Here is a 57,300-nt window from a genome sequence, read left to right on the forward strand (position 1 = left end):
CGCAGGTCGCCGACCAGTTCGCCGCCAGCATCGTCTGGTTCGACGAAAATGCGCTGCTGCCTGGCCGGTCCTATATCCTGCGCACCGAGACCGATCAGACCAGCGCCACCGTCACCGATCTGAAATACCGCATCAACGTCAACGACTTTGCCCATGAGGCGGCCAAGTCGCTTGAAATGAACGAAGTCGGCATCTGCAACATCTCGACGCGGACGCCGATCGCCTTCGATCCGTTTGGCGAGAACCGCACCACCGGCGCCTTCATCCTGGTCGACCGCATCTCAAACGCCACGGTCGGCGCCGGCATGATCCTGCATTCGCTGCGCCGCGCCGAAAACATCCATTGGCAATCGCTCGATGTCGGCAAGGGCGTGCGCGCCGACATGAAGAACCAGCGGCCCGCCGTGTTCTGGTTCACGGGGCTTTCGGGCTCCGGCAAGTCGACCATCGCCAACCTGTTCGAGAAGAAGCTGTTCGCCACTGGCCGCCATACCTATATCCTGGACGGCGACAATGTCCGTCACGGTCTCAACCGCGACCTTGGATTCACCGACGCCGATCGCGTCGAGAACATTCGCCGCGTCGCCGAAGTGGCCAAGCTGATGGCGGACGCCGGGCTGATCGTCATCGTCTCGTTCATTTCGCCGTTCAGAGCCGAGCGGCGCATGGCGCGCGAATTGATGGCCAGTGGCGAGTTCATCGAAGTCTTTGTCGACACGCCTTTCGAGGAATGCGCCAGGCGTGACCCGAAAGGCCTCTATGCGCGCGCGCTGAATGGCGAGATCAAGAATTTCACCGGTGTCGATTCTCCATACGAAGCACCGGAGAACCCGGAGATCCATCTCAAGACGCTCGGCAAGTCGCCTGAAGAGATGGTAGATGCCCTGGAACACTGGCTGAACGAGCGTGACATTGCGGAAGATCAATATGACAATGGCGGCGGCATCTGAGGACACGTCGATGCTTGAGATCTTCGAGCGGCTGGCGCTAGCGGCCGGGCGTGAGGTCATGCGTGTGTTCCACGCCGGCTGCGCGGTCGACCGCAAATCGGATTCCTCGCCGGTGACCGAGGCGGACCGCGAGAGCGAGAAGATCATCCTCGCCGGCCTGCGTGCCGAATTCCCCGACATCCCCTGCGTGGCCGAGGAGGAGGCGGCGGCCGGTGTCATGCCAGGCGAACTTGGCGAGACCTTCTTCCTCATTGATCCGCTTGACGGCACCAAGGAATTCGTCAACCGGCGCACCGACTTCACCGTCAACATCGCGCTTGTCCGCCATGGCGTGCCCGAAGTCGGCGTTGTCTTCGCGCCATGCAGCGGCCGCTTCTTTTCCGGTCTGCCGGGCAGGGCGGAAGCCCTCGAAATCGATGGCGACTACCAGATCGTTTCTCGCCGGCCGATTTCGGTGAGAACGGCCGCGACGCCGCTGGCGGTGGTTGCCAGCCGCTCGCACAACACGCCGGAAACCGAAGCCTATATTCGCGACCTTGGTGCCGCCGAGATCGTCTCGGTCGGTTCGTCGCTGAAATTCTGCCTTCTCGCCAATGGCGAGGCGGATGTCTATCCGCGCTTCGGCCGCACCATGGAATGGGACACGGCGGCGGGTGACGCGGTGCTGCGCGCCGCCGGTGGCACGACACGCACGCTGGACGGCAAGCCCTTGGCCTATGGCAAGCGCAACCAGGCCGATGACGAGGACTTCGCCAATCCGCATTTCATCGCCAGCGGCAGGGTTGCAACCGCAGGACGTATCGAACGTTGAGGTGCCTTCGCCGATAACCTATCCTGTATAGGCGTTCCCTGAGTCGGTAGTTGAATGTCCTTTTTTCAGAAATGCCATGCCGTCATTCTGGGCGGGTTTCCGGTATGGACCAGCAATCGCGACGAAATAGTCCTCAGGATGTTGCTGGGCCTCTACGCCCTCTCTCCCGCCCTTTTCGCCTTCATCGAAATGTCTCCGACGGCCCTGGCATTTGTCGCGGCACTCATGGGCGCTCTTACCCTTTTGACGAAGGGTGCGCGCTTTGGCAGAGCAACGATAGGCCTCGCCGTAACTCTGGCCCTCTTGTCCGGCTTTGTCCTGTCGAGCGCCCTGTGGTCGGTTAATGCGAGCCGCTCTCTCATGGCGGCGAGGGACCTATTTGGCTACTCGGTCGCCGCCATCCTGCTGTTTGAGTGCATTCTGGCGCTTCCGGGCGCTCAACGCGACCGGCTCGCGCGGGTCTCATTGGTCGGCATGTTGATCGGCCTGGTGTCGGTGATGGGTTGGGAACTGTATTTTGCGTTTTTGACCGAAAATCCGCGATTTGTGGAAAATGTTTTCACCCTCCACAAAATCACGGTCTATGGAGCTTTTTTTGCCGTCATATTTCTTGCCCAGCCGTGGTTCGTCTGGTGGGGGCTTGCGGCTCTCTTTGCCGTGCTGACATTGCTCTACGGTCAATCGACCGGCGTCAATCTGGCGATTGTCTTCGTGGCGCTGATGTTTGTCATGCCCGCCAAATACCGCCAGCACGCCTTGGTCGCATTCTTCGCCGTCTATTTGTCTTTTGCCCTGATCGCCCCCTTCGTCGTCTCGCCGCTGTTCGCCTACCTCAAAACCACGGGATGGCTGGCTTTCTATCCAGGAACCTTCGCCGCGCGACTTGATCTTTGGCAGATGATCTCGCCCCACATTGCGGACCAGCCCGTTCTCGGCCATGGCGCCAATACGATGAGAAACGCGGTCGGGGTTGTGGTGAGTCCCACATATTATGCGCAGGTGGATCTCCCAAGCGCACACAATATCGTATTCGATTTGTGGTACGAGCTCGGAGCGCTGGGCATCATTGTGTATGGGGTGCTCCTGGGCGCGATCATAAGAATGATCGGCGGTTTGAGGGGCCCCTGCCATTTCATAGCCAGCAACTACCTGATCATAGCTGTTGTCGAACTGTCGGTCGACCATCGGATCTGGTTGTCATGGGTGCTGGGCACTTTGGTCTTCACCGCAGGGATCTGCATATTGCAGTGCCGTTCCGTGACCCGGCCGGGAATGGATGACCGGACCACAAGACGCGTGCCGACCGTCTCAAAATAACGGCGCGACGCGCCGACCCGCGCCCCGACCGCTCTAAGCGAACGAGGTGTGTCCGCCTCTGCTATCAGGCGCCTATTCGGCCGCGGCCTGCGCTGAGTTCGAGCCGATATAGTTGCGGATCGTTTCGATGATCCGGTCCTGGTCGGCCTCGCTAAGATAGGGATGCATCGGCAGACACAGGATGCGTTTCGGCAGATCCTCCGAAACCGCAAGACCGGTCGGCGAGCGCGGGTAGTCGCGATAGGCGATCTGCTCATGCAGCGGCTTGACGTAATAAATTACAGACGGGATGCCTTTTTCGCTCAGATGAGCTTTAAGGCCGTCGCGTTTGGGCGTTTCGATCGCGTATTGCGCCCAGGCCGAACGGCTGCCATCCAGGTTACGGGCCGCGGTGACGATATCGCCCAGGCCTTCTGCATAGCGCTTGGCTACCACCTGCCGCGCTGTCATTTCTTCCTCGAGGATGGCCAGCTTCTCGATCAGGATTGCCGCCTGCAGCGTATCCAACCGTGAATTGATGCCAACGCGGATGTTGTCGTATTGCGTCTCGCCCTTGCCGTGGAAGGCGAAGGAACGCAGCGTGTCGGCCAAAGCGTCATCATTGGTGAACATCGCGCCACCGTCGCCATAGCAGCCAAGCGGCTTGGCCGGATAGAAGCTGGTCGAGCCGACGTGGCCGAACGAGCCGCACATCCTGCTTTCGAGCGAACCACCCATGGACTGCGCGGCATCCTCGATCACCAACAAGCCTTCGCGATTGGCGATAGCCATGATCGCCTCATAGTCGGCGACAAGACCGAACAGGTCGACGGGGATGATCGCCTTCGGCTTCAGTCGGCCTTCCTTCTTGATGGCCGCGATCGCCGCCTCGAGGCTGGCGATGTCGATGTTGTAGGTCTTCGGATCGACATCGACGAAAACCGGCTCGGCCTTGGCCAGCGCCACCACTTCCGCCGTGGCGGCGAAGGTGAAGCTCGGCACGAACACCGCGTCGCCCGGGCCGATGCCGGCGGCAAACAGCGGCAAAAGCAGTGCGTCCGTGCCGTTGGCGCAGGCAACCACATGCTTGACGCCGACATAGGCGGCGAGCTTCTTTTCGAATTCGGCGACCTGGGGGCCAAAGATGTAGCGGCCATCCTCGACAACGTGGTCGATCGCGGCTTTCAGCCGGTCGCGGATTCGTTCGCGCTGCGCGCCAAGATCGATGAACTGCATGTCGGCCTCAATACCTGCCAATAACCGGCCCGCTGGTACCAGACTTGGCGCGGCTGAAAAAGCCGGCTGCGAACCGGGGGTATGGTGCAAGTGTCGCAGCCCGTTACCCGTGTTTTGCCGGTGCATTGCCCAAAAAGCCGGGAATCCGGGCTTGGCGGTGCAATTCAGGCCATTTTTGTCGCGGTTTTTTGGCGCATGGAAACATAAAGTGATCGCTTTCGGGAGCCGATCAGCCGATCTCGTGCCGCCAGGGGGGATTGGCGCCGGCTCGTGATACCGTCACTGCCGCCGCCTTGGCGCCGAGCGCCAATGCTTTGCGGATTGCGTCTTCGGACAGGCTGGAAATCGCCGCCTTCGCCAGCAGGCCTTGCTCATGCAGGGAGGCAAGGATGCCGGCGTTGAACGTGTCCCCGGCGCCGACGGTGTCCACCACCTTGACTGTCTCCGGTATGACGGTGACACGGTGCTGCTTGCTGTAGCCAACGGCACCTTCGCTGCCATGGGTGACGACGATCAGCTTGGGGCCGCGTTCGAGCCAATTGCGCACCACATCCTCGTGCGAACCGGCTTCGCCGAACCAGTGGAGGTCTTCGTCCGACAGTTTGACGATGTCGGCCATCGCCATCATCTCCCGGATGCGCCTGAGGTGCTTGGCCTTGTCGGGGATGAAGTTCGGCCGGATGTTGGGATCGAGCATCATCACGCGGGCCTCATGCTCGCGCCGCATGAACTCCTCATAGGCCGAGCCAGCCGGCTCCGAGATCAGGCTGATGGCGCCGAACAGCATCGCCTCGATCTCGCCGCCGAGTTGCGGCAGGTCTTCGATGGTCAGCATGCGCCCGGCCGTGTTCTCGTCATAGAAGGTGTAGGTTGCCTGGCCGTTGTTCAGCCGCACGAAGGCCAGCGTCGTCGGCCGGGGCGAAGTGTGCGCGTAGGTTGAACTCACTTTGCTTGCCCCGAGCGCGTTCCGGAACTGGCCGCCGAACAGGTCCGACGACAGGCCCGAGAAGAAGCCGGCCGGCGCGCCGAGCCGGCCGAGCGCGATCGCCGTGTTGAAAACGGCGCCGCCGACATAGGGAGCGAAGGCCGGCTCACCCTCGGTGGTGGTGCGCGGCAGCATGTCGATCAGGGCTTCGCCGCAGCAGAGGATCATGGCTTCCTGGTCTCCGGCGGATAGATCACGCCCTTGCGGATGATGATGTTGGCGTAAAGCCGCGGCTCGCTTGTCGCGACGATGGCATGCGCCGATCTGACCCGTGCATAGAAGTCGGCGCCGGCCAGCGCAACCACCTTGCGGCCCGGAGCGCGTTTGGCGCAGATCGCCTCCATTTCATGATGGACGGGGTCGGCAAGCGACGGATCGCCTTTCACCGAGGCGCGAAACAGCGCCTCCGGCACGACATCGTCGACCGGAAGCAGCGTCAGTATCGCGTCGAGTACGGGAATGAGGGCATGGCCGTCGGTCCGGATGAGGCGTCTTGCCTGCTCTTGCGCCGGATAGTTCCCGTCGACCAGGGCGATCTCGTCACCATGGCCCATGGCGCGCAACGTCGCCAGAAGCTCCGGACCAAGCAGCGCCGGAATCCCGATCAGCATTCAGGCGCTCCTGGAGATCGTCGTCGAACCGATCAGGAACCGTTCGGAAAGCGGCAGGCTGGCGCCGCCGAGCGCCCGGGCATGAATGCCCACGGTTCCCTCGCGGACGGTCGGAAGTTTCAGCCCTTCGCCGTCGATCGCACCGATTGCCGTCACGACCGCCTCGACCAGCCTCTGGCGCACGGCCTTCGGCATCCAGCCGTCGATCACCGCGGCCTCGAAATCGATGACCGAGGACGCTGCCACGATGGCGTAAGCGAGCGCCTGCGAGGCGCTGGCGATCCACTCGTCGAGCTCAGCGCCGATCTCCCCCCAATCCTCGGGTGAGGTCCACAGATACGAGGCCTCGACGCCACGCGCATTGAGTGTTTTTTCGAGCATGGCGATCGAGGCCACGTCGATCAGCTGGGTCGGTTTTCCATCCGGCCCGGGCACGGGCATTGAGCCGAGCGCGCCGGCATTGCCGGTCGGTCCGCCGAAGAGCCGGCCGTTGAGCACGATGCCGCCGCCGGCAAAGGCGCCGATGTAGAAATAGACGAAGTCCCGCGCCGCGCCCGTCTGGCCGAAGACCAGTTCGGCGCCGCAGGCGGAGGTGGCATCGTTTTGCAGGTAGACCGGAAAATCGCACTGTGCCTGGATGTCGGCCCTGATATCGCGATGGCGCCATTCGTCCATGACGTCGCGCGGCGCGCCGGCGGTGTCGGCCCAGTTCCAAAGTTCGAACGGCATGGCGATGCCGAGTCCGGCAATGCGCTTGTCCTGCGCCGGTGTCAGCTCGCCGCGCATCGCCTTCATGCCCGACGTGACAAACTCGACCGTCTCGCGTGGGGCAGGGTAGCGGTAGGAATGCTGCAGCATGGCACGCACCTGCCCGAGGAAATCGATCAGCACGAGTTCGGCGCTACGGCGGCCGATCTTGAGGCCGATGAAGAAGGCGCCTTCGGGATTGAGCGCCATGGGGATCGAGGGCTGACCGATCTTGCCACGCAATGGCGCCTGGCGCACGAGCAGGCTTTCTTCCTCCAGTTCGCGCATGATGACCGAGACCGTCTGCGCCGAAAGTCCGGTCATACGGGCAATGTCGGACTTCGCAAGACTGCCGTGCTGGCGCACCAGCGAAAGCACCAGGCGCTCGTTGTGGTCGCGCATGCCGCTCTGGTTGGTGCCGCGGTGAATAAGGCTCTCGTTCGCTTCGGGCGAACCATGCCTCGCAGTGGCGGTCTCCACCCTGTTCCTCCCGTCGTTTCCCCGGCAATGCTTTTGGGCCAGAATGAGTGAACGACGCAAGGCTGTCAATAATAAATAAGAGTGATTTAATTATTGACAGATGCCCTGCTGTGGTGTTCTTTGAGGGGGCATCCGCGCTGGGAGAAGTCGCTTGGATGCCGTGCGGGTGCCGGTTGGCCGGCACTCGAAAATGGTTCACTGGGAGGAAAATCGTGACCAATACAAAACTGTTGAAGTCCACCGTTTTTGCGGCGGCCGCGCTGGGTCTGATGGCGTTCGCTTCGTCCGCATCAGCCGCCGGCGTCGGCGCCTGCCTGATCACCAAGACCGACACCAATCCGTTCTTCGTCAAGATGAAAGAGGGCGCGACCGCCAAGGCCAAGGAACTTGGCGTCGATCTCAAGACCTATGCGGGCAAGATCGACGGTGACAGCGAGAGTCAGGTGGCGGCGATCGAAAGCTGCATCGCCGATGGCGCCAAGGGCATTCTGATCACCGCGTCCGACACCAAGGGCATCGTGCCGACGGTGAAGAAGGCGCGCGATGCGGGCCTGCTGGTGATAGCGCTCGACACGCCGCTCGACCCGATCGACGCCGCCGACGCGACCTTCGCCACCGACAATCTGGAGGCCGGCAAGCTGATCGGCGCCTGGGCCGCCGCCACTCTGGGCGACAAGGCCAAGGATGCCAAGATCGGCTTCCTCGACCTGACCCCCTCGCAGCCGACCGTGGACGTTCTGCGCGACCAGGGCTTCATGATGGGCTACGGCATCGACGTGAAGGATTCCAACAAGATCGGCGATGAGACCGATCCGCGCATCGTCGGCCATGATGTGACGAACGGCAACGAGGAAGGCGGCCGCAAGGCGATGGAAAACCTTCTCCAGAAGGACAACACCATCACCGTCATCCACACCATCAACGAGCCGGCAGCGGTCGGCGCCTACCAGGCGCTCAAGGCCGTCGGCCTCGAAAGCCAGGTGCTGATCGTCTCGGTCGACGGCGGTTGCCCCGGCGTGAAGTCGGTCGCCGAAGGCGTCATCGGCGCCACCTCGCAGCAATATCCGCTGCAGATGGCCGCACTCGGCATCGAGGCGATCGCCGCTTTCGCCAAGGACGGCACCAAGCCGAAGCCGACCGAGGGCAAGAACTTCTTCGACACCGGCGTCAATCTCGTCACCGACAAGCCCGCCAACGGCGTCAAGTCCATCGACACCAAGGAAGGCCTCGCCAAGTGCTGGGGCTGATGCCGGCCTGACCGGAACAAAACCGATCGGCCGGGGGGCTTGATCCCCGGCCGCATCGGGTGGACGATGCATCACTGTAAACGCGAATAATCCCGGCGACAGACCGGAAGGCGTGGACGGCGTCAGCGCGTGGCTGAAGCCCTACGGGGAGAAAACATGGCTCAAGTTCAGGAATTCGAGAAGGTTCTCTCGGCCAGCGACACAAGCGTGGCCGCTTTCGACGAGCACAAATCAGCCGTCAAGCGCGTCCAGCATTTTCTGCATTCGACGCCGGCCGCGGTGCCGCTGATCGTGCTGCTTCTGTCGATCATTATCTTCGGCATCACGATCGGAGGGCGATTCTTTTCGTCCTACACGCTGACGCTGATCCTGCAGCAGATCGCCATCGTCGGCATTCTCGGGGCCGCGCAGACGCTGGTCATCCTGACCGCCGGCATAGACCTGTCGATCGGGGTGATCATGGTGATTTCGGCCGTGATCATGGGCAATTGCGCGGTCAGCTACGGCATGCCGAGCGTGCTCGCCGTGGCGATCGGGCTTGCCGCCGGAGCAGCTTGCGGGCTGCTGAACGGGCTGCTGGTCGCCTATATGAAGCTGCCGCCCTTCATCGTGACGCTTGGCACCTGGAACATCGTCATGGCCACCAATTTCATCTATTCGGCCAATGAGACGATCCGCGACACCGACGTCGACAATCAGGCGCCGCTGCTGCACCTGTTTGCCCTGAGCTTCAAGGTCGGCACGGCGGTGCTGACGCTCGGCGTCATCGCCACGGTCGTGCTCGTGCTGGTTCTTTGGTACGTGCTCAACCACACCGCATGGGGCCGTCATGTCTACGCCGTCGGCGACGACCAGGAGGCGGCGAAGCTGTCGGGTATCCAAACCAAGAAGGTGCTGATGACGGTCTACACCCTTGCCGGGCTGATCGCCGCTTTCGCGGCCTGGGTCTCGATCGGCCGCAACGGCTCGATCTCGCCGTCCGCCGCCGTCACCGACTACAATCTGCAGGCGATCACCGCGACGGTGATCGGCGGTATTTCTCTCTTCGGCGGCCGCGGCTCCATCCTCGGCACCTTGTTCGGCGCCATGATCGTCGGCGTCGTCTCGATGGGCCTCAACATGCTGGGCGCCGATCCGCAATGGAAAGTGCTGCTCACCGGCGTGCTGATCATCGGCGCCGTCGCCATCGACCAATGGATCAGAAAGGTTTCGGCATGACCCAGGAGCCCATCCTCACCGCGCGCGGTCTGGTCAAGCGCTATGGCCGCGTCACCGCTCTCGACAATGCCGATTTCGACCTTTACCCCGGCGAAATCCTTGCCGTCATCGGCGACAACGGCGCCGGCAAGTCGTCGCTCATCAAGGCGATTTCCGGCGCGGCCGTGCCGGACGAAGGCGAAATCCGGCTCGAAGGCAAACCCGTCTCCTTCAAGTCGCCGATGGAAGCTCGCGAAGCCGGCATCGAAACCGTCTACCAGAACCTGGCGCTGTCGCCGGCGCTGTCGATCGCCGACAACATGTTCCTCGGCCGCGAGATCCGCAAACCCGGCTTTGTCGGCCAGTGGCTTCGCATGCTCGACCGTCCGGCAATGGAAAAGCGCGCCCGCGACAAGCTGACCGAACTCGGCTTGATGACCATCCAGAACATCAGCCAGGCGGTGGAGACGCTGTCGGGCGGCCAGCGCCAGGGCGTGGCGGTGGCCCGCGCCGCCGCCTTCGGCTCGAAGATGGTGATCATGGACGAGCCGACGGCGGCACTCGGCGTCAAGGAGAGCCGCCGCGTGCTCGAACTGATCCTCGACGTGAAGAAGCGCGGTCTGCCGATCGTGCTGATCTCGCACAACATGCCGCACGTCTTCGAGGTGGCCGACCGTATCCACATCCACCGTCTGGGCCGTCGCCTGTGCGTCATCGACCCCAAGCAATATACGATGTCCGATGCCGTTGCCTTTATGACCGGGGCAAAAACACCCCCGGAGGTGGCATTGGCGGCCTGAACTGCCAAGTTGCCGCAGGGTAAGCAGGCGGGAGTATTCTCTAATCGATTGAAAACATGCTGCAATGCACTAGGATAGGCTGGGAGAAACGGTGAAAGCCGGTATGATCAGGCCAAACCGAACGAGAGGCGATATGACATCCGCCATGACGATCGAAGCCCCCGCTCTCGACAATCCCGATCCCAAGACGCTCGCCGAAGAAGTCTTGATGTCGCTCAAATACCGGGTCGGCAAGGACACCACCGTCGCGACCCAGTACGACTGGCTGACCGCCTCGATCAAGGTCGTGCGCGATCGGATCGTCGACCATTGGATGCAGGCCACCAAGGAAGCCTACGACCAGCAGGAAAAGCGCGTCTATTACCTCTCGCTCGAATTCCTGATCGGGCGTCTGATGCGCGACGCCTTTTCCAATCTCGGCCTGATGGAGAATATGCGTGAGGCGCTGTCGTCGCTCGGCGTCGACCTCGACCTGATCGCGGCGCTCGAGCCGGACGCTGCCCTCGGCAATGGCGGCCTCGGACGGCTCGCCGCCTGCTTCATGGAAAGCATGGCGACCGTCGACATTCCCGCGCATGGCTACGGCATCCGCTATGCCAACGGCATGTTCCGCCAGGAAATCCATGACGGCTGGCAGGTCGAACTGCCCGAGACCTGGCTTGACCATGGCAACCCTTGGGAGTTCGAGCGCCGCGAGCGCTCCTTCGAAGTCGGCTTCGGCGGTTCGGTCGAATCGATCACCTCCAGGGAAGGGCGCTTCGAACGCCATGTCTGGAAGCCGAGGGAACATGTTCTGGCGGTCGCCTACGATACGCCCGTGGCCGGCTGGCGCGCCAAGCGCGTCAACACGCTGCGGCTGTGGTCGGGCATGCCGATCGATCCGATCCTGCTCGACAAGTTCAATGCCGGCGACCACATGGGGGCGCTGGCTGAAAGCAACAAGGCCGATGCGCTGTCGCGCGTGCTCTATCCAGCCGATTCCCACATGGCCGGGCAGGAGCTCAGGCTGCGCCAGGAATACTTCTTCTCGACCGCTTCGCTGCAGGACATCGTCCAGCGCCATCTCAGCCAATATGGCGACCTGAAGTCGCTGCCCGACAAGGCCGCGATCCACCTCAACGACACCCATCCGGCGATCGCCGTGCCTGAACTGATGCGGCTCTTGATGGATGTCCATGGCATGGATTTCGATCTCGCCTGGGACATCACCAAGCGCACCTTCGGCTACACCAACCATACGCTGCTGCCCGAGGCGCTGGAAAGCTGGTCGGTGCCGCTGTTCGAGCGGCTCCTGCCGCGCCACATGCAGATCGTCTACGCCATCAACGCGCAGGTGCTACTCGAAGCCCGCGCCACCGACCAATTCTCGGACGAGCAGATCAGCCGCATCTCGCTGATCCAGGAGAATGGCGACCGCCGGGTGCGCATGGGTAATTTGGCCTTTGTCGGTTCGCATTCGATCAACGGCGTGTCGGCGCTGCACACCGAATTGATGAAGGAGACGGTCTTCGCCGACCTTCACAAACTTTATCCCGATCGCATCAACAACAAGACCAACGGCATCACGCCGCGGCGCTGGCTCATCCAGTGCAATCCGGGCCTCACCGCGCTTGCCCGCGAGGCGATCGGCGACCGCTTCATGGATGACATCGAGGCGATCAAGGGGCTCGATCCTCTCGCCGGCGACACTGCCTTCCGCGAAAAATTCGCCGCCGTGAAGCGCCAGAACAAGGTGAGGCTTGCCAATCTGGTAGCCGATCGCCTCGGCATCAAGCTCGACCCTTCGGCGCTCTTCGATATCCAGGTCAAGCGCATCCACGAATACAAGCGCCAACTCCTCAACATCCTCGAAGCGATCGCGCTCTATGACCAGATCCGTTCGCATCCCGAGCGCGACTGGATGCCGCGCGTAAAATTCTTCGGCGGCAAGGCCGCGCCCAGCTACCACAACGCCAAGCTGATCATCAAACTGGCCAACGATGTCGCCAGGGTGATCAACAGCGACCCTTCGGTGCGCGGCCTGCTGAAGGTGGTGTTCGTACCGAACTACAACGTCAGCCTGGCCGAGGTGCTGATGCCGGCCGCCGATCTTTCCGAGCAGATCTCGACCGCAGGCATGGAAGCGTCGGGGACCGGCAACATGAAGTTCGCGCTGAACGGCGCGCTGACCATCGGCACGCTTGATGGCGCCAATGTCGAGATCAAGGAGCATGTCGGCGACGACAACATCTTCATCTTCGGCCTCACTACCGAAGAAGTCGCCGAGCGGCGCAACAATGGCTATAATCCGCGCGGCGTCATCGAAGCATCCTCGGAACTGGCGCAGGCGGTTGCGGCGGTTTCGTCGGGCGTCTTCTCGCCCGATGATCCCAATCGATACCGCGACCTCATCAACGGTCTCTACGACACCGACTGGTTCATGGTCGCGGCGGATTTCGACGCCTATGCCGCCTGCCAGCGCGACGTCGATGCTGTCTGGCGCAACAGCCCGGATTGGTATGCGCGCGCCATCCGCAACGTCGCCCGCGTCGGCTGGTTCTCCTCCGATCGCACGATCCGTCAATACGCGAAAGAAATCTGGAACGTGCCGGTCTGATGTGATTGCATGAGCCACGAACAATGTGGTCCCGGTGATGCGAGTTGAATGCCCAATTCACATCGCTAGAAATGAATAGCTGGTGCCCTGGGAGGGACGCTGCCTGATGAGGAAGCCGCACGCGACCGCTGCGACAAGCGGGCCGGACGGACTGGCGCCAGCCAGCGATGTTGCGGCGATTGTCGCCGGTACGCACGGCAATCCCTTTGCGGTTCTCGGTGTCCAGGAGGCCGGCAAGACCCTGTTCGCGCGCTGCTTCGTTCCGCACGCGCAGTCCGTCACCGCCTACACGCTGACCGGCATCGAGGCGGGCGAATTGACCAGGCGCGACGACGCCGGTTTCTTCGAGGGCAAGCTGTCGATCAGGAAGCGCCAACCGCTTCGCTACCACGCGCGCAATGCCGGCGGCGGCTGGTGGCTGACCGATCCCTATTCGTTCGGCCCGGTGCTCGGGCCGATGGACGATTACTACATCGCCGAAGGTTCGCATCTCAGGCTGTTCGACAAGCTCGGCGCGCATGTCATCGAGCACGAAGGCGCTACCGGCGTGCATTTCGCGGTATGGGCGCCCAATGCCCGGCGCGTCTCGGTGGTCGGCGATTTCAATGACTGGGATGGCCGCCGGCATACGATGCGCGACCGTCGCGACACCGGCATCTGGGAGCTGTTCATTCCCGATATTGGTGCCGGCCGGCCCTATAAATACGAAATCATAGGCCCCGATGGCGTCAGGTTGCCGCTGAAGGCCGATCCGTTCGCCTTCAAGTCGGAGCTGCGCCCGGCAACCGCCTCTGTGACCGCGGTGCCGCCGGCCCATCCATGGGGTGACGAGGCGCATCGCGATTTCTGGCGCAACGCCGACCCTCGGCGCGAAGCCATCTCGATTTACGAAGTCCACGCCGGTTCCTGGCAGCTTCGCGACGACGGCACCTTCCTGTCATGGGATGAACTGGCCGACCGGCTGATCCCCTATGTGGTCGAGGCCGGTTTCACCCATGTCGAATTCCTGCCGATCTCCGAGCATCCGTATGACCCGTCGTGGGGCTACCAGACAACCGGCCTCTACGCGCCATCGGCCCGCTTCGGCGATCCGGACGGCTTTGCCCGCTTTGTCGATGGCGCCCACCGTGCCGGCATCGGCGTCATTCTCGACTGGGTGCCGGCGCATTTCCCTGTCGACGAGCACGGTCTGGTCCATTTCGACGGCACCGCGCTCTACGAGCATGCCGACCCGCGCAAGGGCTTCCACCCGGACTGGAACACCGCGATCTACAATTTCGGCCGCCGCGAGGTGGTGTCGTTCCTCGTCAACAACGCACTATTCTGGGCCGAAAAATACCATGTCGACGGTCTTCGCGTCGACGCGGTCGCCTCGATGCTCTACCTCGACTATTCGCGCAAGCAGGGCGAATGGATTCCCAATGAGAAGGGTGGGCGCGAAAACCTCGAGGCGGTCAGCTTCCTGCAGAAGATGAACAAGGAGCTCTACGGGCACCATCCCGGCGTTATGACCATCGCCGAGGAATCGACTTCATGGCCAAAGGTCTCGGCGCCTGTCCATGAAGGTGGGCTGGGCTTCGGCTTCAAGTGGAACATGGGCTTCATGCACGACACGCTGGAGTATTTTTCAAAGGAGCCGATTTTCCGCAAGCACCACCACAATGAGCTGACCTTCGGCCTGACCTACGCCTTCTCGGAGAATTTCGTGCTGCCGCTCTCGCATGACGAGGTCGTGCACGGCAAGGGCACGCTGCTCGGCAAGATGGCCGGCGACGACTGGCAGAAATTCGCGACCTTGCGGGCCTATTACGGCTTCATGTGGGGGTATCCCGGCAAGAAGCTGCTGTTCATGGGCCAGGAATTCGCGCAGCGCCGCGAATGGAGCGAGACGCGCGCGCTCGATTGGAACCTGCTCGATTTCCGCCCGCATCGCGGTGTCTGGCAGACGGTGCGCGATCTCAACTATCTCTATCGTTCACGCCCGGCCCTGCATGGCCGCGACTGCGAGCCGGAAGGGTTTTCCTGGCTGATCGTCGACGACAGCCAGAATTCGGTTTTCGCCTGGGTGCGCAACGCTCCCGGCGGCAATCCGGTCGCCGTCATCTCCAATTTCACACCGGTGCCGCGCGACAATTATCGTGTGCCTCTGCCGAAGGCCGGCAAGTGGCGCGAGATCATCAACACCGACGCTTCCGAATATGGCGGCTCCGGCATGGGCAATGGCGGCGTGGTCGAGGCCCGGGCGGAGGGCAAGAGCATTTCGGCAATGATGCTTCTGCCACCGCTGTCGACGATCATGCTTGAACTCGCCGCCGACTGAACTCGTTAAGGCTGGTCAACGCATAAAGACGAGTAACTTGGGAGGGTAGGAATGGCAGACTTGAAACGAACCCAGCCGCTGGCCCGCGACGCCATGGCCTATGTGCTGGCCGGCGGGCGCGGCAGCCGCCTCAAGGAACTGACCGACCGGCGCGCCAAGCCGGCGGTCTATTTCGGCGGCAAGACGCGCATCATCGATTTCGCGCTCTCCAATGCGCTCAATTCCGGCATCCGCCGCCTCGGCGTCGCCACTCAGTACAAGGCGCATTCGCTGATCCGCCACCTGCAGCGCGGCTGGAACTTCCTGCGGCCCGAGCGAAATGAGAGCTTCGACATCCTGCCGGCCAGCCAGCGCGTGTCGGAAACGCAATGGTATGAAGGCACGGCGGACGCCGTCTACCAGAACATCGACATCATCGAGGCCTATGGTCCGGAATACATGGTCATCCTGGCCGGCGATCACATCTACAAGATGGATTACGAGATGATGCTGCGCCAGCATGTCGATGCCGGCGCCGATGTCACGGTCGGCTGCCTCGAAGTGCCGCGCATGGAAGCGACCGGCTTCGGCGTCATGCATGTCGATGCCAAGGACAACATCATCGCCTTCGTCGAAAAGCCCGCCGATCCGCCGGGAATTCCGGGTAATCCGGAATTCGCCTTGGCCTCGATGGGCATCTACGTCTTCAAGACCAAGTTCCTGATGGAGCAACTGCGCCGCGACGCCGCCGAGCCGGGCTCCAGCCGCGACTTCGGCAAGGATATCATCCCCTATATCGTCACGCATGGTAAGGCGATCGCGCACCGCTTCACCAAGTCCTGCGTGCGTTCGACCGCCGAGAACGAGGCCTACTGGCGCGATGTCGGCACGGTCGACGCCTATTGGGAAGCCAATATCGACTTGACCGACGTGACGCCGGAACTCGACCTCTACGACCGCGACTGGCCGATCTGGACCTATGCCGAGTTGAAGCCGCCGGCAAAGTTCGTCCATGACGAGGACGGCAGGCGCGGTTCCGCCGTCTCGTCACTGGTGTCGGGCGATTGCATCGTCTCGGGCGCTTCGCTGAAGAAAAGCCTGATTTTCACCGGTGCGCGCATCAATTCCTATTCGACGCTGGAAGAGGTTGTCATGCTGCCCGACGTTCATGTCGGCCGGAACGCAAAGTTGAGGCGCGTCGTCATCGACCACGGTGTAAGGATACCGGAAGGGCTGGTGGTCGGCGAGGATCCCGCGATCGACGCCAAGCGCTTCCGCGTCTCGGAAAAGGGTATCTGCCTAATCACACAGGACATGATCAACAAGTTGTCAACCTGAACAGGTTGATCAACAAGCTGTCACTTTAGGGTGTTTTGTGCATGTCGTGGTCCCAAAACCGCTACACGGTTCTGGGCGACATGGACCAGGAGCGGATCGTTAAGCGCATGCATGTTCTGTCGGTCACGCCCGAAATTTTCCCGCTGATCAAGACCGGCGGACTGGCTGACGTAACCGGCGCGCTGCCTATTGCGCTCTCGGCCAGGGGCGTGACCATGCGCACGCTCATCCCGGGCTTTCCGGTGGTGATGAACGCCTTCAAGAAAAAGAAGGCCGTCTATCAGTACCCTTTGCTGCAGGGCGGCAAGGCCTCGGTCTATGCCGTCGAGGTCACCGGGCTCGACCTGTTCGTGCTCGACGCGCCGCATCTGTTCGACCGCCCTGGCGGTCCCTATGGCAACGCCTCGGGCGCCGATTGGCCGGACAATTGGCGGCGCTTCGCGGCGCTGAGCCAGGCCGGCGCCGATATCGCCGGCGGCGCCATTTCGGGCTACCTGCCTGACATCGTCCATGCTCATGACTGGCAGTCGGCGATGACCCTGGCTTATATGCGCTACGGCAAGGCCGTTGGCATACCGTCGATGATGACCGTCCACAATCTCGCCTTCCAGGGCCAGTTCGGCGCCGGCATTTTCGGTGAGCTCGGCCTGCCGGCCGCGGCGATGGCACTTGACGGCGTCGAATATTATGGCGGTGTCGGCTTCCTCAAGGCTGGCTTGCAAGCCGCCTGGGCGATCACAACGGTGAGCCCGACCTATGCGCAGGAGATCCGTTCGCCGGAATTCGGCATGGGCCTCGACGGTCTCATCAACATGCGTTCAAGCGATCTCCATGGCATCGTCAACGGCATCGATACCGCCATCTGGGATCCGGAGACCGACAAGCATCTGGTATCGACCTATACGGCCGAAACGTTGAAGACCCGGGCGCCCAACAGGGCCGCCGTCGAGGACCGTTTCGGCCTCGACCGCGACGACAGCCCGATTGTCTGCGTCGTCAGCCGGCTGACATGGCAGAAGGGCATGGACATATTGGCGACGGTGGTCGACGGCATCGTCGCGACAGGCGCAAGGCTGGCCATCCTGGGCTCGGGCGACGCGGGGCTCGAAGGCGCGCTGCTGGCCGCGACCGCACGCCACCGCGGCCGCATCGGCGTCGTCGTCGGCTATGACGAGCAGCTGTCGCACATCATGCAGGGCGGCTGCGACGCCATCGTTATTCCTTCGCGCTTCGAGCCTTGCGGGCTGACGCAGCTTTATGGCCTGCGCTATGGCTGCGTGCCGGTCGTCGCGCGCACTGGCGGCCTTGCCGACACCATCATCGATGCCAATGAAGCAGCAATGGCCGCGGGCGTGGCGACTGGGTTCCAATTTGCTCCCAACAATGGCGGCGCGCTGCTGCACGCCATCCGCCGCCTGGTCGATGCCCATGCCAGTCCCGCAAGCTTCGAAACCATCCAGCGCCAGGGCATGAAGACCGATCTGTCGTGGGACCGAAGCGCCGAAAAATACGTCGAACTTTATCGCCTGCTGCTTTCGAAAAGGGTTGCCTGAAGCATGATACGAACCGTCCCCACCAAGCCCTATTCCGACCAGAAGCCCGGCACGTCGGGACTGCGCAAGAAGGTGCCAGTGTTCCAGCAGGAGCACTATGCCGAGAACTTCATCCAGTCGATCTTCGACGCGCTCGACGGATTTGCCGGCAAGACCCTGGTGATCGGCGGCGACGGCCGCTACTACAACCGCGAGGTCATCCAGAAGGCCGTCGCCATGGCCGCCGCCAACGGTTTCGGTAAGGTGATGGTCGGGCAGGGCGGTATATTGTCGACGCCGGCGGCCTCGCATGTCATCCGAAAATACAAGACCTTCGGCGGCATCATCCTGTCGGCCAGCCACAATCCCGGCGGCCCGCATGAGGATTTCGGCATCAAGTACAATGCCGGCAATGGCGGCCCGGCGCCGGAAAAGCTGACCGACGCCATCTTTGCCAAGACCAAGGCGATTTCGAGCTTCAAGACCGCCGACATCGATCCGATCGACATCGATACGGTCGGGACCGTCAAGGCTGGCGGCATGACCATCGAGATCATCGATCCGGTCACCGACTATGCCGAGCTGATGGAGAGCCTGTTCGATTTCGATGCGCTGCGCAAACTGTTCAAGTCGGGCTTCCGCATGCGCTTCGACGCCATGCATGCGGTGACCGGACCGTACGCCAAGGAAATCCTCGAACACCGCCTCGGCGCACCGAACGGCACCTGCCGCAATTTCGAGCCGCTGCCGGATTTCGGCGGTCATCACCCCGATCCCAACCTTGTTCATGCCAAACACCTCTATGACGAGATGATGGGACCGAACGCGCCGGATTTCGGCGCCGCCTCCGATGGCGACGGCGACCGCAATCTGATCATCGGCAAGGGTATTTTCGTCACCCCGTCGGATTCGGTCGCCATGCTCGCCGCCAATGCCCGCCTGGCACCCGGCTACAAGGAAGGCCTGAAGGGTATTGCCCGCTCGATGCCGACCAGCGGTGCCGCCGACCGCGTCGCCCACAAGCTCGGTATCGGCATCTACGAGACGCCTACTGGCTGGAAGTTTTTCGGCAATCTGCTCGATGCCGGCATGGCGACCATCTGCGGCGAGGAAAGTGCCGGCACCGGCTCCAACCATGTCCGCGAAAAGGACGGTCTGTGGGCGGTGCTCTTGTGGCTCAACATCCTGGCCGCGCGCGGCGAAAGCTGCAAACAGATCGTCACGGAACATTGGGCGACCTACGGGCGCAACTACTATTCTCGCCACGACTATGAGGAAGTCGAGACCGAGCGCGCCAATGCGCTGGTCGGCGAACTCAGGGCGAAGCTCGGCTCGTTGCCGGGCACCAGCATTCGCGGCCTGAAGATTGCCAAGGCCGACGATTTTGCCTATCACGACCCGGTCGACGGCTCGACCAGCGAGCATCAGGGTATAAGGGTGCTGTTCGAAGGCGGATCGCGCGTCGTCTTCCGGCTTTCGGGCACCGGCACATCAGGCGCGACCTTGCGCGTCTATATCGAGCGCTATGAGCCGGACCAGGCGAGGCACGATCTCGACACGCAGGAGGCGCTCGCCGATCTGATTTCAGCGGCCGACGACATTGCCGGGATCAAGACCCACACCGGCCGCAACAAGCCCAGCGTGATTACTTGAGGGTGGTGGATGAGGCCTTCCCTTCTCCGCTTGTGGGAGAAGGTGGCCGAGCGAAGCTCGGACGGATGAGGGGTGCTCCAGCTTGGCGCAAACCGGCGCTCAGAACACGGGCGCCTCATTTCTTCCAACACCCCTCATCCGGCTCGGCGCTGCGCGCCGAGCCATCTTCTCCCACATGGTGAGAAGGGAAGGTGCGCGCATGAAGCCGCTCGGCGCCACCATCACCAGCGAAGGCATCCGCTTTGCCGCATGGTCCTCATCGGCCCATCGCCTCTGGGTTTCGATCTTCGACGAGCAGGGAAACCGTGAACTCGACCGGCTGGAGCTGACGCCGGATGGCGACGGCATGCATGCGCTTTTCGTCTCCGGCCTGGCCGTGGGCGCGCGCTATGGCCTGCGAGCCGACGGCGACTATGCACCCGAGCGTGGGCTGTGGTTCGACCCCGACAAGCTGCTGACCGATCCTTACGCCGTCGAGATCGACCGGCCCTATGCGTATCACTGGCGGCTCGCCGCGCGGCGCAATGAGGGCGCCGACACCGCGTCGGTGATGCCCAAGGCCGTGGCCAAGGCTTTGCCCGCGGCCCCACCGATCCTGCCGCCGCTGTTTCGTCCGGGCGGCCTGATCTACGAATTGAATGTCCGCGCCTTCACCAAGCTCCACCCGGATGTGCCCCAAGAACAGCGCGGTACAATCGCCGCACTTGCCCATCCAGCCATCATCGAGCATCTGCAAAGGCTCGGTGTCTCCGCTATCGAACTGATGCCGGTGACGGCGTCGATCGACGAGCGGCATCTGCCGCCGCTGGGCTTAAGCAACGCCTGGGGCTACAATCCCGTGACCTTCATGGCGCTCGACCCACGCCTCGCGCCCGGCGGCCTGACGGAATTGCAGGATACAGTCGCTGCGCTGCGCCGGGCCGGCATCGGCACCATTCTCGACCTCGTCTTCAACCATACCGGCGAAAGCGACAGGCTGGGGCCGACGCTCTCGCTACGCGGCCTCGACAACCAGGCCTACTATCGGCACCGGCCGGATGGCGTGCTGGTCAATGACACAGGCACCGGCAACACGATCGCTTGCGATCATCCGGTGGTGCGGGAAATGGTGCTCGACACACTCCGTCATTTCGTGTGCCAGGCCGGCGTCGACGGCTTCCGTTTCGATCTGACTCCGGTGCTGGGCCGGGTCGATGGCATCTTCGATCCGGAAGCGCCGCTGCTCCGGGCCATCATCCATGATCCGGTGCTCTGCGACCGCGTGCTGATCGCCGAGCCTTGGGACATCGGGGCAGACGGCTACCAATTGGGCAATTTCCGGCCGCCGTTCCTTGAGTGGAACGATCGCTACCGTGACGATATCAGACACTTCTGGCGCGGCGATGCCGGCATGGTCGGTGCTCTCGCCACACGCCTTGCCGGTTCGTCCGACGCGTTCAACGGGGCAGGGGGGCCGGCAAGCCGCAGCGTGAACTTCATTGCCGCCCATGACGGCATGACGCTGGCTGATATCGTGTCCTATGAGCGCAAGCACAACGGCGCCAATGGCGAGCAGAACCGTGACGGCCATAACGAAAACCTGTCCTGGAACAATGGCACCGAAGGCGAGACGCACGACGCGGCGATCACCAAGTCGCGCTTCGACGACCAGTGCGCACTGCTCGCCACGCTGTTCGCCTCGCGCGGCACCATAATGCTGACCGCAGGCGACGAGTTCGGCCGCACCCAGAAGGGCAACAACAACGCCTATGCGCAGGACAACGCCATCACCTGGCTTGACTGGCCAGCCCGCGACCAGGCGCTGGAGCGTTACGCATCGGCGCTCGCAGCTCTTCGCCAGGCGGTGCCGGCATTGTCGGACACGCGTTTCCTGACCGGGCAAGCGGTTGACGGTTCCGACATCCCCGATGTCTCATGGCTGACCGAGACGGGCGCTCCGCTCAACGAGAGCGACTGGAACGACTCCAGTCGGCATCGCCTCGTCATGCTGCTTGGTGGCGACGATGGCAGGCTTGCCGTCATGATCAACGGCGACCGCCGCCAATGCGTCTTCACCTTGCCAGCGCGAGATGGCTTCCTTTGGCGCCCGGCAATCGAGACGCAGGCGATCGACCTTCTACGCCCGCTCCCGGGCCGCGGCGTCAACTTCATGATCGAGAGCCGGACCGGAAACGGTGGCGCCGGGAAGGGTTCGTAAATGTCCGACGACAATGCCATGCAGAGGCCCGAATGGTGGCGAGGCTGCGTCATCTATCAGGTCTATCCGCGCTCTTTCCAGGACACCACCGGCGACGGCAGCGGCGATCTCAAGGGCATCACGTCACGGCTCGCTCATATCGCCTCGCTCGGCGTCGACGCTGTCTGGCTGTCGCCCTTCTTCAAGTCGCCGATGGCCGATATGGGCTATGATGTATCCGACTATCGCGACGTCGACCCGATGTTCGGCACGTTGGCGGATTTCGATGCGCTGGTCGCCGAAGCGCACAGGCTCGGCCTGAAAGTCGTCATCGACCAGGTGCTGTCGCATTCATCCGACAAGCACGAATGGTTCATCGAAAGCCGCGCCAGCCGCGACAACGCCAAGGCCGACTGGTACGTCTGGGCCGACGCCAGGCCGGACGGCGGCGCGCCCAACAATTGGCTGTCGGTCTTCGGGGGGCCATCCTGGGAATGGGACGCGACCCGTCGGCAATATTACATGCACAATTTCCTCGCCTCGCAGCCGGACCTCAATTTCCACAATCCGGAGGTCCAGGATGCGTTGCTGGGCATGGTGCGGTTCTGGCTAGAGCGCGGTGTCGACGGCTTCCGGCTCGACACGGTCAATTACTATGTCCACGACCACTGGCTGCGCAGCAATCCGCCCTTGGCTTCGAGCGTTGCCGGCACCAATACGGAGACCAGCACCTACCTCTATCAGGAGCATCTGTTCGACAAGACGCAGCCGGAAAACCTCCATTTCCTCAGGCGCTTTCGGGCATTGCTGGACGAGTATGAGGGCCGCGCCGCCGTCGGCGAGATCGGCGATGAAGGCCGCTCCTTGCAGACGCTGGCCGCCTACACCTCCGGCGCCGACAAGCTTCAGATGAGCTACACTTTCGACCTGCTCGGCTCGCAATTCTCCGCGGCGCATGTACGTGGCTGCGTCGAGGCCTTCGAAAATGCGGTTGCCGATGGCTGGGTCTGCTGGGCATTCTCCAACCATGACGTCGTGCGCCATGTCAGCCGCTGGACGAGGCCGGGTGGCGATCCCGATGCGGTGGCCAGATTCTCGATCATGCTGCTCGCATGCCTGCGCGGTTCGATCTGCCTCTATCAGGGCGAGGAGCTCGGCCTTGAGGAGGCGGAGCTTGCCTATGAGGATCTGCGCGATCCCGTCGGCATCCGCTTCTGGCCCGGCGTGAAGGGCAGGGACGGCTGCCGCACGCCGATGGTCTGGGAGGCGGGCGCCGACAATGCGGGCTTTTCCACCGCGAAACCCTGGCTGCCTGTGCCGGCAGGCCATCGCGCCCGCGCGGTCGATGTGCAGAACGGCGAGGAGCAATCGGTGCTGTCGGCCTACCGCTCGGCGCTCGCCTTGCGCAAACAGCATCCTGCGCTGGTCGGCGGCTCGATCCGCCTTCTCGATGCCGAGGACGACGTGCTCGCCTTCATCCGCGAGGATGGTGGGGAGAGGCTGCTCTGTGTCTTCAATTTCGCCGGAGAGCCGGCGACTTGGCCGTTGCCTGAGGATATCGGAACTGCCGCGGCTGTCCTCGGCGGCACTGCTTCCGTCGAGGAAAACGCGCTTTCGCTGCCGGCCCTCGGTTGCTTCCTCGGTCGGCTCGACTGATTGGCGCTTCGATTGTGGCCAAGCGGTCCTACTGAACGAGCACTGCCCGTCCGCAGGTCGCGCCGGTGACGCGCACGTCGGCCTGGCCGACACCGACGCCCAGGGCTGACAGCACATTGTAGAGCAAGTCGTCCACGGGCGCCGTTACAGTGTTGAGCAGGGCCACCACGGCTGGTTTGACCGTTCCGAGCAGGGTGGTCACATCGATCCCAAGACCAAGCAGATTGACCGAAAGCGAGAGGTTGTTGACCAGGGACGTGGTGAGCGACTGCGTGATGTTTCGCGTCGAAACGGTCTTCACCGTCTTGCTGGCGATGTCGGTCGCGTTGAAGGTCAGAGTCTGCGGGTTGTTGTTGGTGATCGCGGGCGCGGCCGAACCCATCACCTGGATCAACGGTATCAGCAGCAGCTTAACATCCGCAATGTCTGCATCCGTAAAGGTCTGCGGCTGGCTGAAATCGGCGAAGCCGGAAGGATTGTTGCTGTTGGCCAGGTTCAACTGGGCAATACCGGGGTGCGCGGCGATGGAAACGCTGATGCTGGACGGCCCTGTCGGGCAGGTGATGTCGGTCAACTTGGCCTCGGCATAGGCGACTTCCACATTGAGCGGCAGATTGACGGCCAGCAAGCTGATGCCGCCGGCCAGGCCGGGCGTGCCGATACCGACGGAGGCCGTCAGCTTGATGCGCGTCTGGGCGGTCCGCACGACAGTGCCGATACCATCGACCGCCAGCCAGGGCGAGGATTGCATCGGCTCCCCGATGGCGATGTTGAGCTTGGTGGAAAGCAGCCCCGGTATGGTGGCGCCGAGATCGATCGCGGCCTGGTTGGTGCCGTTTGCAAGTACGGCCGCCGCCGTCAGCATCCCCATGGCGCTGGCGTCCAGGCCAAGGCCGGACGGCTGTTGCCCGAGACCCAGGCTGCCGACGGAGCCAAGGTCGACAAGTCCGCTGAGTGGGATCTTGACGGTGCTGGTCGACTTGGAGGCGATGGTCTGCAAGGCGACCTTGGCGGCGTTGCCGAGGCCAGGAACATTGGCCATGGCAGTGGCGATCTGGCCGACGGTCGCCTTCGATGCCAGAACGTCGGAATAGGTGCCTGCCGTGACGTTCAGTTGTGTGCCGAGCGCACTGATGAAGGAAAGCACGCTGACATCGGCCGAGATCAGCCCGTTGTAATCCATGACGCTGAGCGAGATGTTGCCGCCGAGAAGTCCGCTCAAAAGTGCGTTGAGGATGCCGCCATTGACGCTAAGCAATCTCGACCCGACCGAGAACGTCGCCTGCGGCGTCATGCTGGCAGTGGCTTGGGTGTCGATGACGGGAGTGGGGATCAGCGAGCTTGCGAAGTAGCGCTGGGGAATTTTCGCCAAAGTCACCCGCGCCGCATTGTAAGGCGTCACGCCCGCCTGAAAGCGCTGGCTGACATTGGCGGTCGACGAGGCATATCGGCCCCGCGTGACCGTCACCACCGTCTTTCCGGCGGCCGCTGGGATGGTCTGGCCCGAAGCTTGAACAACGACACCCGGCATGCCGTTGTCGGTGAGCGTGGTGACGACCGCTGTGTTGACGTTGTTGATGTTCGAGGCGGCGGTGATCGCTGCCAGGTCGACCATCGCCTGGGCTTCCCGGCGCTCGGTATAGATGGAGGCCTCGTCTATCGCCACCGCGGCCAGCGCCAGCGCAACCGGCGCGCTCAATGCGGTCATGACGGCGAAGTTCGCCTTCTTGTCTCCCATCATCGACCGTGCAAGCCGGCCGATGCCCTTGCCCGCCCGCTGCAGCATTCAGATACCCCCGACCCTGATCGTTGACTGACGCTTGATGGTCGTCCCTGGCATGGCTATGCCCGGGAACAGATTCCAGATCGGCAGGTTGCGGGCATCATACGAGATGGACACCACGAACTGGCTTCCGTCGGCCACGCTGTCATTGGCCTGGTAGGTCAGCTTGCTAGCGTCCACGAAAGGGTAGCCGCCGGCGTTGTTGGTGAGATAGCTGGCCACGAGCGTTTGCCGCTCGGTCTGGTTCACCCCGGCGATAGCCGTCCGGGCGGCGTCGGCTGCGATTTGCTGGATCGAGTTGGCGGCACCAAAATAGATGCCGTAGGCAACCATTCCGAGCAAAAGAAGGATGAAAAGCGGTGACAACAGTGCGAACTCGACCGCTGAAGTTCCCGAATTGTCTGTTCGGAACTGGCGCCTTCGGGCCTTGGAAATGAGGTTGTGGACCATGGCACAAGCATGCTCAAGTTCGCATGCAGAAAGCGGAAACTCCGGGTGCAACCAAGGGATGTGCTCGATTGAAGCGTCTTTCTAATTTAGCCGTTGCTTCTGCGATAATGAGGATTGACTTAGGGTCAATCAGTACTCAGTTGAAAAGAGCTTACCTCCTGTCTAGTCTCCTGCCACCAGCCGCCGGAGGGAACCGGTGGCGCGCTCAAAGGAACCAGACATCGGTTCCGGGGCGTCAACACGCAAAGGCGCGCCGATGGCAGCGCCGACAGGGAGAACTTCATGCTGAAAAATATGCTGAAGGCGACGGTACTCGCCACGACCATGACCTTGGCTGCCGGCACGTTCTTGACGCCAGCCTTTGCCGAGACCGTCTATAACAGGGGCACCGCCGCTGAATCGGAGTCGGTCGATCCACACAAGACCTCGACGGTCTATGAAGCCAACGTGCTGCGTGACCTGTTCCAGGGACTGGTCATGCAAGATGAGAAGGCGAACCTCATTCCGGGCGCCGCCGAAAGCTGGACGGTGTCGGATGACGGCACCGTCTACACCTTCAAGCTGCGCAAGGACGGCAAGTGGTCGGATGGCAGCCCGGTGACGGCGGACGACTTCGTCTACGCCTTCCACCGGCTCGAGGATCCGGCGACCGGCGCGGAATACGCCTCGATGCTCTATCCGGTGAAGGGTGCGGAGGACGTCAACACCAAGAAGGGCAAGCCGGAGGACATGGGCGTCAAGGCGATCGACGCCAACACCCTGGAAGTGACTCTGAAGGCACCGACGCCATACTTCCTGGAGATGCTGACCCATCAGGCGACTTATCCGGTCAGCAAGGCTTCGATTGAAAAGCTCGGCGCCGACTGGATCAAGCCCGGCAATCTGGTTTCGAACGGCGCCTATACGCTGGCCGAATGGGTTCCCAACGACCACATGAAACTGGTCAAGAATCCGAAATTCTGGGATGCCGCGACCGTCAAGTTCGACGTCGTCAACTACATCCCGACCGAGGATCGTTCATCGGCTATGAAGCGCTTCGAGGCCGGCGAACTCGACAGCTATGATGATCTGCCGACCGAACAGCTCGCCGACCTCAAGACCAAGTTCGGCGACCAGATCCATGTCGGGCCGTATCTCGGCACCTACTATTATGCGATCAAGACCGACAAGGCGCCGTGGAACAACCCCGAGCTGCGCAACGCCATCTCGATGGCGATCGACCGTGACTTCATCGCTGAAAAGGTCTGGCAGAACTCTATGCTTCCCGGCTATTCGATGGTGCCTCCCGGCATCGAGGGCTACACGCCCGCAATGGCCAAATACGCCGACATGCCGCAGATCGACCGCGAGGACGCGGCCAAGAAAATCCTTGAGAAGCTAGGCTACACGCCCGAGCATCCGCTGAAGATGGAGATCCGCTACAACACCTCGGAAAACCACAAGAACACCGCTGTGGCGATCCAGGAACAGCTGAAGCCGCTTGGCGTCGACGTCACGCTGCTCAACACCGACACCAAGACCCACTACTCCTTCCTCGAGCAGAAGGGCGACTATGACGTGGCGCGTGCCGCCTGGATTGCCGACTACAAGGATCCGGAAACCTTCCTCGGCATCACGCGCAAGGCCAGCGGCAACAACTATTCGAACTACAACAGTCCGCAATACGAAGCGGCAATGGACAAGGCCGCGGCCGCCGGCGGCAAGCCCGACGAGCGCATGAAGGACCTCTCCGCGGCCGAGCGCATCCTCATCGACGATGTCGGCCAGATTCCGCTTCTCTACTACAGCTACCACGACATCGTTTCCTCGAAGCTGCATGGCTTCGTCGACAATGTGATGGACGTGCATCCGTCACGCTTCGTCAGCAAGGACTGATCCCTAGCCAAGCCGCCGCGCAAACGTATGCGCGGCGGCGCTGGTTTGCCATCGCATCGGCCCGGGAAGCGGAATCGATTCTCGGAAAGTTCGGTGCGAAGATTTGAAGGCTGGAGCGCAATCGTCCGGGTGGACGGGCGGGCTCCGGATCAAGCGGGGCACCGATGCTGCGATACGTATTCCGGCGGCTTTTGACCGCCATCCCGACGCTGTTCGTCATCGTGACGATGGCGTTCTTCCTGATGCGCGTCGCGCCGGGCGGTCCATTCAACCAGGAGCGGGGACTTAGCCCCGAGATCAAGGCCAATCTTGAAGCCCAGTTCGGTCTCAACGATCCGCTCTGGCTGCAATATGTCCACTATCTCGGCAATCTGCTGCGCGGCAATTTCGGCCCGAGCTACAACATGCCGGATTTCACCGTCACCGAACTGTTTGCCAAGGGCCTACCCATTTCCGTCCAACTCGGTGCCTCGGCGCTGATCCTGGCGCTGCTGCTCGGCAGCGTGCTCGGCACCATTGCCGCGCTCAACCAGAACAAGCTTGGCGACTATACGGTGATTGCGCTGGCGACCGCCGGCAGCACCATCCCCACCTTCGTCATCGCGCCGGTGATCCAGCTCCTGTTCGGGCTGACCTGGAGGCTGTTGCCGATCGGGGGATGGGGCGATGGCGCTTTCATCAACAAGGTAGGTCCGGTGCTGACGCTCGCCTTGCCGCAGATCGCCATCGTCGCCCGCCTGATGCGCGGCTCGATGATCGAGTCGCTGCGATCCCATCATATCCGAACGGCGCGAGCGCTCGGCCTCTCCGACTGGTCGGTGGTGGTCAAGCACGCCTTGCGCGGCGCCATCCTGCCTATCGTCTCCTTCACCGGCCCGGCGGCGGCGGCACTGCTGACCGGCTCGGTCATCGTCGAGACGATCTTCTCCATTCCGGGCGTTGGCCGCTATTTCGTCGATGCCGCGCTCAATCGCGATTACACTCTGGTGATGGGAACGGTGGTGGTGATCGCCATTTTCACCATCGTCTTCAACCTGATCGTCGACGTCATGTACGCGATCGTCGACCCGAGGGTGCGCTATGACTGACATCGCAGCCACCGCTCCCGCCATCGTCGGTCGCTCGCTTTGGGGTGATGCCTGGGCGCGCCTCAAGGCCAACCGCGCCGCCATGTTCAGCCTCTACTATCTCGTTCTGATCGGGGTCGTCAGCGTCTTTGGCCCGTGGTTCGTGCCGCATCAATACACGACCATCTACGCCGATTATGTGCGCATGCCGCCAAGCCTGTCGGCCTACCCGAAACCCGATATGATCGAGACCGCGCTCACCGAAGCGATCAAACGCATGCGCGTCGACATCAAGGAGTGGCACCAGGAGGGCAATCAGGTTTTCGTCACGGTCAAGTCGGCCAAGCCGATCGACGACCGCAACATCCGCTACCTCGACCGTTCTGATGCCTTCGACGACACCAAGATCGAGAGCAAGTCGCCCGACGGCCTCGAAGTGACGATGATCGCGTCGGTCAAGCAGCAGTATTTCCTGTTCGGAACCGACAACACTGGCCGCGATCTCTTGTCGCGCACGCTGATGGCCGGGCGCATCTCGCTTGCCATCGGCCTGCTCGCGGGCATCGTGGCGGTGGTGATTGGTGTGATTTATGGCGCCGCCGCCGGCTTTTCCGGCGGCAAGGTCGACGAGGTGATGATGCGCATCGTCGACGTGCTCTATTCCTTGCCGTTCATCTTCTTCGTCATCATGCTGGTGGTGTTCTTCGGCCGCAACTTCGTGCTGATGTTCCTGGCGGTCGGTGCCGTGCTTTGGCTCGACATGGCGCGCATCGTGCGTGGCCAGGCGCTGTCGATCCGCCGGCAGGAATATGTCCAGGCGGCGGAAGCCATGGGCATCGGCCAGCGCGGCATCCTGCTGCGCCATGTCATCCCCAACCTGCTTGGCCCCGTGGTGATCTACATGACGCTGCTGGTGCCGCAGGTCATCATCCTGGAGAGCTTCCTGTCGTTCCTCGGCCTTGGCATCCAGGAGCCGATGACCAGCTGGGGCGTGCTGATCTCGGTTGGCGCCAAGAACATCGGCACCGCCAACTGGCTGCTCCTGTTTCCCGCCTTCTTCCTCGTTTCGACGCTGTTCGCCCTGAACTTCGTCGGCGATGGCCTGCGCGACGCGCTTGACCCAAGGGATCGATAAAGATGGGGAACGCTGACATGGCCACTCCCGAAACGATCCTCAGGGTCAAGGACCTCCGCGTCCGCTTCCGCACGCTCGACGGTGCGGTCGAAGCGGTCAAGGGTATCAACATCCACGTGAATGCGGGCGAAACCGTTGCAGTCGTCGGCGAGTCCGGCTCCGGCAAGAGCCAGATGATGATGGCGGCGATGAGCCTGCTGGCCTCCAATGGCGAGGCGTCGGGCAGTGTCGACTATCGCGGCCGCAACCTTTTGACGCTGAGCAAATCCGAGCTGAACAAGGTCCGCGGCCGCAAGATCAGCATGATCTTCCAGGAGCCGATGACCTCGCTCGATCCGCTCTATTCGATCGGCAACCAGCTGATCGAGCCGATCCGCCGGCATCGGGGCCTGAGCGCCACGGAGGCGCATGATGAGGCGCTCAAGCTGCTGCGGCTCGTCCATATTCCCGATCCGGACCGGCGGATGAAATCTTATCCGCACGAAATGTCCGGCGGCCAGCGCCAGCGCGTGATGATCGCCATGGCGCTCGCCAACGACCCCGACATCCTGATCGCCGACGAGCCGACGACGGCGCTCGACGTGACCATCCAGGCGCAGATCCTGATGCTGCTGGCCGAGTTGCAGCGCAAGCTTGGCATGGCGATCGTCTTCATCACCCACGACCTCGGCATCGTCCGCCGCTTCGCCGACCGGGTCTATGTCATGCGCCAGGGGGAGGTCGTCGAGGAAGGGGAGGCGGAAGCGATCTTCGCCAACCCGCAGCATGCCTACACCAAGATGCTGCTGGCGGCCGAGCCGACGGGAACCAAGGCACCTCCGCCCGCCAATGCGCCCGTGGTGCTCGAGGGCAGGAATGTCGAAGTCACATTCAGGATCGGTGGCGGGTTTTTCGCCGGCGAACCGCTGATGCTGCGGGCTGTCGATCACATCTCGATCCGGTTGCAACGCAACCAGACCATCGGCATCGTCGGCGAATCCGGCTCGGGCAAATCGACGCTCGGCCGCGCCTTGCTGCGGCTTTTGCCGAGCGATGGGCTTATTCGGTTCGGCGATCGCGACATTTCCACTGCCAACCGGCAGCAGATGCGACCGCTGCGGCGCCAGATGCAGCTCGTCTTCCAGGATCCCTTCGGCTCGCTGTCGCCGCGCATGACCGTCGGCCAGGTCATCACCGAAGGGCTGCTGGTGCATGAGCCGAACCTTTCGGGAAAGCAGCGCGACCAGCGCGCGGTCGAGGCCCTGCGCGAAGTCGGTCTCGACCCCAACGCCCGCAACCGCTACCCGCACGAATTTTCCGGCGGACAACGGCAACGCATCGCCATTGCCCGCGCCATGATCCTGAAGCCGAAGATGGTCGTGCTGGACGAGCCTACCTCGGCGCTCGATCGCTCGGTGCAGAAACAGATCGTGGAACTGCTGCGCAAGCTCCAGGCCGACCACGAACTGTCTTACCTGTTCATCAGCCACGATCTCGCGGTGGTGCGCGCCATGGCCGACTACATCATCGTCATGAAGCAGGGCAAGATTGTCGAGGAGGGGCCGACCGAGGCCATCTTCAGCAATCCGCAAGCCCCTTATACACAGACGCTGATGAACGCCGCGATCGACGTCACGCGCTTCCGGTTGAGCGCGTGACAAGTCACTGTAGGTGAGGCCTGTTCGCTCAGCCGGCTGAGCTGGCGCACTTGCGTGCGCGCACGGCGACAACGGCATCCTGCTGTTGCTTCAACCGGTCGATCCTTGCCGTTTCACGGTTGGCGACCGCCATCTTCACGCGCGATCCGCCAGGCAGCCAGCGCGGCACTCTGGTGTTGGCGACTTTGCCGCGGGTGATCGCGGTTTGCGAGATGTCGCTCGCGCTGCTTCCCACGGCGCTGTTGAGCTCGGTGCAGCTCATGCTCTCGTATTTGGCCGGATCGGCCGTCCTGCCGATCGAGGAGCATCCGGCAACAAGAAACACCGTAGCCAGAAGAACCGGTGCCGATCCGGTCGTTGAGATCAAATTCATGTCCGCGTCCGGTTCGCCGTTTTACCGGCTCCCTCATATTCATCGATCAAAACTAGGGGCCGATGCCCATCTCGTCAAAGGTTGAGGGGCCGATAGCCCAGTGCTCGCGCTCTGCACTGGGGTATCGGCCCGTTTATTCAATGTCATCGAAATCTTACGCTGCTTCGGCGTCCAATCCGGTCATGGGGACACAACCACCACCGAGCACCATTTGGGCGACGTCCGTGGCATTCTCATCGACATGGGCCGTCACCAGCACAACTCCTTCGTCGACGCCTCTACGCTCAAACCTTCTGGCGCCCGCGGCCATGGCTCCGAACAACCCGCCGAGGATGCAGCCGCAGCCTATCAGGGCCGTCGCCGGCAGGCCGGTCGCAAAAGGATTGATGCCGTGGACAGCAAAAGCGCTCAGGCAAGCCAACAGCCCGGCGGCGGCGCCAAGCATGACAGCGGGAGATTTCAGGACACCGATTTCGTCATGGTAGGGCCCGATAATCGCGATCTGTACGCGAGGAACCCCGGCCGCCAAAAGGTTGCCGGCGATCCGGGCTGCTTCAGAATGGGATTCAAAAAGCCTGCTGATTGTTGGCATGGTCATTCAGGGCGCGTCGTGTCCGTCAGCACGTCGGTAACGAAGGATGCGGCGATCAAATCGTCGCCATAGATCCGGCCTTGACCGTCCTCCATTACGGCCGCGACCTTTTGGAAGGTCTTGATTTCGCTCTTGGTGATCCGCGCGTCGCGCATCCTGCTCCTGAGGTCTGCCACGCGCAGCTGCAAGGCATCGGATCTTGCGTTGTCACGATTCGAGATTGTCGTGGTCATCTACGTCCGCTTCTTTTTTGATGGTCCTCGCGCCCAGCCAACCGAACTCTGGAGGGCGGGCAAACGTTCCAGGGCTGGGCTTCGGTCTGGCGCGGTGCGGGACTTAGGTCTTGCCCCAAGACGTAATGGTCTTGCCGGCCGCGGCGCCCGGAACAGCCGCTGTTTGCCACCGTTTGTCCGCTACGAGATTATGGGAGGAAGCCGATGGAGAAGAGTGTTGGCCAGGCGCGCTGGTTGCTCGCACCGATCTTCGCTGTGGCTATTACCTTCATGGTGGCTGGAGTAGTCCTCAGCTGATTGATCACCAAGTTCCCCTTTGGTGCAGCAAGCCCCCTACAGGCCCGTCCGGCGTAGGATACGACGAATTGCCTGGGCTCACGGACCCAAGTTCGCGCAATTTAGTTCCGGCGATGACGAGATATCAGAATTGGCCCGGTTCTCTTTCGCAGCTGGTGGCCAGGCTTGATCGAGAGCCGGGCCACCAGTCGGCGATCAGTAGCCGCTGTTTTCCATCACCACCGGGTGATGATGACGGTGGTGAGTGGAGACGGAGCCGGTGACAACGACCGTATTCCGATGGTGGTGCCGGCGGCCATTATCGTAGAACGCGATCTGTCCATGGTGACGGTGATGAAGGCGCTGGCCCTCCTCATTGATGATCCTGACGTGGTTATGATGTCGATGATGGGTCTTGATGATAACGTCAGTCTGGGCGGCCGATGCCAAAGCAGGGAACCCCAGCGAAAGCGCCAAAGCGCAGATGGCCACTGTTTTCATTCCAATTTCTCCATTGCCTTGATTAGCCCTTCGTCGGGTACAACTGCCGCTGATCCCTTTGGTTCCGGGCTTCCCGGGACAGCTGGGACGTATGGTAAATCGAAGGGCTGGCTATCGGATCGCGCGACCAGGCCTGGAGAAAATTCGCAATATTGGCGACGGACTCCCATGAGTCCTCACCCGGGATGTTCGCGCCATCGGCTCTTCTACAATTACGGTTGGTTCTCCCGGGCAGCTACGCCGCCGCATAGTCCGTCGTCCGCGCGGGCAGGCCAGCGCAACTGCCGCTGTGAGGACCAATCTGTCTCTGTCCCACAAAAGCAGTTTGCTTAGCTATTTCGAGGTCCTGTCACGCTACGGAACATTAGATAAGCCTAATGGTTTTATCTCCACAGCAGGCATCACAGTTTGAGGTCCGCTGAAGATCAGCAGGCAAAGGCTGATCGGCCCGCGTCCTCCGCCAGAGGCGCGGGCTCACCAGGCAGGCAACGGGAGAGAGATCATGAACAATATCATTTGGCTCATCGGAGCGGTGGTCATCGTGATAGCGGTATTGAGCTTTTTCGGTCTCCGCTAGGCGGCGTGCACCGTGCCCTTGCGGGTGACGTTGGAGGAGCGAGGCGCATTATTGCCCATGTTCAGCAGCTCGTCCTGCTTTAGAATTTCGATGCTGCGCAAGCCGAGCAGGCGAATGACGCTTTTGTCCTTGAGGCGGGTGAAGACCCGCGACACAGTTTCGACGGTGAGGCCGAGATAGTCGCCAATATCCAGTCGCGACATCCGCCACTCAATCTTGCGCAGGCCTCCTTGGCGTTCCGTCATGTCGACCAGCAAGGCTGCGACCCGTTCGATGGCATTCTGGCGGCCAAGGACCAGGAGGTGTTCTTGTGCTCTGGTCAAACCCGTGAGTGCCAGCGCAGCAGGCGAGACATATCGGCGGCTGAGGTAATCCGAAAAAGGCAGTCCGCCGCGCGGCGCCATTCGTTTCAAGGATGTGATCGACTTGTGAAGCGACATCCCAACATTTCGCCGTTTTTTAGATGTTGCTTATATTACGTTAGAAACCGCACCTGATCGCAAACGACGGTCGGGGCACAAAAATAGGGGAGGATAATTTCATGAGCTTCAAAACTGCCTGTTTAGGCGCACTTGCTTTCACGATTGTTGGCGGCGCGGCGCTTGCCGGCGCGCTCGATGAACCCAAGATGATGGCCCCGTTCTTCACCGACGCGAGCATGAAGACGATGAAGCCCGACGCCGATATGAAAAAGGCTTGGGCTGCGATGGCCAAGGCTGATCAGGACAAGATGATGAAGGAATGCAACGACGCGGCGATGAGCAAGCCTCATGCTCAGTTCTGCGAGAAATTGAAGGCACTTGGCGGCTCCAAATAGGCCATCGCCTTTGCCAACAACCTTGTGGCGGGTTATGCCCCGCCACCAGGCGCACCCCATCAGGCGAATCCAAAACGGCTTTTTTGGACGAAATTGTGCCGCAAAACCCAGCGAGTTTCTGGTTCCCGCTGCATTGTGATCAAACCAATTGTGGGCGTCAGTTCGCTGTTGGAACGGGGCAGCTCGCATCGCCTTCCTGGCAATTCAGGTAACCTTCGAAATTCTTGACACGGGATTGCGTCAAGCTGTCCATGCACATCGAGATGAGCATCGGTGCCATGCTTCCTCCAGCCGCCCCCGCAGCCTGGAATTGGCACTCCGCATCGCGAAATTTAACCCAGCCCTGCTGCGCTTGAACGAGAAGCTTCTTGGCATCCGCATCGTCCTTGAGGCGGGTTTCGATCTGCTTGTAGAGCTCGTTTAGCTTCTTGTCCGATTTCTTGAACGAAGCATCGGCGCACTGGTTCGTGGTGACCTGATCCTTGGCGTCGGCGCATTTGTCCTTGGCAGAGGCAAAACCCGGCATGGCCAGAACCACGGCGGCAGTCAGAATTGCGGTTTTCATCGATTGTCCTCCTGTTTGCCTGTGGGCGTCATCTCATTCCGTAACGGTTCCGGCGAAGCAGCTGGCCAGCTTTTTTCGTTTTTTGCAACGCTACCGCGTGTTCCGCTCGTCGATCGCGTGAGCGATTTTCGCGGCGTTGAGGTGATGCTCCCGGAAGGCCCGCCCCCCACGCACCAGCAATTGAGAGCCGGATCAATGCTCTCGCCGCTCGCATCTGTGCCGGTGGCACCGAAACAGTGATCCTGCGATGCCGGCACAAACAGCAGGCGTCAATGTGCTGACCTTTTCCTTCGAGCCCGCCTTGGGAACGCGGAGTTACGTCGCGAGTTGAAGCAAAGGGAGGATCGTGAGTGAAGCGCATGGAAGTGTGGACGGTGCCATGGTGACGAAGGTCATAATCCGTCCGCAAGATTGTCCGCCGGTGTTGCGGCGAACTCTCCAGCCGAGCTGCGAAAAGTCTTGAGGCTAACAATGTCACGGTCGCTGATTGCGTTTTGGCACCTGCTGAGCGAGAGCATCCGCGGCTTCGTCGACGACAATTGCTTGAGCCACGGGGCGGCGATGGCTTTTTATGCGACCACTTCGCTCGCTCCAATCCTGCTGATCGTTGTTGCCATCGCCGGTCTGGGCTTCGGGAACGATGCCGCTCAGGTCGCGTTGTCGGCACAGATTTCAGGCGTCATGGGTCCTCAAAGTGCCGACCTGCTGCAAGCAACGATCGAAAGCGCCTCCCAGAGAACCGCAGGGACCTTGGCGACCATCTTGGGCTTGATCACTCTGTTTGTCACCGCATCCGGGGTGTTCGGAGAGATGCAGCTTTCACTGAACCAGATGTGGAAAGTGCCACCCACCGGATTTTCCATTTCGCGCTTGGTGCGGGCTCGCGCGGCAAGTCTGGGCTTGGTGGGAGCGCTGGGCTTTCTACTTCTGGTCTCGCTGGTTGCGAGCGCGGCGATATCGGCGCTTGCCCAAGTGATCAACGCTCACCTGCCTTTTGGCGAGTTTATCCTCGCCTCCATAAATACCATCGTCTCCTTTGTTCTGATCGCACTGATGTTTGCTGCCATCTACAAAGTTCTGCCGGACCGTTCACTCGAATGGCGTGATGTGGGCGTCGGCGCCGTGATCACGGCGCTTTTGTTCACCATCGGAAAGTCGTTGATCGGCTGGTATATTGGCACAAGCGCGGTTGCCTCCTCATATGGCGCTGCCGGGGCGCTGCTTGTGGTGCTGCTGTGGGTCTACTACTCATCGGAGGTCTTTCTACTCGGCGCGGAAATTACCCGCGCCTATTCGATCCGGCATGGCAGCCGGGCCGATCTGGCGCAAATCGTCCATTCGCGGACGCCACCGGCAACAGGCATCAAACATGATCGAAAGATATCGGAAAAAGAGATAGTTGGCTGGATCGTTTTCAGCAGCTTGGTCACAGCCCTGATTTCTATCGCGCCCTATCTCAAGAAGTCGGCTCTTCGCCACGGCAACGATCAAGGCACTGATAAATGATGGCTCGATTCGCAAAGCCACGCACGGCTCTGAAAGGGCCGGGTACGCCCGGAGCCTCGCCGATCCGGCTCGTCAGACGTGGAAAACCCGGCACCACTCGACGAACCGGCCTAACTCCTCGATGACAGAGGTGCGGTGGCGGTAGCCGATGTCGCTTGCAGCGCGAAGTGTCGGCGAAGATGTCAGCATGGCGCCGGCCTGCAGCGGCAGGTTTCGACCGCGGCGGGGCGTGCGCCCGCTGGCGGGGACGCGCCACGTAGACACATAGCTATTTCTGTCGGGATATCTGTGGGGTAGCCATCGTCGCGGCGCTAACCCATTGTTGTTTCTGGTCGGAGTGGCAGGATTTGAACCTGCGACCCCCTCGTCCCGAACGGGCGGGTTGGCCAGCAAAAGCCCGGATTTCCGGCGTTTCTCATCACGCTGGAGGGCCAATGTTCACGTTTATTTCCGGTATATCTGTGGGGTAACTGTGGGGTAGGCGGAAATGTTCTCTTTCTGTGCCGCGCGCATGCTGACTGTGTTTTTGGGTATGTTTGGCAAGCGTGACTTGGAGACGATTGCCTCGGCGGCTTGGGCCTGAAAATCGGGGTGGTGATGACCATAAGTCTGAATGAGCACTTGGACGCTCATCCCCAGGTATCCGGCCGCCGCCCAGGGGTCGGACCCCCGCTGCATCAGCCAGGTCGCGGCCGTGTGGCGGAAGACGTGCGGGGTGATGTCGGTGCGGAAGACGCGCCGGACGCTACCGTGCGGTGTCGCAACCTCCTCATACCAGCCCAGTCCGGCCGCCTCGACCACCGAGCGGAAGGCCTTCTTGATCGACTGCACCGGTTTGCCGTTCCACTCAACCACGTAGTCATGGGCGATCATGCGGCCAATGCTGGCGCTTTTTCCTCGGCCCTTGGTCTTGATTTCCAGCGGTGTGCTCGCCCAGCGGCGCACATGTGCCACGAGGCGATCAGGCAACCTGACGGGCGGTTGACGCTTCTTGGTCTCGCGGCGACCGCTGGCGCGGCGGTAGAAAACGCCGCGTTCGATATCCACATGCCCCGCGCCTTCTGTTCGCCGGACGGCCGCGCCGCAGATCGCGGCGGAGCGCGTGCCAGTATAGAGAGCGACCAAGATGAAGCGCGCGACGTGGCATGCAGTGCGACGATCGCTTGGCCTTCCCTTCCACGACTGGCGCATGCGCCATGCAGCGCGAAGCAGGGCGGCTGCCTCGTCGCGGGTCAGCCAGCGGTCGCGCGGTGCTGCTTTCGCGGGCAGCACAATTGCTGGCGCAGAAGTTGCGTAGCCTTCGCGGTGATAATTGTTCAGCGCCGCTCGCAAATCCTCCAACTGACGCCTTGCGGCCGCGCCATTGCCGTGTGCCCTGGCGTAATCGCGGCACATTTTGCCATCGATGTCGCCGATCTTTGTGTCGCCAAACCACGTTAGGACAACGATCAGCCGGTCGGCGGTTTCTTTCGGCTTCGCGTGCGAAGGCGCGACGTCGGTAAGGTATACGTTTACGGCGTCAGCTACCGGGACCGTGGCGGGATCACGACCGCGCTCGCGGGCCGGCCGGTATTTTTCCGTGATGTGACTGGCGAGACGCTTTTCAGCGCGTTCGCGGTCGCGAGTGCCGCCACAAGCGCTGATGAAGGTTGCGCCATCGCGGATGAACCAGCCGGCTCCGCTGCGCAGCTTTCCGTCCGCTCTTCTGCTTTCGGCGCGCCAGACGAGGCGCGCCCCTTTCGACGTCCGCGGCATAGCTCTCTCATTTTTGCGATCGCTGCCAAAGTGACGTATTCCTTGCCTGCGATCAACTCTGTCTGAAGACGGTCAGCATCTCGCTCTTTTCGCAGACCTGCCGCACTCATAGAGCCGTCCGGAAAGGCGATTTCGGCAGCTATGTTGAGTCGTAGGGGCGTATGGTCGTCCAACTGCTCTGAAATGCTCATTGCTTGCCTTTCGGGAGACATTGGAGAACAACCTGAACGTCATCGCATAGGGCTTACTTAGGCGATCATCCGATTGGAATGTACGGATCCAAGGGCGATGTGTGAATGACATCAGATCTATTCTGCGGTGATTGGGACACTCTGGCGTAGAAAACGGCGGTGCACACAATAACCATCGTCAATCTCAGATCGGATGAGTATTCGCTCGAATGAAAATGTCGGCTGCGTCGCAGCCAGAAAGTTGGGTCGGCGACAAGGGACTCGAAGGAGCGCAAATATTGCGGCCGACTATCATGAGACAAGAGAGTGAGAGTTTGGATGAGCTTCCGTGACGGGCTGATAGCTGGGAGAGTGGCTCCCGGCGCCCGTCATGGAGACGACCCATGACACAAGTTTTGGACGCCACCCGGGATCGTTCCGGCGGAATTAAGGTGGATGTGAGCCGCGGCGAGCGGATTGGCCGCGTATCCTCGGAATGGTTTTCCCGGCCGGCCGATGAACGCTACCTGTCTTTGTCGGAGCTATTCGCCGCGGTGCAGATCCGGACCGAGCGCAGCCGGACGAGGACGGTGGAGAGTGCGGCTATTCGGGTGGAGGCAAGCCGAGACGATACCGAACGCCTATCGCTGGTGCTACCAGACACGGACACGCCCATTATCCCGACCCATTGGAGCTTTGGCCAACTCGCGAGCCTCGTTGGCGCCCCGACGGCCTATCTGCGCCAGCTTCCAGCACCGCTCGCCGGGATTAATTTGCAGTACGGCCTGACGTCCCACCGCGCTGAGCAGGTAAAGACGCTTGAGACCGAGGATGGCCGCGTCGAGCTACGCGCGGTCACTGGCCCGGACTACGGCCGCATCTTCGACCACGAGCTTGTCGCCGCCGTGCAGCGTATCGCCGGCAACGGCACCGGCGACACCCGGTGGAAAGTGCCCGGCGTACTTGATTGGTCCACACGCGTCTACAATCCTCGCGTCGACATCACGAAGGACACCACGACGCTCTATGCCTCCGACCGCGACGTCTTCCTTTTTCTGGTCGACGACCTCAACCCGATCGAGGCTGGGCGGCTCCCGGACGGCTCGCCCGATCTCTATTTCCGCGGCTTCTACTGTTGGAACTCAGAGGTCGGCGCCAAGACGCTCGGCATAGCGAGCTTCTACCTCCGCGCCGTCTGCCAGAACCGCAATCTCTGGGGTGTTGAAGATTTCGAGGAGATTACCATCCGCCATTCGAAATACGCTGCATCGCGTTTCGCGCACGAGGCCGCGCCGGCGCTGGCGCGCTTCGCGAACTCCTCGTCAGTGCCCTTCGTCAACGGCATCAAGGCGGCGCGGGAGCGGATCGTCGCCCGCACCGATGAGGACCGCAGCGACTTCCTGCGCAAGCGCGGCTTGTCCAAAGCCGAGGCGGCGAAGGTCATTGAGACGGTGCTGGCCGAGGAAGGGCGCAAGGCCGAAAGCGTATTCGACTTCGTGCAGGGCATCACGGCGGTAGCGCGCGACAAGGCTCATCAGGATGCTCGGCTCGATCTGGAGGCGCGGGCGAAGAAACTGCTCGACCGAGCGGCGTGAGTTTCGGGAGCCGGGAATGCGAACGCAGTCTCCAGCTTCGTGGCTTTGCGTTCTTCCTCCTCGTGGTTCCGCGGCGCTGCCCTCAAGAGTCAGAGGGCGGCGCTGCGCTTCGTGACGGGTTGGAGGCCGAGAGAGTGGCTTTCGGCCGCCCGTCGCGGAGTACATCCTGATGGCTACCAATGCCAAGAAGATCACCCTGGGGCCCTCGCGCGACATTCCTTTCAACAAGCTCGTGCTCAGCCAGGCGAATGTCCGGCGCGTGAAGGCCGGCATATCGATCAAGGAACTCGCCGAGGACATTGTCCGCCGTGGCCTGCTGCAAGGCCTCAGCGTGCGACCGGTCAAAGACGAAGCCGGTGTCGAAACCGGCATGTTCGAGATTCCGGCCGGCGGCCGGCGATATCGTGCATTGGAGCTGCTGGTGAGGCAAAAGCGCCTCGCCAAGACGGCGCCCGTCCCCTGCGTCGTGCGCGAGGAAGGCATTGCCGAAGAGGACTCTCTGGCGGAAAACGTCCAGCGTGCACCCTTGCACCCCCTCGATCAGTTCCGCGCCTTCCTCGCCCTGCGAGAGAAGGGCCAGTCGGAGGAGGAAATCGCTGCTGCCTTCTTCGTCTCCGTCGGTGTCGTCAAGCAGCGTCTGAAGCTGGCCTCGGTGTCGCCGTCGCTGCTTGAAACCTACGCGGAGGACGGTCTGACGCTTGATCAACTCATGGCGTTCACCGTCTCTGGCGACCACGAACGCCAACAGCAGGTGTTCGAGCGCCTGAAGGCCTCCTATGACAAGCAGCCCTATGCCATCCGGCGTATGCTGACCGAGGGCGCGGTGCGAGCGTCAGACAAACGGGTGCAGTTCATCGGCATCGAAGCCTATTGCGATGCTGGAGGCATAGTCATGCGCGACCTGTTCCAGGGCGATGACGGCGGCTGGCTGCAGGACGTCCTTCTGGTAGATCGGCTGGTCACGGACAAGCTGGAACGCGAGGCGGAGGCAGTTCTCGTCGAAGGCTGGAAGTGGATCGAGGTCGCGCCCGACTTCGCCTACGGCCACACATTCGGGCTCCGCCAACTTCGCGGCGAGCCGATGCCGCTTGCTCCAGAGGAGGTGACGACGCGAGAGGCCTTGCAGGCTGAGTTCGATCGTCTGTCCGAGGAATATGACAGTGTCGAGGACCTTCCTGACGACATCGATCAACGTCTCGCTGAATTGGAGACTGGGCTCGAATCCTTCCACGGCCGGCCACTCGCCTTCGACCCAGCGGAGATTGTCCGTGCTGGCGCCTTTATCAGCATCGCACCTGACGGTTGTCTGCGCGTCGAGCGCGGCCACGTGCGTCCGGAGGACGAACTGCCCGTCGATATACAGACGGCCAAAGGTGGAACCGAGCCTCTCGCGGCTGCAGCGATTCATGATGACGACAGCCTCACGATGGACAGCGAACCGCCGGCCGAGCCCGAGGACGATGAAGGGCTGTCGCCTATCTCCGACCGGCTCATGACGGAGTTGACCGCACATCGCACGCTTGGCTTGCGCCAGGCGCTCGGCGAATGGCCAGACGTCGCCTTTCTCGCGGCGTTGCACGCGCTCACGCTGAAGATCTTCTACCATTATGGATCAGAAACCTGTCTGGAGCTGGACCTGAAGAACATCAGCTTCGGCGCCCAAGCTCCAGGGTTGAACGACAGCATCTGTGCTCAGGCGATCCGCGTCCGACATGACGACTGGGCCAAGGCGTTGCCGAAGGAAGCCGCGGACCTGTGGGACGCGCTCCAGGACTGGGATCGCGATCGCCAGACCGCGCTCTTCGCTCATGTCGTCAGTCTGTCGGTGAACGCTGTGCATGAAGCGTGGAATCGGCGGCCGCGTGCGCTCGCCCATGCGGACCGGCTGGCGCAGGCCGTCGAGCTCGACATGACGGCGGCCGGCTGGCGGCCGGCCGTAGACACCTTCCTTGGCCGCGTCACGAAGGCCCGCATTCTCCAGGCGGTCACCGACGCTAAAGGACAGCAGGCTGCTGACCGGATCGTGCACCTCAAGAAGGGCGACATGGCAAGGGAGGCTGAGATGCTGATCGCCGACACCGGCTGGCTGCCCGAGCCGCTGCGCACGCCGGGGCACCGGGAAGCAGAAGTCGAGGAAACGCACGCGTCGGAAATCGTGGTCGAACCGACGGCGGAGAACGACGGCGAAACGTCCATGGCCGACGCCGACGACTTCGCTGAAAATGATGAAGCCGACAAAGCACATCACACGATCGCGGCTGCATGAGCGGCGGAAAGTCCTCATCTGGCCCGCCGGCGACGGCGGGCCTTTCCCCTGGAGGCGCACCGTGCCGCAAAACCAGCATGATCTTGCGCGCCGTCTCGGGCAGCAGGCAGAGGCGGTATGTCGCCACTATCTCTCAAACGGCCGACGCCAGGGCAACTATTGGCAGATCGGCGACGCCCGAAACACGCCAGGGCGTTCGATGTACGTGCGGCTGAACGACTCTCCCAAAGGCCCGGCCGGCAAATGGACCGACGCTGCCACGGGAGAGCACGGCGACTTGCTGGATGTGATCCGGGAGAGCTGCGGTCTGATCGACTTTCTCGATGTCGCCGCGGAAGCCCGCACCTTCCTAAGCTTGCCGCGTTCCGAACAGCAGCCGACAGCACCGATGTGGACCAAGACGCTCGCACCTTCCGGTTCCGCGGAGGCCGCGCGGCGACTGGTTTCCATGTCGCAACCGATTTCAAGGACGCTCGTGGAGACGTATTTGCGTGCACGCGGCATAACAGCACTGCACAAAACCGGATGTCTGCGGTTTCATCCGCATTGTTATTACCGTCCCGACGATCCCGGCCCGATTGAGACCTGGCCGGCGATGATTGCAGCCGTCACGGACCTCACTGGCAAGCTTACTGGCGCACACCGTACCTGGCTCGATCCCCAGGGTTTCAGCGAGGCCCATCTCGGCCGCGCTCCGGTAGATACTCCCAGGCGGGCCATGGGCGACCTGCTTGGGCACGCGGTCCGCTTCGGCGTCGAATACGATGTGGTGGCTGCCGGTGAAGGCATCGAGACCATGCTCTCGCAACGCTCGGCACTGCCCACAATGCCGGCGATCGCAGCCTTATCGGCGGCTCACCTGTCAGCAATACAGTTCCCCAACGCCCTGAGGCGACTTTACATCGCCCGCGACAATGATCCGGCGGGAGATGGGGCAGTGGCGACCCTTGTCGCACGCGCCAACTCGGCGGGGATCGAGGCGATGGTGCTGACGCCGCGACTTGCTGACTTCAACGAGGACCTGCGGCTGCTTGGTCTCGATGCCCTAAGAGCGATCCTGCGCCCTCAAATCGCCCCCCATGATGTCGCCCGCTTCATGGCCTGACGGCGTGACCGGAAAGAGGAGGAGACGGGGCAGGTCGCTGTCGGGCGATCCATGTGTGCATGGTGATCCTCCGCCGCAAAGAACCGCCCCAAGGCCTTCCAGAGGGCGATCGGGCCGCGGCCTGCCCGGACCGACAATGGCTGCGCTTCGGCTATTTTCCGGCGGCCCGTTCCACCCCACGCGGCAGCCGCGTGAGGACCCTGGCTGCGGGCCTTTCCATCGCGAAACAAAATAACCAGGCTGTCGCCATCCTCCACTGCCGTTGCGGCCCTGCGCTGGCGCTGCGGGTGCAAGTCCAGGCCGCCCGCCGCCTTCGTCGCCACGAAGGCCGCGATGGCGCGGCCGTACGGAGAAGGAAAACCACCATGGACGACCACGATCACACCGCCTTCGAACCATCGCATACGTCATCTCCGACTGACCACGTCCTCCAGGAACTCCAGCTCTACGGTTACCGTCCCTTCGAAGACGAACCCGATCCGCGACCGCTTCCCGAAGGCCACGCTATCGCGGCCAGCGTATCCGACATCTTCGACGCCCTCGTGGTAGCGCTAGCCGACACACGGCTTGAAGCCGACCTTGAGGAACTCCTGTGGGGCGCGGTCAACCTGTTCCATCGCGCAACGCATCGGATCGAACGCGAGCTCGACGACAACGAACTCGCTCAGCAGCGCCTGCAACGGGAACAAGATGGATCCGAGGTCAAGTCCGTCGAACTCGAAAGGCTGATCGCGCAGGGTCAGACGCTGCTCGAACGCCGTAGCGCCTTTGAACTGATGCGCGACCAGGCCGCCGAACACTTCGAGCGCCATACCCTTTCGATATGGCGGCCACGTTCGGGCTCCAGGGTCAATCATCGGAATCTCACCGCGGCAATGATCGACAGTCGTGACTTTCTTGCCGCGAAAAAGCACGCAGACAGCCAGGCGCTCTTGCCTCCCGGGCCGAAGGTCGCCCTGACTGGCGGGCTCGACTTCAATGACCACCGTCTGATCTGGACGAAACTCGACCAGGTGCATGCCAAACATCCGGATATGGTTCTGCTCCATGGCGGATCACCCCGCGGTGCGGAGTTGATCGCATCCAAATGGGCATACAATCGCAAGGTGCCACAAATCGCCTTCAAACCTGACTGGACAAGGCACGCCAAGGCCGCCCCCTTCAGACGCAATGACACCATGCTCGACACGATGCCAATCGGTGTCGTCCATTTTCCAGGCTCGGGCATCCAGGACAACCTCGTCGACAAGGCGCGCGGGCTCGGCATCCCGGTCATGAAATTCGGCGCCCCATGAGGCGTCGCCTCCTGCCAACCGCACAGGAGCAGTTCCCGTCCGACTGGTCGCCCTAGACAAGGGCCGGCGATGGTCCTTCCGGAATGGCTGCGCTGAATGCAAAGTCTTGAGCTTGGTTTTCGTCTCGCCGGCTCCTGTTTGGAAGTGGGGATCGCTTTCCTCGTTCATGGGCGCGATTCCTTGGTCCGGACCGAGGGCCTGATGCCATCAACCCGTAAAGGGTCGGACTACGCAAAGCGTGCCGCCGGTTCGACTTCGCCTCCACGGTGATTGCGGCCCTCGGCCGGACACATCGGGCGCCTGTCACGCGGGGAGCGATCCCCGCTTCCAAACAGGAGCCGGAAGATGTCTCTCGCACAAGCCAACGCCTTTGCCTTCAGCCTTGCCACCAGCCTCATGGTCAGCATCGTCATCTTCCGCGCCGGCGACGGCACGCTCGCGGTCATGCCCGTTGCCGAATACGACGGTGATGACTCGGAGATCGTCCGTGAAATCGACCCGTACGCGGGATGAAGCCATGCCACTTGCTAGGAAAGTGGCGGCTGCGGCTCTCTGCTCATGTCCAGCCTGCCGATATTTTCAACAACTTTGATATTGCAGGATCGCTGTCCGCAGCAATGCTATGGCGGCTCACCGCCAACCGCAAAGAAACGATATTAGAGTTCGCCAAGGTGACATAAGTCTCGATATGGCGCCCTTCGCCGGGGGCTGTCGGTCCCGCATCCCGCCTGGCGGCGGCGCTATGCTGATGCTCCTACGGCCGCCCTGTTGAACCGGTCTCAGGGCCACGAACCTTCTTCAGCACCGAAATGGCTCGGTCCCGCTGGCGGCATTTCGATGCTTCCGCTTTGTACGCCCTTGTTTGGTTTGAACAAAGAACGCTGGCAGCTTGCGCGCGCCGGAAGGGCGAGGGCAGGTGAGGAAGAGGACAACGACGAGGCAGAGTCTGAAGCGAGCGGTCGGTCGGCCAACCTTGTCGAGGAACCGACTGCTCGGAAGGGCCGGTGCAGTTCGGACAGACGAAGTGTAGGACAGCGGCGGCGAGCCTCGACAGCCTACCGGGTAGAATTCGACTGGCCGCAGGGCTCAGACGCCAGAGCGCCGGAAGGGACGCAGACATCCTGGTTGAACGGGCCCCCTTAGGTTGAGTGCCGGCACTTTTCATCCCGGGTCTGCTTGCCCTAGAGTGAGGATCGTCGGTCCGGAGCTTTCATGTGCAATGACTATGAGCAACACGTCGCTTGGGCTGAATATTGCCGGATGATGGCGTCGTTGGCGCTTAAAATCTCGACACGCCAATCCGAACTCGATTTGCCACAGGCGGATGATATCCTCATCAATGATCCCGCGCCGATGGTCCGCGCCGCAGGCGACACTATGGAATTGGCCTCGATGACGTTCGGATTTCCGCCGAGCGGTCCAAAGGGCGGGCCTGTGTTCAATTTCCGTTCTGAAGGGCGGCAATTCGGCAATTGCAAACGCTGCCTGATTCCGGCGTCAGCGTTCTTCGAATTCACGGGCACGAAATATCCGAAGGCGAAGCATAGGTTCACGCTCAACGGCTCTCGATTCATGGCCGTTGCTGGGGCTGTGGCGCGAAGGGACCGGCAATAAGCCACCCACGTTCACGATGCTGACGACCGGCCCCGGCCCAGATCCGCGCCTTACCACAATCGCCAGGTCGTGGTGCTTCAGCCTGAGAATTGGGCGGCCTGGATTAATTTGACGAAGCCCGAGGCGGAGCTTTTGCGGCCGCTTCCGGCGAGATCGCTCTCGGCGGAAACCGTGCGTCCAGAAAGCTCGTGATGCTCGGTCCGGTGGTGCCATCTACTCCATGTCTGGAACATCGCCGCTCACGAATAGTGTCGTAGGTGGACCATCGCCAAGCGCCGGGTCTGCATCGCGGCTCCATGCGATGACTCCCACATGTTGCCCTGCTAGCGCCTTGGCCGTTCTCACAGCGCGATCCTCGCTCTGCTGGTCAGTCGGGCCATAGGCCGTGAATAATTCTCCGTCCTCGGCGCGGTCGAACGCGACGACAACGATGAGCTTTGGCTTCTTCTGGGAGGACAAAAGTCGGACATTCAGTGCGCCTTGTCCGAATGGAGATGCATTTCGATCTTGTTGAGCGCTTTGGTTAGGACGTCCACCGCCTGGAGATTGATGGCGAAGTCGAACGTACCTTGCGCCGTCTCAAATATCAGAACACCGACCTTAGCTTCATCGTCGACCAACATGCCCATCCCAATGCCTGTCGGCATGTACGGCGGTTTATCTGGCATGGTCTTTCTCCTTCAAAGGTACCGGTCGCCATCGCCGCGGTGGGCCAGGCAGAACCAGTGCGATGTTTGTCGCGGCCGGGGCGAACCCGAATGGTGCGCCATTGCCTAGCCGGCGTGCTCACAGACATGGTTTTCGATACGCGCGCGACCGCGCGGCGCTACCGTCACGCCTTCGCAAGCCTGATTGGTTCGTCCCTCATCAATCTACCAATTCAAGGAACAGATAGTTTTCCGGCACGGCGTCGGCTGGCCGGTCGGCACAGCACGCGGCGATTGCGGCTTTGTTTGCATCCATCCAAAAGCTCGCTGCGCGGTCCTCGTCCGCGGTTGGCTCGCTGCGTTCCGGGAAGCTGGCGTCATACCAACCCTCCAGCGCAAACATACCATCGGCAGGCCGCTCGGCAGAAATTCCCGTCGCGACAAAAACAGCGTCCGCAGCGCTGATGCCGCGCTGCTGTTCTGCCGGCGAGGCGCCTTTTATTTCCAAGCGGAGCTTCATAGCTCGCCTCCTGTGGCCATCTGGCCAACAGTGAACGAAATGAGAACAAAGAGTCAAGAGCCCCTTGACTGGAGAGGAATATGTTCCTCATTTCCCCATATGCCCGAGCAACCCGAACGATGGCACAAAGGCGCGCCGTGGACCCTGATGCATGCTCACACCGCTGGTCAGGTCGCGCTTATTCGCTGTCGGCACTGCAATATCAAGCGGTACTTCAAGCCCGCCGAGCTGAGAGAGATCTACGGCAACGTGCCGGTCGAAGCGCTGCGAGGCAAGATGACATGCCAGAAGTGCCGCATGAGCGAAAGCATTGACGCGGAATTGCTCCACCTCGTCGGTGAGGAGGCGGTCAAAATTCGCTTTCGGCGCTTGGTTGGAATCAAATTCGTGCGCCGCGTGGTCTGGCGAGATGAATAGGCACTCGCGTGAGCACGTGAGATTTGAGCGCTCACATCCGCACTATCTGCAAGATCGTGCGAGGCATTCCAATTTCGCCACGGGTTTTTCGGGCATGATGGCAATCAATCGCCGAGCCTCGGTTTCAGTGCAGACGAGCGTTGGCGTCGAGCGGCACGTCTAAGCCGGGCACCAGTTAGCATAGTCGTTAGAGCCGCGACCGCCCCGCGACGTCTGGGAGGTCGCCGAAATCAATCGCTCCGGTGACTTTGCCATGTTGAAGAGGTTTGGTGCTGCACACGCTCAAGCCGTGGCAAAACGACCTCGATCACCTGTGACGTCCGTGGCCGGATAGAGTAGGTGCGCAGGCCACCAACTCTCCTGGATAAAGTCCTGTCGCGGCGAGCACACCGATAGCGGTCTCTTCGACTGGTGTTTCTGGTCTGAAGGACGGCTTCGCCTCGGTCGCCTGTGACGCAACGGCACGTCGCGACTTTCTTCCCCTGCCGGCTGCGCCGTCATTCCTCGCGCAACAACAAAGTCGCTCCCGTACCGTCCTCCGCTTCGCTTCGGCCCCTGGTGCGCCGGCGATCGCCTTCCGCCTTGCGACCACCATCGAGACCGCAATGGTGCGGCTCGAAGCAGACAGGATCAAGGAGAATTACCATGGCTACCATCGGCACCTTCAAGAAGTCCGGCAACAACGAGTTCACTGGAGAAATCGTCACCCTCAGCGTCCAGGCCCGCGGCGTTCGCATCGTCCCCGAAACCCGCGCCAACGGCGAAAACGCCCCCAGCCACCGCGTCTTCGTCGGCCGCGCCGATATCGGCGCCGCCTGGTCCAAGCAGTCCAACGAAGGCCGCGACTATCTGGGCCTGAAGCTTGACGATCCGAGCTTCACCACCCCGATCTTCGCCAACCTCTTCAATGACGAGGACGGCGAGGGCTACAGCCTGATCTGGTCTCGCCCGAGCCGCCGCAACGCAGACTAGGGACGCCGATCAGAAGTTCCGCCCGGACCATCCGGGCGGAACCTCACCTGACGAAAAGCTGCTGAGGCCCAACGGCGGCGATGCCGGGATAGCATCGTGTGATGCTCGCAAAGCGGCCTCCGTAGCCACCGTGACATCTGTAAGAATTGTTTTTTCGTCTCGCCGTGGGGGAACACAATATGATTGAGCCGTTTGACGACACCGCGCCAACGGGCGACGAACTCACCGACTATGATCGCCGCCATATCAAGCTCTACATGCGCTTGTTTGACGCCGACGCCGACGGCGCCGATTGGCGCGAGGTGGTCAAGATCCTCTTCGGGATCGATCCGAAAGAGGAGCCGCGGCGGGCCCGACAGGTTCACGACAGCCATCTGGCGCGGGCGCGCTGGATGACCAGAACCGGCTACCGCCATCTCCTGCGCAAGACCGACACCTAGGGAACACCGACACCTAGGAAACATTGTCGCCCGGTGATGCCGAAAAAGCATCACGCGATGCCCATCCGTGGTCTTCCGCCAATCGCTATCACCCGGAATCGATTCGGGCACAACTTGCAGCCTGATGAGAACGCACGATGAAGCCGGATACGTCTCGTTGGCGGGATAACACCAGCTACGACTTCTTCGACAGCTTACCAGTCGAAGGATTGGCCTGGGAATGCCTGCGCCGTTGGAATTCATATCAGCGCCTCTACGCCACGCTCGCCCGTTCGGGAGCGGAGACGCAACCTTTTCCAACGGAAGCGCAGAAATGCTGGGGGTTGCGATTTCGCCGCCCGCCCCGACCTGTCCGCATTGATGCAAGACGTTCTGTGGTCGCCTCTTGCCGACCCCGCAGTGCTGGCCCTCGTGCCGTCACCCGATTTTCTGTCATCCGACCCTTCCACGGCGCTCGCCGGGATCAGTGCTCACCGCGACAGTCCGCAGGGGTCGCACGCCGTCCATGACAGCGGCATCGCAACACAGCTTCTCCTCTTTCCGGGCGGCGAAGCGAGTTGTTCCCGCGCAGCCTTGATCCCGCTGGATTCCGAGACCTTGGGGCGGGTCGAGGCTCTGGTCCGTTTCTGGCGCGGCTATAGCAAGCGGCCGGTGCCGCCCGATACGCGAATGACTGTTCAGCAGAGGCGCCGTCTGCGCTTGATGATGCGGGCCGCCGACGGTCGCGCGAACGGCGCCAGCTATCGGGAAATTGCGACCGCTTTCTATGGGGCGGGGCGTGTTGCCTCCAGCCCCTGGAAGACCTCGCCCCTTCGCAACACCGTGATCGGTCTGGTCAAGGGCGGAAGAGCCATGGTCGCCGGCGGCTATCTGCAATTGCTGCGCCATCGCAAGCGCTCCTAGGCCTCCCGGGGATGGGAATATTGCACCCCCCAATCTTCCCCATCCCCTGCGAAGCCGTCTTGCCGCCACAGTGGTCGCTGCCCGCCGCTGAGCACCAGCGGTTCTCAAAACCCCCTCGGAGGCTCGATACATGCGACCAGATCTAGCCGTTTTGCCGCCGCGCTTTCTGCGCACCAAGGAAGCTGCCGAGTTCCTCAGCCTGTCGTCCCGCACGCTCGAGAAACACCGTACCTACGGCACCGGTCCTGGCTATCGCAAACTTGGCGGCCGTGTCGTCTACGCCGTGGACGATCTCCAGGCCTGGGCTGAGCGCGGCGCAGTGACCTCCACTTCGGACCCGCGCGGCTCTGTCCTTCCGGCCAAGCGCCACCCGCCAGCGGCGCTGACGTCGGCCGGACGGTATGGGCGCTGAACTGAGCCCCGCGCGAAGGCGCCGTGGGTCCGCCACGTCGACATCGCTTCAGCACTCCATCACGCGGCCTTCTTTCCCGCCAAATCAGGAGACAACCAATGGGTACCGTCGTTGACTTCCGTTCAGGCCGATCGGTGATCGGAGCGATGGACGGTGATGGCTTGACCCACGTCGAATTGACATGGGTTGAGAAGAAGATCGAGTACTGGATCCGCTTCGGTTCGGTCGCCCAGGAGAAGATTCTCGACCGCCACCGGCGCATTGTCTCGTTTCGTCCTGGCACCACCTTTGCCTTCGTTCGCTGGGCCGCGAACGACTTCGGTACGATCATTTCCCGCATCGACATCGTGCGCGCTGTTGCCGAAGGCGAGGCACACCAGACGCTGCCTTTCGTGCGACCTGGCGGCGACATCCTGCTCAGGTCTGAGGGCTGGCCCAGGGTGGAGCGGGTGTTGCAGATAATCGATGGCATCGAGCAACTCGGCATCGATCCGGAAGCGGTCTCGGCTGATCACTGGCGGCATGTCCACAACCGATTGACGGCGGGACAGGAGCCACGCGCCTATACGTTGGATCTTCACCGCGCCCACTTGCTCCGGCGGCGGGTCCAGCCATGACGCGGCCCGCAATTGTCCTCGCGACGGTGCTGGCGACGACGGCCATGCTCTGTCCCGCGTTCACCGCGGTGTCGCCAAGGCTCATCTGGAATGCTTCAGCCAGCACGCCAATTGGCCTGTACCTGATCGACGGCGGCGTGCCGTTTTCGGCGAACGATCTCGTTGCCGTTGAGCCGCCCGACCCAATCGCAACATTGCTTGCCGACCGCGGCTATCTGCCGAAGCGCGTGCCGCTCATCAAGCACATCCTTGCGGTCTCAGGCCAAACCGTGTGCCGCAAAGAGCTGGTCATTTCAGTTGATGGCACTGACGTCGGTATGGCGCTCAAACACGATCGCAACGGTCGCGACCTGCCGGATTGGCAGGGCTGCTGGCACATTCCCGCCGACGCCGTTTTCCTGATGAACAGCCACGTCCGTGACAGCTTCGACGGACGCTATTTCGGCCTCCTTCCCACCGACCACATCATCGGCCGTGCGGTTCCGCTGTGGACGGACGAGCAGGGCGGTGGCCACTTCCAATGGCGTGCGCCAGCGCGGTGAGCGCGCCACCGGCGGCGCCCTCGGTGCCGTCTGATCGTCACCGCGGACATCAAAGACAGGAGACAGGAAATGCCACAGATCGGTGAGTTCATCAGCCATCAAACCGGGTATTCGGGGCGAATCCGCACGCTCAGTCTCAACCTCGAGGTTGCGATCGTCGCGGCCGAAGCGAACGAGACAGACAATGCGCCCGACTACCGTGTGCACGCAGGTGGCGAAGACGGCACCGCGATCGGCGTCGGTTGGAAACACTCCAGCGAAAAGGCGGGAGACTTCATATCGCTGCAGATAGACGACCCGACTTTCGCGCAGCCGATCCGCGCCTATCTGTTCCAAAACGGCGCTGACAAAAAGTCCTGGGCTTTGCAGTGGTCGCGTCTGCGTGATCGCGCCGAGAAGGACTAGGCGATGTTGGCGCGCTGTCGGCCGACGAGCCAGTTGGGAACGCCTGCATTGCATCGCGTTATCCGACGTTCAGCTCTGCTAGTGATTGTCGGGCTCTGCTTTTCGTGCGTCGTTCCCGCGACTGCACCGGCGCAGAGCCCGCCGGTCGCCACGTCGACGGCGTGCGGTCGCTACGAGACCCACATAGCGGGGGCGGCGCGCCGCTTCCGCCTTCCACCGGCCTGGATCCGTGCCGTGCTTGGCGCCGAGAGCGCCGGCGATCAACGCGCCACATCGCGCAAGGGTGCCATGGGTCTGATGCAGATTGTGCCCGACACCTGGGCTGACCTGCGCGCGCGGTATCGCCTTGGCCGTGATCCCTACGACCCGCACGACAACATCATCGCGGGCTCGGCCTATATCCGCGAGTTGGTTGATCGCTACGGATCGCCCGGCTGGATTGCTGCGTATAATGCCGGCCCAGGACGCTACGAGGCGTCGCTGCAGGGCAGGCGGCTGCCTCGGGAGACGAGCGCCTACGTAGCCGTCGTTGCATCCGCTATCGGCAACGACGGCGCACGGAAAGCTTCCAGTCCGGCAGCCATAGCGCAGCACGGCTGGAAGAATGCTCCGCTCTTCGCCGCGCAGCCTGTCAGCAAGCCGGAGGATGGTTCGATGCAGCTGGAGCGTTCCCGCAATAATCCTTTGAAGGCTGTGCCTACAGAAGGATTGGCCGACGCCAGGCCGCGAGCGGCCGGTCTGTTCGCGCCGCAAGCGAGCGAAAGGTCCGCGCCGTGAGCTTCCTGAACGCGCTTCGCACCATTTCGTGCTCCAGCATGCCATGGCGTGCGGGGAGGGGAGATGCAGGCAACACGACCGAGGGATGGCTAGATAAAAGCCCGCACATTGTGCGTCGGCCGGTCGGTTGTTTTTTGGGGATTTTCAGGTGCCATGCGCACATTGCGGCCGTTCGGCGCAATGTGCGTCGAACGCCCAAGACCTTGTATCCTCATCCTCTTTTCTACGTTGCAGGATGGCGTTATGCCCGATGAGCGCGAGCTTCGCATTCGACCAGGGCGCATTCGTTCCAACCGCGGTCAAGCTGTGCGGCCGTTCATCGCACAGGCACTGGCGGCGGCGAAGAAGGCCGGCGGAAGCATCTCCCGCAGCGGTCAAATCAGTCCTGGCAGTCGATCCCGCTTCGGCCGAGGCCGGATCGCCAACGTCCAGGCCAACCGTTTGCTGACCGGCCGCTCGCGCGTGACGGTCATCAAGACCCGGGTGGTTCGTCACTCCGCGCGCTCCGTGCCGCTGACCGCACACCTCAGCTACTTGCGGCGCGAGGGTGTGACCCGTGATGGGGAAGGGGCCCGCATGTTCGGCTCCGGAACCGATAATGCGGACGTCAAGAGTTTCGCCGAGCGCTGCGATGGCGATCGCCATCATTTCCGCTTCATCGTCTCGCCGGAAGACGCCATCGATATGGCTGATCTCAAGTCCTTCACCCGTGACCTGATGAGCCAGATGGAGAAGGATCTCGGCTCGAGGCTCGATTGGGTCGCGGCAGACCACTGGAACACGGACAATCCCCATATCCATGTCATCTTGCGTGGCCGCGCCGATGACGGGCAGGATCTGGTAATCTCACGCGACTATATCAAGGAAGGCATGCGTGCGCGCGCTGCCGATCTCGTTACGCAGGAACTCGGGCCGCGTTCCGATCTCGACATCCGCCGCAATTTGCAGCGGCAGATCGAAGCCGAACGCTGGACCCAGCTTGACCGGCAGCTGCTCCGCGACCTTTCCCACACTGGCTTCATCGATCTTGCCCCATATGCTCATAGGCCGCCCGACGAGTACCACGTGCAGAAGATCGGCCGCCTGCGCAAGCTCCAAGCCCTTGGACTTGCCGATCAGCTCGCGCCAGGCCAATGGGTGATTGACGATCGGGCCGAGACGACTTTGCGTGAGCTCGGCGAGCGCGGCGACATCATAAAGCGAATGCATCGCGCGTTGACCGAGCGCGGGATCGAGCGTGGTTCGGGCAATTATGTTTTGGCCGCCGAAAGCCTCGATACACCCATTGTCGGTCGGCTGCTCGATCGCGGTCTCGACGACGAGTTGAGCGGCACTGCTTATGCCGTGGTCGACGCTGTCGACGGACGCACGCATCACATCAGACTTGGCGGTCTGGAGGCAACTGGCGACGGCCCGCCAGGGTCGATCGTCGAATTGCGCCGCTTCGAAGATGCGGGCGGCCGGCGTCGTGTCGCGCTCGCCGTTCGCTCCGATCTTGGTGTGCATGAGCAGATCACGGCAGCGGGAGCGACCTGGCTCGACCGGCAGGCCATCGCGCGCGCGCCTGCCGCCTTGAGCGTCGGCGGCTTCGGTGCCGAGGTTCGTCAGGCTATGGAACAGCGAGCCGATCATCTGGTCGGCGAAGGCCTTGCGCAGCGTCTAGGTGGGCGAGTTGTTTTCACCAGCAACCTGATCGAGACGCTACGGCGCCGCGAACTCGAACGGGTTGGTGAGAGGCTCGCGGCCGAGGCTGGGCGGCCCTTCAACCGTGCCGCCAGCGGCGACCATGTCACCGGAACATACCGCCAGCGCTTCGCGCTCGCCTCTGGTCGCTTTGCCATGCTCGACGACGGCCTCGGCTTTCAGCTGGTGCCTTGGTCACCCTCGCTCGAAAGACATCTTGGCCGGCATGTCTCCGGTGTCGCCCGCGGTGACGGCGGCATCGACTGGAGCTTTGCTCGCAAACGCGGGCTCGGTCTCTGACAACACGAGAAAGGACCTCCATGTCCGCGACGAAGATACTCTGGGGCCAGATACTCAGTGTCTTGCTGATCGTCCTGATGACGATCTGGATGGCGACGCAATGGACGGCATGGCGCCTTGGCTTCCAGGCGCAGTTGGGCCCGGCCTGGTTCGAGCTCGCCGGCTTGCCCGTCTACTATCCGCCAGCGTTGTTCTGGTGGTGGTATTTTTACGACGCCTACGCCCCGGACATCTTCGTCGAAGGTGGATTGATCGCAGTGTCCGGCGGCTTCCTCTCGATCATTGTTGCGATCGGCATGTCTGTGTGGCGTGCACGCGAAGCCAAGAACGTCCAGACCTATGGGTCGGCGCGATGGGCCGAAAGGAGGGAGGTGGAGGCTGCCGGGTTGCTCGGTGCCGAAGGTGTCGTGCTCGGGCGCCACGATCGCCACTACCTGCGCCATGACGGGCCCGAGCACGTGCTGTGCTTCGCTCCGACCCGGTCTGGCAAGGGGATCGGCCTGGTGGTGCCTTCGCTGCTAACCTGGCCGGGCTCGGCGATCGTCCATGACATCAAGGGTGAGAACTGGCAGCTCACCGCCGGCTTTCGCGCTCTGCATGGTCGCGTGCTGCTCTTCGATCCGACCAATTCGAGATCGTCGGCTTACAATCCACTGCTGGAAGTCCGTCGCGGCGAATGGGAGGTTCGCGACGTCCAGAACATTGCCGACATTCTCGTCGACCCGGAAGGCAGCCTGGAAAAGCGGAACCATTGGGAAAAGACCAGTCACGCGCTGCTTGTGGGTGCGATCCTCCACGTCCTCTATGCCGGGAAGGACAAGACGTTGGCCGGCGTTGCGGCCTTCCTCTCCGATCCAAGGCGCCCGATCGAGTCGACGCTTTCGGCAATGATGAAAACCGCGCATCTCGGTGAAACCGGCCCGCATCCGGTCATCGCCAGTGCTGCGCGCGAGCTGCTCAACAAATCCGATAACGAACGGTCGGGCGTGCTGTCCACCGCAATGTCCTTCCTCGGCCTCTATCGCGATCCCGTCGTCGCCGAGGTGACGCGGCGCTGCGACTGGCGGATCGGCGACATCGTCGGCGGCAAACGGCCGGCGACGCTCTACCTGGTCGTGCCACCGTCCGACATCAATCGGACCAAACCACTCATTCGCCTTATCCTGAACCAGATCGGACGTCGCCTGACCGAGGACCTGCACACAAAGACCAGCCGCCACCGATTGCTGCTGATGCTGGATGAGTTTCCAGCGCTCGGCCGCCTCGACTTCTTCGAGAGCGCCTTGGCCTTCATGGCTGGCTATGGGCTAAAGAGCTTCCTGATCGCGCAGTCCTTGAACCAGATCGAAAAGGCTTACGGGCCAAACAATTCGATCCTCGACAATTGTCATGTGCGCGTGAGCTTTGCCACAAACGATGAAAGGACTGCCAAACGTGTGTCCGACGCGCTCGGTACGGCAACCGAGATGCGGGCAATGAAGAACTATGCCGGCCACCGGCTGTCGCCCTGGCTCGGACATCTCATGGTGTCGCGGCAAGAGACAGCTCGTCAGTTGCTCACCCCTGGCGAGGTCATGCAGCTTCCACCAAGCGACGAGATCGTGATGGTAGCGGGTGTGCTGCCGATCCGGGCGAAGAAGGCGCGCTACTATGAGGATGTTCGCTTCCAGGAGCGCGTCCTGCCGCCACCTGAACTGGTCCGTTCAGAAGGGGGGCATCTTGATGATTGGAGCCTGCTGCCGGTCCTGGCCGGCCACGAGGCCGCCGCTCCCCCAGGCTCGCCGCGACAGGACGAAGAAGATCCGACTGGATCAGAGCAGCGCCAACAACCCGAACTCAATCGCGCGCCGCCAGTCGAGAAGACGGCC

The 57,300-nt window shown here is 62.1% G+C and carries 51 protein-coding genes and 2 pseudogenes (1 of these 53 only partly in view); 37 read left to right on the forward strand and 16 right to left on the reverse strand.

Annotated features, from left to right (window positions below; genetic code table 11):
• The 3 genes from cysC to FJ941_RS19190 all read left to right on the forward strand — a co-directional run.
• Window positions 1-950: adenylyl-sulfate kinase (gene cysC / locus FJ941_RS19180; RefSeq protein WP_140507986.1), on the forward strand; the 950-nt coding region annotated here is incomplete at its 5' end.
• 10 nt (window positions 951-960) lie between these two features.
• Window positions 961-1,761: a 3'(2'),5'-bisphosphate nucleotidase CysQ gene (gene cysQ, locus FJ941_RS19185; protein ID WP_140507988.1), complete on the forward strand. Its 801-nt coding sequence runs from the start codon at window positions 961-963 to the stop codon at window positions 1,759-1,761.
• Between the two features lie 54 nt (window positions 1,762-1,815).
• Entirely contained in the window at window positions 1,816-3,078 is a 1,263-nt protein-coding gene (locus FJ941_RS19190) for an O-antigen ligase family protein (protein WP_140507990.1), read from the forward strand.
• A 72-nt stretch (window positions 3,079-3,150) separates the two neighbouring features.
• Here FJ941_RS19190 and FJ941_RS19195 read toward each other — a convergent pair whose 3' ends face one another.
• From FJ941_RS19195 to FJ941_RS19210, 4 genes are all read right to left on the reverse strand, one after another.
• Entirely contained in the window at window positions 3,151-4,293 is a 1,143-nt protein-coding gene (locus FJ941_RS19195) for a DegT/DnrJ/EryC1/StrS aminotransferase family protein (protein ID WP_140507992.1), read from the reverse strand.
• 229 nt (window positions 4,294-4,522) lie between these two features.
• Window positions 4,523-5,446 (reverse strand): carbohydrate kinase, encoded by a 924-nt coding sequence (locus tag FJ941_RS19200; protein ID WP_140507995.1) that lies wholly within the window; start codon window positions 5,444-5,446, stop codon window positions 4,523-4,525.
• The gene (locus FJ941_RS19205) at window positions 5,443-5,889 is read right to left on the reverse strand and encodes an RbsD/FucU domain-containing protein (protein WP_140507997.1); all 447 of its coding nucleotides are present in this window, start codon (window positions 5,887-5,889) and stop codon (window positions 5,443-5,445) included. Before FJ941_RS19205 ends, FJ941_RS19200 begins: the two co-directional genes overlap by 4 nt.
• Window positions 5,890-7,116 (reverse strand): ROK family transcriptional regulator, encoded by a 1,227-nt coding sequence (locus FJ941_RS19210; RefSeq protein WP_140507999.1) that lies wholly within the window; start codon window positions 7,114-7,116, stop codon window positions 5,890-5,892.
• 230 nt (window positions 7,117-7,346) lie between these two features.
• On the opposite strand from FJ941_RS19210, the gene FJ941_RS19215 reads away from it, so the two are divergent.
• From FJ941_RS19215 to FJ941_RS19260, 10 genes are all read left to right on the forward strand, one after another.
• Window positions 7,347-8,363, forward strand: a complete 1,017-nt coding sequence (locus FJ941_RS19215; protein ID WP_181169886.1) for a sugar ABC transporter substrate-binding protein — start codon at window positions 7,347-7,349, stop codon at window positions 8,361-8,363.
• Between the two features lie 156 nt (window positions 8,364-8,519).
• Complete coding sequence (locus FJ941_RS19220) at window positions 8,520-9,581, forward strand: ABC transporter permease (RefSeq protein ID WP_140508003.1); 1,062 nt, start codon at window positions 8,520-8,522, stop codon at window positions 9,579-9,581.
• A complete protein-coding gene (locus FJ941_RS19225) occupies window positions 9,578-10,360 on the forward strand; it encodes an ATP-binding cassette domain-containing protein (protein ID WP_027146641.1) in 783 nt (260 codons plus the stop codon). The genes FJ941_RS19220 and FJ941_RS19225 overlap by 4 nt, the downstream gene beginning before the upstream one ends.
• 133 nt (window positions 10,361-10,493) lie before the next feature.
• Window positions 10,494-12,956 (forward strand): glycogen/starch/alpha-glucan phosphorylase, encoded by a 2,463-nt coding sequence (locus FJ941_RS19230; RefSeq protein ID WP_140508005.1) that lies wholly within the window; start codon window positions 10,494-10,496, stop codon window positions 12,954-12,956.
• A gap of 106 nt (window positions 12,957-13,062) precedes the next feature.
• Window positions 13,063-15,276, forward strand: a complete 2,214-nt coding sequence (glgB, locus tag FJ941_RS19235; protein WP_140508007.1) for a 1,4-alpha-glucan branching protein GlgB — start codon at window positions 13,063-13,065, stop codon at window positions 15,274-15,276.
• Window positions 15,277-15,327: 51 nt separating this feature from the next.
• A complete protein-coding gene (glgC, locus tag FJ941_RS19240; RefSeq protein ID WP_140508009.1) occupies window positions 15,328-16,593 on the forward strand; it encodes a glucose-1-phosphate adenylyltransferase in 1,266 nt (421 codons plus the stop codon).
• 107 nt (window positions 16,594-16,700) lie between these two features.
• Window positions 16,701-18,146: a glycogen synthase GlgA gene (gene glgA, locus FJ941_RS19245; RefSeq protein ID WP_140508186.1), complete on the forward strand. Its 1,446-nt coding sequence runs from the start codon at window positions 16,701-16,703 to the stop codon at window positions 18,144-18,146.
• 3 nt (window positions 18,147-18,149) lie between these two features.
• Window positions 18,150-19,778 carry an alpha-D-glucose phosphate-specific phosphoglucomutase gene (locus FJ941_RS19250; protein WP_140508011.1) on the forward strand — a complete coding sequence of 543 codons (1,629 nt, stop codon included), beginning with the start codon at window positions 18,150-18,152 and terminating at the stop codon, window positions 19,776-19,778.
• A gap of 199 nt (window positions 19,779-19,977) precedes the next feature.
• Window positions 19,978-21,975 carry a glycogen debranching protein GlgX gene (gene glgX / locus FJ941_RS19255; RefSeq protein ID WP_140508013.1) on the forward strand — a complete coding sequence of 666 codons (1,998 nt, stop codon included), beginning with the start codon at window positions 19,978-19,980 and terminating at the stop codon, window positions 21,973-21,975.
• A complete protein-coding gene (locus FJ941_RS19260) occupies window positions 21,976-23,610 on the forward strand; it encodes an alpha-glucosidase family protein (protein ID WP_181166161.1) in 1,635 nt (544 codons plus the stop codon).
• A gap of 28 nt (window positions 23,611-23,638) precedes the next feature.
• On the opposite strand, the gene FJ941_RS19265 is transcribed toward FJ941_RS19260, so the two are convergent.
• Together FJ941_RS19265 and FJ941_RS19270 are read right to left on the reverse strand one after the other, a co-directional pair.
• A complete protein-coding gene (locus FJ941_RS19265; RefSeq protein WP_140508015.1) occupies window positions 23,639-25,396 on the reverse strand; it encodes a TadG family pilus assembly protein in 1,758 nt (585 codons plus the stop codon).
• On the reverse strand, window positions 25,397-25,843 hold the full coding sequence (locus FJ941_RS19270; RefSeq protein ID WP_140508017.1) for a TadE/TadG family type IV pilus assembly protein: 447 nt from the start codon (window positions 25,841-25,843) through the stop codon (window positions 25,397-25,399).
• A 282-nt stretch (window positions 25,844-26,125) separates the two neighbouring features.
• Here FJ941_RS19270 and FJ941_RS19275 point away from each other — a divergent pair, with 282 nt between their 5' ends.
• From FJ941_RS19275 to FJ941_RS19290, 4 genes are all read left to right on the forward strand, one after another.
• Window positions 26,126-27,718, forward strand: a complete 1,593-nt coding sequence (locus tag FJ941_RS19275; protein WP_140508019.1) for a peptide ABC transporter substrate-binding protein — start codon at window positions 26,126-26,128, stop codon at window positions 27,716-27,718.
• A gap of 164 nt (window positions 27,719-27,882) precedes the next feature.
• On the forward strand, window positions 27,883-28,806 hold the full coding sequence (locus FJ941_RS19280) for an ABC transporter permease subunit (RefSeq protein WP_140508021.1): 924 nt from the start codon (window positions 27,883-27,885) through the stop codon (window positions 28,804-28,806).
• Window positions 28,799-29,920, forward strand: coding sequence for an ABC transporter permease subunit (locus tag FJ941_RS19285; RefSeq protein WP_140508023.1), 1,122 nt, complete (start codon window positions 28,799-28,801; stop codon window positions 29,918-29,920). Before FJ941_RS19280 ends, FJ941_RS19285 begins: the two co-directional genes overlap by 8 nt.
• Before the next feature lie 17 nt (window positions 29,921-29,937).
• Window positions 29,938-31,557: an ABC transporter ATP-binding protein gene (locus FJ941_RS19290; protein ID WP_140508025.1), complete on the forward strand. Its 1,620-nt coding sequence runs from the start codon at window positions 29,938-29,940 to the stop codon at window positions 31,555-31,557.
• Between the two features lie 28 nt (window positions 31,558-31,585).
• Here the strand turns inward: FJ941_RS19290 and FJ941_RS19295 are convergent, their stop codons facing one another.
• The 5 genes and pseudogenes from FJ941_RS19295 to FJ941_RS19315 form a co-directional block, all read right to left on the reverse strand.
• Entirely contained in the window at window positions 31,586-31,930 is a 345-nt protein-coding gene (locus tag FJ941_RS19295) for a hypothetical protein (protein ID WP_140508027.1), read from the reverse strand.
• 154 nt (window positions 31,931-32,084) lie between these two features.
• A complete protein-coding gene (locus FJ941_RS19300) occupies window positions 32,085-32,528 on the reverse strand; it encodes a hypothetical protein (protein ID WP_246672956.1) in 444 nt (147 codons plus the stop codon).
• On the reverse strand, window positions 32,525-32,755 hold the full coding sequence (locus tag FJ941_RS19305; RefSeq protein WP_140508029.1) for a hypothetical protein: 231 nt from the start codon (window positions 32,753-32,755) through the stop codon (window positions 32,525-32,527). Before FJ941_RS19305 ends, FJ941_RS19300 begins: the two co-directional genes overlap by 4 nt.
• A 492-nt stretch (window positions 32,756-33,247) precedes the next feature.
• A complete protein-coding gene (locus FJ941_RS19310) occupies window positions 33,248-33,532 on the reverse strand; it encodes a hypothetical protein (RefSeq protein WP_140508031.1) in 285 nt (94 codons plus the stop codon).
• Window positions 33,533-34,105: 573 nt separating this feature from the next.
• A pseudogene (locus FJ941_RS19315) lies at window positions 34,106-34,447 on the reverse strand (helix-turn-helix domain-containing protein); the annotation flags it as partial.
• A 203-nt stretch (window positions 34,448-34,650) separates the two neighbouring features.
• Here FJ941_RS19315 and FJ941_RS19320 point away from each other — a divergent pair.
• Entirely contained in the window at window positions 34,651-34,926 is a 276-nt protein-coding gene (locus FJ941_RS19320) for a hypothetical protein (RefSeq protein WP_027143995.1), read from the forward strand.
• Between the two features lie 157 nt (window positions 34,927-35,083).
• Here the strand turns inward: FJ941_RS19320 and FJ941_RS19325 are convergent, their stop codons facing one another.
• Window positions 35,084-35,491, reverse strand: coding sequence for a lysozyme inhibitor LprI family protein (locus tag FJ941_RS19325; RefSeq protein WP_140508033.1), 408 nt, complete (start codon window positions 35,489-35,491; stop codon window positions 35,084-35,086).
• A gap of 471 nt (window positions 35,492-35,962) precedes the next feature.
• Here FJ941_RS19325 and FJ941_RS19330 point away from each other — a divergent pair, with 471 nt between their 5' ends.
• Window positions 35,963-36,997: a YihY/virulence factor BrkB family protein gene (locus FJ941_RS19330; protein WP_140508035.1), complete on the forward strand. Its 1,035-nt coding sequence runs from the start codon at window positions 35,963-35,965 to the stop codon at window positions 36,995-36,997.
• Window positions 36,998-37,441: 444 nt separating this feature from the next.
• Here the strand turns inward: FJ941_RS19330 and FJ941_RS19335 are convergent, their stop codons facing one another.
• On the reverse strand, window positions 37,442-38,752 hold the full coding sequence (locus FJ941_RS19335) for a tyrosine-type recombinase/integrase (protein ID WP_246673883.1): 1,311 nt from the start codon (window positions 38,750-38,752) through the stop codon (window positions 37,442-37,444).
• A 574-nt stretch (window positions 38,753-39,326) separates the two neighbouring features.
• Between FJ941_RS19335 and FJ941_RS19340 the strand changes: the two genes are divergently transcribed.
• From FJ941_RS19340 to FJ941_RS19360, 6 genes and pseudogenes are all read left to right on the forward strand, one after another.
• Complete coding sequence (locus FJ941_RS19340; protein WP_140508037.1) at window positions 39,327-40,517, forward strand: DUF932 domain-containing protein; 1,191 nt, start codon at window positions 39,327-39,329, stop codon at window positions 40,515-40,517.
• A gap of 169 nt (window positions 40,518-40,686) precedes the next feature.
• A complete protein-coding gene (locus FJ941_RS19345) occupies window positions 40,687-42,783 on the forward strand; it encodes a ParB/RepB/Spo0J family partition protein (protein WP_140508039.1) in 2,097 nt (698 codons plus the stop codon).
• Window positions 42,740-43,888: a toprim domain-containing protein gene (locus tag FJ941_RS19350; RefSeq protein ID WP_246673885.1), complete on the forward strand. Its 1,149-nt coding sequence runs from the start codon at window positions 42,740-42,742 to the stop codon at window positions 43,886-43,888. Before FJ941_RS19345 ends, FJ941_RS19350 begins: the two co-directional genes overlap by 44 nt.
• Window positions 43,889-44,253: 365 nt before the next feature.
• Window positions 44,254-45,183, forward strand: a complete 930-nt coding sequence (locus tag FJ941_RS19355) for a DUF2493 domain-containing protein (RefSeq protein ID WP_140508192.1) — start codon at window positions 44,254-44,256, stop codon at window positions 45,181-45,183.
• A gap of 345 nt (window positions 45,184-45,528) precedes the next feature.
• Entirely contained in the window at window positions 45,529-45,696 is a 168-nt protein-coding gene (locus FJ941_RS29035) for a hypothetical protein (RefSeq protein WP_181167519.1), read from the forward strand.
• Between the two features lie 699 nt (window positions 45,697-46,395).
• A pseudogene (locus tag FJ941_RS19360) lies at window positions 46,396-46,989 on the forward strand (SOS response-associated peptidase).
• Window positions 46,990-47,010: 21 nt separating this feature from the next.
• Here FJ941_RS19360 and FJ941_RS29475 read toward each other — a convergent pair.
• The 3 genes from FJ941_RS29475 to FJ941_RS19375 all read right to left on the reverse strand — a co-directional run bounded on the left by FJ941_RS29475 (window position 47,011) and on the right by FJ941_RS19375 (window position 47,964).
• Window positions 47,011-47,271 carry a hypothetical protein gene (locus tag FJ941_RS29475; protein ID WP_246673894.1) on the reverse strand — a complete coding sequence of 87 codons (261 nt, stop codon included), beginning with the start codon at window positions 47,269-47,271 and terminating at the stop codon, window positions 47,011-47,013.
• A complete protein-coding gene (locus FJ941_RS19370) occupies window positions 47,268-47,465 on the reverse strand; it encodes a hypothetical protein (RefSeq protein WP_140508043.1) in 198 nt (65 codons plus the stop codon). Before FJ941_RS19370 ends, FJ941_RS29475 begins: the two co-directional genes overlap by 4 nt.
• A 199-nt stretch (window positions 47,466-47,664) precedes the next feature.
• Complete coding sequence (locus FJ941_RS19375; protein ID WP_140508045.1) at window positions 47,665-47,964, reverse strand: hypothetical protein; 300 nt, start codon at window positions 47,962-47,964, stop codon at window positions 47,665-47,667.
• Between the two features lie 99 nt (window positions 47,965-48,063).
• On the opposite strand from FJ941_RS19375, the gene FJ941_RS19380 reads away from it, so the two are divergent.
• The 12 genes from FJ941_RS19380 to FJ941_RS19435 all read left to right on the forward strand — a co-directional run.
• Window positions 48,064-48,381 (forward strand): hypothetical protein, encoded by a 318-nt coding sequence (locus tag FJ941_RS19380; RefSeq protein WP_140508046.1) that lies wholly within the window; start codon window positions 48,064-48,066, stop codon window positions 48,379-48,381.
• A gap of 645 nt (window positions 48,382-49,026) precedes the next feature.
• Window positions 49,027-49,353: a DUF736 domain-containing protein gene (locus tag FJ941_RS19385; protein WP_140508048.1), complete on the forward strand. Its 327-nt coding sequence runs from the start codon at window positions 49,027-49,029 to the stop codon at window positions 49,351-49,353.
• A gap of 179 nt (window positions 49,354-49,532) precedes the next feature.
• A complete protein-coding gene (locus tag FJ941_RS19390) occupies window positions 49,533-49,793 on the forward strand; it encodes a DUF2285 domain-containing protein (protein ID WP_140508050.1) in 261 nt (86 codons plus the stop codon).
• Window positions 49,794-49,930: 137 nt separating this feature from the next.
• Window positions 49,931-50,302, forward strand: coding sequence for a DUF6499 domain-containing protein (locus tag FJ941_RS29480; protein ID WP_246673887.1), 372 nt, complete (start codon window positions 49,931-49,933; stop codon window positions 50,300-50,302).
• Window positions 50,205-50,696, forward strand: a complete 492-nt coding sequence (locus FJ941_RS19400) for a DUF2285 domain-containing protein (protein WP_348640753.1) — start codon at window positions 50,205-50,207, stop codon at window positions 50,694-50,696. The genes FJ941_RS29480 and FJ941_RS19400 overlap by 98 nt, the downstream gene beginning before the upstream one ends.
• Before the next feature lie 130 nt (window positions 50,697-50,826).
• Entirely contained in the window at window positions 50,827-51,108 is a 282-nt protein-coding gene (locus tag FJ941_RS19405; RefSeq protein ID WP_140508054.1) for a helix-turn-helix domain-containing protein, read from the forward strand.
• A 98-nt stretch (window positions 51,109-51,206) separates the two neighbouring features.
• Window positions 51,207-51,725 (forward strand): DUF2840 domain-containing protein, encoded by a 519-nt coding sequence (locus tag FJ941_RS19410; RefSeq protein ID WP_140508056.1) that lies wholly within the window; start codon window positions 51,207-51,209, stop codon window positions 51,723-51,725.
• Complete coding sequence (locus FJ941_RS19415) at window positions 51,722-52,267, forward strand: S26 family signal peptidase (RefSeq protein WP_140508058.1); 546 nt, start codon at window positions 51,722-51,724, stop codon at window positions 52,265-52,267. The genes FJ941_RS19410 and FJ941_RS19415 overlap by 4 nt, the downstream gene beginning before the upstream one ends.
• A 69-nt stretch (window positions 52,268-52,336) precedes the next feature.
• Window positions 52,337-52,672 carry a DUF736 domain-containing protein gene (locus tag FJ941_RS19420; protein WP_140508059.1) on the forward strand — a complete coding sequence of 112 codons (336 nt, stop codon included), beginning with the start codon at window positions 52,337-52,339 and terminating at the stop codon, window positions 52,670-52,672.
• A 3-nt stretch (window positions 52,673-52,675) separates the two neighbouring features.
• A complete protein-coding gene (locus FJ941_RS19425; protein WP_140508061.1) occupies window positions 52,676-53,449 on the forward strand; it encodes a lytic transglycosylase domain-containing protein in 774 nt (257 codons plus the stop codon).
• A 243-nt stretch (window positions 53,450-53,692) separates the two neighbouring features.
• A complete protein-coding gene (locus FJ941_RS19430) occupies window positions 53,693-55,432 on the forward strand; it encodes a VirD2 family relaxase/mobilization nuclease (protein ID WP_140508063.1) in 1,740 nt (579 codons plus the stop codon).
• A 20-nt stretch (window positions 55,433-55,452) separates the two neighbouring features.
• Window positions 55,453-57,300, forward strand: partial view of a conjugal transfer protein TraG gene (locus FJ941_RS19435; protein ID WP_140508064.1) — the 5' portion only. It continues 138 nt past the right edge of the window; the window shows 1,848 of its 1,986 coding nt (coding positions 1-1,848); its start codon is at window positions 55,453-55,455; its stop codon lies off the right edge, out of view.

The organism is Mesorhizobium sp. B2-3-13 (assembly GCF_006442195.1).
GTDB classification, from domain to species: Bacteria; Pseudomonadota; Alphaproteobacteria; order Rhizobiales; family Rhizobiaceae; genus Mesorhizobium; species Mesorhizobium salmacidum.

What these genes read in the sequence shown, in the direction of transcription:
- FJ941_RS19220 (WP_140508003.1), top strand. Translation starts at nt 8,520, where the DNA reads ATGGCTCAAGTTCAGGAATTCGAGAAGGTTCTCTCGGCCAGCGACACA.
- FJ941_RS19225 (WP_027146641.1), top strand. Translation starts at nt 9,578, where the DNA reads ATGACCCAGGAGCCCATCCTCACCGCGCGCGGTCTGGTCAAGCGCTAT.
- FJ941_RS29035 (WP_181167519.1), top strand. Translation starts at nt 45,529, where the DNA reads ATGTCTCTCGCACAAGCCAACGCCTTTGCCTTCAGCCTTGCCACCAGC.
- FJ941_RS19390 (WP_140508050.1), top strand. Translation starts at nt 49,533, where the DNA reads ATGATTGAGCCGTTTGACGACACCGCGCCAACGGGCGACGAACTCACC.
- FJ941_RS19405 (WP_140508054.1), top strand. Translation starts at nt 50,827, where the DNA reads ATGCGACCAGATCTAGCCGTTTTGCCGCCGCGCTTTCTGCGCACCAAG.
- glgB (WP_140508007.1), top strand. Translation starts at nt 13,063, where the DNA reads ATGAGGAAGCCGCACGCGACCGCTGCGACAAGCGGGCCGGACGGACTG.
- FJ941_RS19280 (WP_140508021.1), top strand. Translation starts at nt 27,883, where the DNA reads ATGCTGCGATACGTATTCCGGCGGCTTTTGACCGCCATCCCGACGCTG.
- FJ941_RS19370 (WP_140508043.1), bottom strand. Translation starts at nt 47,465, where the DNA reads ATGCCAGATAAACCGCCGTACATGCCGACAGGCATTGGGATGGGCATG.
- FJ941_RS19260 (WP_181166161.1), top strand. Translation starts at nt 21,976, where the DNA reads ATGTCCGACGACAATGCCATGCAGAGGCCCGAATGGTGGCGAGGCTGC.
- FJ941_RS19340 (WP_140508037.1), top strand. Translation starts at nt 39,327, where the DNA reads ATGACACAAGTTTTGGACGCCACCCGGGATCGTTCCGGCGGAATTAAG.
- FJ941_RS19195 (WP_140507992.1), bottom strand. Translation starts at nt 4,293, where the DNA reads ATGCAGTTCATCGATCTTGGCGCGCAGCGCGAACGAATCCGCGACCGG.
- FJ941_RS19205 (WP_140507997.1), bottom strand. Translation starts at nt 5,889, where the DNA reads ATGCTGATCGGGATTCCGGCGCTGCTTGGTCCGGAGCTTCTGGCGACG.
- FJ941_RS19270 (WP_140508017.1), bottom strand. Translation starts at nt 25,843, where the DNA reads ATGGTCCACAACCTCATTTCCAAGGCCCGAAGGCGCCAGTTCCGAACA.
- FJ941_RS19425 (WP_140508061.1), top strand. Translation starts at nt 52,676, where the DNA reads ATGTTGGCGCGCTGTCGGCCGACGAGCCAGTTGGGAACGCCTGCATTG.
- FJ941_RS19330 (WP_140508035.1), top strand. Translation starts at nt 35,963, where the DNA reads ATGTCACGGTCGCTGATTGCGTTTTGGCACCTGCTGAGCGAGAGCATC.
- FJ941_RS19310 (WP_140508031.1), bottom strand. Translation starts at nt 33,532, where the DNA reads ATGAAAACAGTGGCCATCTGCGCTTTGGCGCTTTCGCTGGGGTTCCCT.
- cysQ (WP_140507988.1), top strand. Translation starts at nt 961, where the DNA reads ATGCTTGAGATCTTCGAGCGGCTGGCGCTAGCGGCCGGGCGTGAGGTC.
- FJ941_RS19415 (WP_140508058.1), top strand. Translation starts at nt 51,722, where the DNA reads ATGACGCGGCCCGCAATTGTCCTCGCGACGGTGCTGGCGACGACGGCC.
- FJ941_RS19250 (WP_140508011.1), top strand. Translation starts at nt 18,150, where the DNA reads ATGATACGAACCGTCCCCACCAAGCCCTATTCCGACCAGAAGCCCGGC.
- FJ941_RS19285 (WP_140508023.1), top strand. Translation starts at nt 28,799, where the DNA reads ATGACTGACATCGCAGCCACCGCTCCCGCCATCGTCGGTCGCTCGCTT.
- FJ941_RS19380 (WP_140508046.1), top strand. Translation starts at nt 48,064, where the DNA reads ATGCCCGAGCAACCCGAACGATGGCACAAAGGCGCGCCGTGGACCCTG.
- glgA (WP_140508186.1), top strand. Translation starts at nt 16,701, where the DNA reads ATGCATGTTCTGTCGGTCACGCCCGAAATTTTCCCGCTGATCAAGACC.
- FJ941_RS19290 (WP_140508025.1), top strand. Translation starts at nt 29,938, where the DNA reads ATGGCCACTCCCGAAACGATCCTCAGGGTCAAGGACCTCCGCGTCCGC.
- FJ941_RS19385 (WP_140508048.1), top strand. Translation starts at nt 49,027, where the DNA reads ATGGCTACCATCGGCACCTTCAAGAAGTCCGGCAACAACGAGTTCACT.
- FJ941_RS19320 (WP_027143995.1), top strand. Translation starts at nt 34,651, where the DNA reads ATGAGCTTCAAAACTGCCTGTTTAGGCGCACTTGCTTTCACGATTGTT.
- FJ941_RS19200 (WP_140507995.1), bottom strand. Translation starts at nt 5,446, where the DNA reads ATGATCCTCTGCTGCGGCGAAGCCCTGATCGACATGCTGCCGCGCACC.
- FJ941_RS19295 (WP_140508027.1), bottom strand. Translation starts at nt 31,930, where the DNA reads ATGAATTTGATCTCAACGACCGGATCGGCACCGGTTCTTCTGGCTACG.
- FJ941_RS19355 (WP_140508192.1), top strand. Translation starts at nt 44,254, where the DNA reads ATGGACGACCACGATCACACCGCCTTCGAACCATCGCATACGTCATCT.
- FJ941_RS19430 (WP_140508063.1), top strand. Translation starts at nt 53,693, where the DNA reads ATGCCCGATGAGCGCGAGCTTCGCATTCGACCAGGGCGCATTCGTTCC.
- FJ941_RS19305 (WP_140508029.1), bottom strand. Translation starts at nt 32,755, where the DNA reads ATGACCACGACAATCTCGAATCGTGACAACGCAAGATCCGATGCCTTG.
- FJ941_RS19375 (WP_140508045.1), bottom strand. Translation starts at nt 47,964, where the DNA reads ATGAAGCTCCGCTTGGAAATAAAAGGCGCCTCGCCGGCAGAACAGCAG.
- FJ941_RS19190 (WP_140507990.1), top strand. Translation starts at nt 1,816, where the DNA reads ATGTCCTTTTTTCAGAAATGCCATGCCGTCATTCTGGGCGGGTTTCCG.
- FJ941_RS19300 (WP_246672956.1), bottom strand. Translation starts at nt 32,528, where the DNA reads ATGACCATGCCAACAATCAGCAGGCTTTTTGAATCCCATTCTGAAGCA.
- glgX (WP_140508013.1), top strand. Translation starts at nt 19,978, where the DNA reads ATGAAGCCGCTCGGCGCCACCATCACCAGCGAAGGCATCCGCTTTGCC.
- FJ941_RS19230 (WP_140508005.1), top strand. Translation starts at nt 10,494, where the DNA reads ATGACATCCGCCATGACGATCGAAGCCCCCGCTCTCGACAATCCCGAT.
- FJ941_RS19275 (WP_140508019.1), top strand. Translation starts at nt 26,126, where the DNA reads ATGCTGAAAAATATGCTGAAGGCGACGGTACTCGCCACGACCATGACC.
- FJ941_RS29480 (WP_246673887.1), top strand. Translation starts at nt 49,931, where the DNA reads ATGAAGCCGGATACGTCTCGTTGGCGGGATAACACCAGCTACGACTTC.
- FJ941_RS19420 (WP_140508059.1), top strand. Translation starts at nt 52,337, where the DNA reads ATGCCACAGATCGGTGAGTTCATCAGCCATCAAACCGGGTATTCGGGG.
- FJ941_RS19335 (WP_246673883.1), bottom strand. Translation starts at nt 38,752, where the DNA reads ATGCCGCGGACGTCGAAAGGGGCGCGCCTCGTCTGGCGCGCCGAAAGC.
- FJ941_RS19265 (WP_140508015.1), bottom strand. Translation starts at nt 25,396, where the DNA reads ATGCTGCAGCGGGCGGGCAAGGGCATCGGCCGGCTTGCACGGTCGATG.
- FJ941_RS19410 (WP_140508056.1), top strand. Translation starts at nt 51,207, where the DNA reads ATGGGTACCGTCGTTGACTTCCGTTCAGGCCGATCGGTGATCGGAGCG.
- FJ941_RS19345 (WP_140508039.1), top strand. Translation starts at nt 40,687, where the DNA reads ATGGCTACCAATGCCAAGAAGATCACCCTGGGGCCCTCGCGCGACATT.
- glgC (WP_140508009.1), top strand. Translation starts at nt 15,328, where the DNA reads ATGGCAGACTTGAAACGAACCCAGCCGCTGGCCCGCGACGCCATGGCC.
- FJ941_RS19350 (WP_246673885.1), top strand. Translation starts at nt 42,740, where the DNA reads ATGATGAAGCCGACAAAGCACATCACACGATCGCGGCTGCATGAGCGG.
- FJ941_RS19325 (WP_140508033.1), bottom strand. Translation starts at nt 35,491, where the DNA reads ATGAAAACCGCAATTCTGACTGCCGCCGTGGTTCTGGCCATGCCGGGT.